Source organism: Pseudomonas sp. FG29 (assembly GCF_057809355.1).
Window position 1 is genome coordinate 1 of sequence record NZ_JBMDJU010000030.1, and the last position, 48469, is coordinate 48469.

Annotated in this window: 53 protein-coding genes; 29 read left to right on the top strand and 24 right to left on the bottom strand. The window is 64.2% G+C overall.

Translation table 11 applies throughout. The features are described 5' to 3' along the window. Nucleotides 1-200: hypothetical protein (locus ACODS1_RS21390; RefSeq protein ID WP_489087242.1), on the top strand; the 200-nt coding region annotated here is incomplete at its 5' end. 39 nt (nucleotides 201-239) lie between these two features. On the opposite strand, the gene ACODS1_RS21395 is transcribed toward ACODS1_RS21390, so the two are convergent. From ACODS1_RS21395 to lptM, 6 genes are all read right to left on the bottom strand, one after another. Next, nucleotides 240-941 carry an HAD family hydrolase gene (locus ACODS1_RS21395; protein WP_489087243.1) on the bottom strand — a complete coding sequence of 234 codons (702 nt, stop codon included), beginning with the start codon at nucleotides 939-941 and terminating at the stop codon, nucleotides 240-242. Further along, entirely contained in the window at nucleotides 938-1840 is a 903-nt protein-coding gene (gene xerC / locus ACODS1_RS21400) for a tyrosine recombinase XerC (protein ID WP_489087244.1), read from the bottom strand. Before xerC ends, ACODS1_RS21395 begins: the two co-directional genes overlap by 4 nt. A gap of 201 nt (nucleotides 1841-2041) precedes the next feature. Further along, on the bottom strand, nucleotides 2042-2740 hold the full coding sequence (locus ACODS1_RS21405) for a DUF484 family protein (RefSeq protein ID WP_489087245.1): 699 nt from the start codon (nucleotides 2738-2740) through the stop codon (nucleotides 2042-2044). Beyond that, complete coding sequence (gene dapF / locus ACODS1_RS21410) at nucleotides 2737-3567, bottom strand: diaminopimelate epimerase (RefSeq protein ID WP_489087246.1); 831 nt, start codon at nucleotides 3565-3567, stop codon at nucleotides 2737-2739. Before dapF ends, ACODS1_RS21405 begins: the two co-directional genes overlap by 4 nt. Before the next feature lie 10 nt (nucleotides 3568-3577). After that, nucleotides 3578-4825: a diaminopimelate decarboxylase gene (gene lysA / locus ACODS1_RS21415; protein WP_489087247.1), complete on the bottom strand. Its 1248-nt coding sequence runs from the start codon at nucleotides 4823-4825 to the stop codon at nucleotides 3578-3580. A gap of 12 nt (nucleotides 4826-4837) precedes the next feature. After that, nucleotides 4838-4963 carry an LPS translocon maturation chaperone LptM gene (gene lptM, locus ACODS1_RS21420; protein WP_268180623.1) on the bottom strand — a complete coding sequence of 42 codons (126 nt, stop codon included), beginning with the start codon at nucleotides 4961-4963 and terminating at the stop codon, nucleotides 4838-4840. Between the two features lie 135 nt (nucleotides 4964-5098). On the opposite strand from lptM, the gene ACODS1_RS21425 reads away from it, so the two are divergent. From ACODS1_RS21425 to ACODS1_RS21445, 5 genes are all read left to right on the top strand, one after another. Then, nucleotides 5099-6136: an AraC family transcriptional regulator gene (locus tag ACODS1_RS21425; RefSeq protein ID WP_489087248.1), complete on the top strand. Its 1038-nt coding sequence runs from the start codon at nucleotides 5099-5101 to the stop codon at nucleotides 6134-6136. A gap of 66 nt (nucleotides 6137-6202) precedes the next feature. Next, entirely contained in the window at nucleotides 6203-6535 is a 333-nt protein-coding gene (gene cyaY / locus ACODS1_RS21430; RefSeq protein ID WP_489087249.1) for an iron donor protein CyaY, read from the top strand. Beyond that, nucleotides 6525-6716: a DUF1289 domain-containing protein gene (locus tag ACODS1_RS21435; RefSeq protein WP_489087250.1), complete on the top strand. Its 192-nt coding sequence runs from the start codon at nucleotides 6525-6527 to the stop codon at nucleotides 6714-6716. The genes cyaY and ACODS1_RS21435 overlap by 11 nt, the downstream gene beginning before the upstream one ends. Before the next feature lie 171 nt (nucleotides 6717-6887). After that, nucleotides 6888-7295 carry a nucleoside diphosphate kinase regulator gene (rnk, locus tag ACODS1_RS21440; RefSeq protein ID WP_322981804.1) on the top strand — a complete coding sequence of 136 codons (408 nt, stop codon included), beginning with the start codon at nucleotides 6888-6890 and terminating at the stop codon, nucleotides 7293-7295. 58 nt (nucleotides 7296-7353) lie between these two features. Further along, a complete protein-coding gene (locus tag ACODS1_RS21445; protein WP_489087251.1) occupies nucleotides 7354-8154 on the top strand; it encodes a lipase family protein in 801 nt (266 codons plus the stop codon). Nucleotides 8155-8174: 20 nt separating this feature from the next. On the opposite strand, the gene ACODS1_RS21450 is transcribed toward ACODS1_RS21445, so the two are convergent. The 7 genes from ACODS1_RS21450 to argH form a co-directional block, all read right to left on the bottom strand. Beyond that, nucleotides 8175-11036, bottom strand: a complete 2862-nt coding sequence (locus ACODS1_RS21450; RefSeq protein WP_489087252.1) for a class I adenylate cyclase — start codon at nucleotides 11034-11036, stop codon at nucleotides 8175-8177. Nucleotides 11037-11155: 119 nt separating this feature from the next. Next, nucleotides 11156-11410 carry a TIGR02647 family protein gene (locus ACODS1_RS21455; protein WP_322981809.1) on the bottom strand — a complete coding sequence of 85 codons (255 nt, stop codon included), beginning with the start codon at nucleotides 11408-11410 and terminating at the stop codon, nucleotides 11156-11158. Then, entirely contained in the window at nucleotides 11407-12210 is an 804-nt protein-coding gene (locus ACODS1_RS21460; protein WP_489087253.1) for a substrate-binding periplasmic protein, read from the bottom strand. Before ACODS1_RS21460 ends, ACODS1_RS21455 begins: the two co-directional genes overlap by 4 nt. 86 nt (nucleotides 12211-12296) lie before the next feature. Next, nucleotides 12297-12575 (bottom strand): hypothetical protein, encoded by a 279-nt coding sequence (locus ACODS1_RS21465; protein ID WP_489087254.1) that lies wholly within the window; start codon nucleotides 12573-12575, stop codon nucleotides 12297-12299. Between the two features lie 3 nt (nucleotides 12576-12578). Next, nucleotides 12579-13070 (bottom strand): GNAT family N-acetyltransferase, encoded by a 492-nt coding sequence (locus tag ACODS1_RS21470; RefSeq protein ID WP_322981812.1) that lies wholly within the window; start codon nucleotides 13068-13070, stop codon nucleotides 12579-12581. A 19-nt stretch (nucleotides 13071-13089) separates the two neighbouring features. Continuing rightward, nucleotides 13090-13332 carry a hypothetical protein gene (locus tag ACODS1_RS21475; protein WP_489087255.1) on the bottom strand — a complete coding sequence of 81 codons (243 nt, stop codon included), beginning with the start codon at nucleotides 13330-13332 and terminating at the stop codon, nucleotides 13090-13092. Nucleotides 13333-13367: 35 nt separating this feature from the next. Further along, complete coding sequence (argH, locus tag ACODS1_RS21480) at nucleotides 13368-14762, bottom strand: argininosuccinate lyase (RefSeq protein ID WP_489087256.1); 1395 nt, start codon at nucleotides 14760-14762, stop codon at nucleotides 13368-13370. Between the two features lie 233 nt (nucleotides 14763-14995). Here argH and ACODS1_RS21485 point away from each other — a divergent pair, with 233 nt between their 5' ends. From ACODS1_RS21485 to rsd, 8 genes are all read left to right on the top strand, one after another. Further along, complete coding sequence (locus ACODS1_RS21485; RefSeq protein WP_489087257.1) at nucleotides 14996-16078, top strand: sensor histidine kinase; 1083 nt, start codon at nucleotides 14996-14998, stop codon at nucleotides 16076-16078. Next, a complete protein-coding gene (locus ACODS1_RS21490) occupies nucleotides 16075-16821 on the top strand; it encodes a LytR/AlgR family response regulator transcription factor (RefSeq protein WP_489087258.1) in 747 nt (248 codons plus the stop codon). The genes ACODS1_RS21485 and ACODS1_RS21490 overlap by 4 nt, the downstream gene beginning before the upstream one ends. A gap of 128 nt (nucleotides 16822-16949) precedes the next feature. Further along, nucleotides 16950-17888 carry a hydroxymethylbilane synthase gene (gene hemC, locus ACODS1_RS21495; protein ID WP_489087259.1) on the top strand — a complete coding sequence of 313 codons (939 nt, stop codon included), beginning with the start codon at nucleotides 16950-16952 and terminating at the stop codon, nucleotides 17886-17888. Beyond that, entirely contained in the window at nucleotides 17885-18655 is a 771-nt protein-coding gene (locus ACODS1_RS21500; RefSeq protein ID WP_489087260.1) for a uroporphyrinogen-III synthase, read from the top strand. The genes hemC and ACODS1_RS21500 overlap by 4 nt, the downstream gene beginning before the upstream one ends. A 12-nt stretch (nucleotides 18656-18667) precedes the next feature. Beyond that, nucleotides 18668-19792, top strand: a complete 1125-nt coding sequence (locus ACODS1_RS21505; RefSeq protein ID WP_489087261.1) for a uroporphyrinogen-III C-methyltransferase — start codon at nucleotides 18668-18670, stop codon at nucleotides 19790-19792. Continuing rightward, nucleotides 19789-21036 carry a heme biosynthesis HemY N-terminal domain-containing protein gene (locus ACODS1_RS21510; RefSeq protein ID WP_489087262.1) on the top strand — a complete coding sequence of 416 codons (1248 nt, stop codon included), beginning with the start codon at nucleotides 19789-19791 and terminating at the stop codon, nucleotides 21034-21036. The genes ACODS1_RS21505 and ACODS1_RS21510 overlap by 4 nt, the downstream gene beginning before the upstream one ends. 116 nt (nucleotides 21037-21152) lie before the next feature. Further along, nucleotides 21153-21644: a disulfide bond formation protein B gene (locus ACODS1_RS21515; RefSeq protein ID WP_322981820.1), complete on the top strand. Its 492-nt coding sequence runs from the start codon at nucleotides 21153-21155 to the stop codon at nucleotides 21642-21644. 287 nt (nucleotides 21645-21931) lie between these two features. After that, nucleotides 21932-22405 carry a sigma D regulator gene (rsd, locus tag ACODS1_RS21520; protein ID WP_322981821.1) on the top strand — a complete coding sequence of 158 codons (474 nt, stop codon included), beginning with the start codon at nucleotides 21932-21934 and terminating at the stop codon, nucleotides 22403-22405. A gap of 33 nt (nucleotides 22406-22438) precedes the next feature. Here rsd and ACODS1_RS21525 read toward each other — a convergent pair whose 3' ends face one another. Next, on the bottom strand, nucleotides 22439-23083 hold the full coding sequence (locus ACODS1_RS21525; protein ID WP_489087263.1) for an FKBP-type peptidyl-prolyl cis-trans isomerase: 645 nt from the start codon (nucleotides 23081-23083) through the stop codon (nucleotides 22439-22441). A 138-nt stretch (nucleotides 23084-23221) separates the two neighbouring features. On the opposite strand from ACODS1_RS21525, the gene ACODS1_RS21530 reads away from it, so the two are divergent. Further along, complete coding sequence (locus ACODS1_RS21530; RefSeq protein ID WP_489087264.1) at nucleotides 23222-24100, top strand: AlgP family protein; 879 nt, start codon at nucleotides 23222-23224, stop codon at nucleotides 24098-24100. On the opposite strand, the gene ACODS1_RS21535 is transcribed toward ACODS1_RS21530, so the two are convergent. Further along, nucleotides 24097-24540, bottom strand: a complete 444-nt coding sequence (locus ACODS1_RS21535; protein WP_489087265.1) for a TIGR02444 family protein — start codon at nucleotides 24538-24540, stop codon at nucleotides 24097-24099. The genes ACODS1_RS21530 and ACODS1_RS21535 overlap by 4 nt on opposite strands. Nucleotides 24541-24578: 38 nt before the next feature. On the opposite strand from ACODS1_RS21535, the gene abc-f reads away from it, so the two are divergent. The 6 genes from abc-f to ACODS1_RS21565 all read left to right on the top strand — a co-directional run bounded on the left by abc-f (nucleotide 24579) and on the right by ACODS1_RS21565 (nucleotide 30718). Beyond that, a complete protein-coding gene (gene abc-f, locus ACODS1_RS21540; protein WP_489087266.1) occupies nucleotides 24579-26492 on the top strand; it encodes a ribosomal protection-like ABC-F family protein in 1914 nt (637 codons plus the stop codon). Continuing rightward, nucleotides 26489-27040 carry a mechanosensitive ion channel family protein gene (locus ACODS1_RS21545; RefSeq protein ID WP_322981826.1) on the top strand — a complete coding sequence of 184 codons (552 nt, stop codon included), beginning with the start codon at nucleotides 26489-26491 and terminating at the stop codon, nucleotides 27038-27040. Before abc-f ends, ACODS1_RS21545 begins: the two co-directional genes overlap by 4 nt. A gap of 63 nt (nucleotides 27041-27103) precedes the next feature. Beyond that, on the top strand, nucleotides 27104-27736 hold the full coding sequence (locus ACODS1_RS21550) for a LysE family transporter (RefSeq protein WP_322981827.1): 633 nt from the start codon (nucleotides 27104-27106) through the stop codon (nucleotides 27734-27736). A 115-nt stretch (nucleotides 27737-27851) separates the two neighbouring features. Further along, entirely contained in the window at nucleotides 27852-29750 is a 1899-nt protein-coding gene (locus ACODS1_RS21555) for an FTR1 family protein (RefSeq protein WP_489087267.1), read from the top strand. 126 nt (nucleotides 29751-29876) lie between these two features. Beyond that, nucleotides 29877-30212 carry an enhanced serine sensitivity protein SseB C-terminal domain-containing protein gene (locus tag ACODS1_RS21560; RefSeq protein ID WP_489087268.1) on the top strand — a complete coding sequence of 112 codons (336 nt, stop codon included), beginning with the start codon at nucleotides 29877-29879 and terminating at the stop codon, nucleotides 30210-30212. A gap of 56 nt (nucleotides 30213-30268) precedes the next feature. After that, a complete protein-coding gene (locus tag ACODS1_RS21565; RefSeq protein ID WP_322981830.1) occupies nucleotides 30269-30718 on the top strand; it encodes a YaiI/YqxD family protein in 450 nt (149 codons plus the stop codon). Between the two features lie 106 nt (nucleotides 30719-30824). Here the strand turns inward: ACODS1_RS21565 and ACODS1_RS21570 are convergent, their stop codons facing one another. Further along, nucleotides 30825-31292, bottom strand: coding sequence for a thioesterase family protein (locus ACODS1_RS21570; RefSeq protein WP_322981831.1), 468 nt, complete (start codon nucleotides 31290-31292; stop codon nucleotides 30825-30827). A gap of 199 nt (nucleotides 31293-31491) precedes the next feature. Beyond that, nucleotides 31492-32151, bottom strand: a complete 660-nt coding sequence (elbB, locus tag ACODS1_RS21575) for an isoprenoid biosynthesis glyoxalase ElbB (RefSeq protein ID WP_322981832.1) — start codon at nucleotides 32149-32151, stop codon at nucleotides 31492-31494. Nucleotides 32152-32324: 173 nt separating this feature from the next. Here elbB and ACODS1_RS21580 point away from each other — a divergent pair, with 173 nt between their 5' ends. Then, nucleotides 32325-33599, top strand: a complete 1275-nt coding sequence (locus ACODS1_RS21580) for a sterol desaturase family protein (protein ID WP_322981833.1) — start codon at nucleotides 32325-32327, stop codon at nucleotides 33597-33599. 44 nt (nucleotides 33600-33643) lie between these two features. Here the strand turns inward: ACODS1_RS21580 and ACODS1_RS21585 are convergent, their stop codons facing one another. Then, nucleotides 33644-34198: a DedA family protein gene (locus tag ACODS1_RS21585; protein ID WP_322981834.1), complete on the bottom strand. Its 555-nt coding sequence runs from the start codon at nucleotides 34196-34198 to the stop codon at nucleotides 33644-33646. Between the two features lie 194 nt (nucleotides 34199-34392). Between ACODS1_RS21585 and hemB the strand changes: the two genes are divergently transcribed. Both hemB and ppk1 read left to right on the top strand, forming a co-directional pair. Further along, on the top strand, nucleotides 34393-35406 hold the full coding sequence (hemB, locus tag ACODS1_RS21590; protein WP_322981835.1) for a porphobilinogen synthase: 1014 nt from the start codon (nucleotides 34393-34395) through the stop codon (nucleotides 35404-35406). 19 nt (nucleotides 35407-35425) lie between these two features. Continuing rightward, nucleotides 35426-37612 (top strand): polyphosphate kinase 1, encoded by a 2187-nt coding sequence (ppk1, locus tag ACODS1_RS21595; RefSeq protein ID WP_489087269.1) that lies wholly within the window; start codon nucleotides 35426-35428, stop codon nucleotides 37610-37612. Nucleotides 37613-37914: 302 nt separating this feature from the next. Here the strand turns inward: ppk1 and ppx are convergent, their stop codons facing one another. The 6 genes from ppx to ACODS1_RS21625 form a co-directional block, all read right to left on the bottom strand. Further along, a complete protein-coding gene (gene ppx / locus ACODS1_RS21600) occupies nucleotides 37915-39417 on the bottom strand; it encodes an exopolyphosphatase (RefSeq protein ID WP_322981837.1) in 1503 nt (500 codons plus the stop codon). Nucleotides 39418-39514: 97 nt separating this feature from the next. Next, nucleotides 39515-40024, bottom strand: a complete 510-nt coding sequence (locus ACODS1_RS21605) for an ureidoglycolate lyase (RefSeq protein ID WP_275861726.1) — start codon at nucleotides 40022-40024, stop codon at nucleotides 39515-39517. Then, nucleotides 40021-40752 (bottom strand): amino acid ABC transporter ATP-binding protein, encoded by a 732-nt coding sequence (locus tag ACODS1_RS21610; protein ID WP_489087270.1) that lies wholly within the window; start codon nucleotides 40750-40752, stop codon nucleotides 40021-40023. Before ACODS1_RS21610 ends, ACODS1_RS21605 begins: the two co-directional genes overlap by 4 nt. After that, nucleotides 40739-41389, bottom strand: coding sequence for an amino acid ABC transporter permease (locus tag ACODS1_RS21615; protein ID WP_489087275.1), 651 nt, complete (start codon nucleotides 41387-41389; stop codon nucleotides 40739-40741). The genes ACODS1_RS21610 and ACODS1_RS21615 overlap by 14 nt, the downstream gene beginning before the upstream one ends. Then, a complete protein-coding gene (locus tag ACODS1_RS21620; RefSeq protein ID WP_489087271.1) occupies nucleotides 41386-42051 on the bottom strand; it encodes an amino acid ABC transporter permease in 666 nt (221 codons plus the stop codon). The genes ACODS1_RS21615 and ACODS1_RS21620 overlap by 4 nt, the downstream gene beginning before the upstream one ends. A 20-nt stretch (nucleotides 42052-42071) precedes the next feature. Next, a complete protein-coding gene (locus tag ACODS1_RS21625; protein ID WP_489087272.1) occupies nucleotides 42072-42857 on the bottom strand; it encodes a transporter substrate-binding domain-containing protein in 786 nt (261 codons plus the stop codon). Between the two features lie 287 nt (nucleotides 42858-43144). On the opposite strand from ACODS1_RS21625, the gene ACODS1_RS21630 reads away from it, so the two are divergent. The 5 genes from ACODS1_RS21630 (at nucleotide 43145) to ACODS1_RS21650 (ending at nucleotide 48427) form a co-directional block, all read left to right on the top strand. Next, nucleotides 43145-43849 (top strand): FadR/GntR family transcriptional regulator, encoded by a 705-nt coding sequence (locus ACODS1_RS21630; RefSeq protein ID WP_322981842.1) that lies wholly within the window; start codon nucleotides 43145-43147, stop codon nucleotides 43847-43849. A 170-nt stretch (nucleotides 43850-44019) separates the two neighbouring features. After that, entirely contained in the window at nucleotides 44020-44346 is a 327-nt protein-coding gene (trxA, locus tag ACODS1_RS21635) for a thioredoxin TrxA (RefSeq protein WP_004373332.1), read from the top strand. 255 nt (nucleotides 44347-44601) lie between these two features. Beyond that, entirely contained in the window at nucleotides 44602-45861 is a 1260-nt protein-coding gene (gene rho, locus ACODS1_RS21640) for a transcription termination factor Rho (protein ID WP_159972376.1), read from the top strand. 131 nt (nucleotides 45862-45992) lie between these two features. Continuing rightward, nucleotides 45993-47459 (top strand): 4-hydroxy-3-polyprenylbenzoate decarboxylase, encoded by a 1467-nt coding sequence (gene ubiD, locus ACODS1_RS21645; RefSeq protein ID WP_489087273.1) that lies wholly within the window; start codon nucleotides 45993-45995, stop codon nucleotides 47457-47459. Further along, nucleotides 47459-48427, top strand: coding sequence for a CDP-6-deoxy-delta-3,4-glucoseen reductase (locus ACODS1_RS21650; protein WP_489087274.1), 969 nt, complete (start codon nucleotides 47459-47461; stop codon nucleotides 48425-48427). Before ubiD ends, ACODS1_RS21650 begins: the two co-directional genes overlap by 1 nt. The last annotated feature ends 42 nt before the right edge of the window (nucleotides 48428-48469 follow it).

Consider the following 48469-nt stretch of genomic DNA (forward strand, 5'->3'; position numbering starts at 1 on the left):
GATGGAGTGAGCGAACCCTGGCGCAGCCAGGGCCGGATGAACGGGCGGAGGGTTTGGTTACTTTGCCCGCAAAGTCACTCGCCCGGGAGGGCGAAACCAAAGGCATCAACAAAAACGCGGCAATCCGGAACAAACATCCCAACAACCAGCAAGCCAACACAAACTTGCCAGTCCAGTTTCAACCAAGCACTTACCCCTAAAGCGCAGAAAAGCCCATCTATGGCTTCCCCGTATAAGGCTTAGCGCAGCCAGCTATCCAGCAGCCCCGGCAGCTCGGAAAGGCTGGTGATCTGCGCATCCGGCGTGCCCTGGCCTTCCCAGGTTAGCCCTCGCGGATTGAACCAGATGGCGCGCATGCCGGCCGCCTGGGCCCCAGCGATGTCGTCGCTGGGGTGATCGCCGATATGCACGGCGCGCTCGGCAACCACACCGCCCGCGCGGCTGAGCGCCTCGCGGAAGGGCTTCGGATCGGGTTTACCCACGCCCAGTTCCTCGGCGCACAAGGCAAACTGGAAATACTCGGCCAGGCCCAGGCGGCGTACGTCGGCATTGCCATTGGTGATCACCCCGAGCAGGAAGCGCTCGGCCAGTGCCTCCAGCGTCGGATGCACCTCGGCGAACAGCTCCACCTGATGGCGCGCGCTGAGAAACACCTGAAAGCCGGCCTCGGCCAGTGCCTGTGCCTCGCCGTGTGGATAACCGGCGTCTTCCAGGGCGTGGAACAGAATGCGTCGGCGCAGCTCGCTGAGCCGATGCTTGAGCATCGGCTCGACTTCGAGCAAGCGGCTGCGCACGGCCCAGAGGTGCTCGATCGGCACTCCACCGAGACGGGGGGCATGCAGCGCCAGCCAGTTGCGCAGAGCGGCTTCGGCGTCCTGTATCACCGGGGTGACGTCCCACAGGGTGTCGTCGAGGTCGAAGGTGATCAAGTCGATGCTCATTCGCTACCGCCTTTGCGCTTGGCGCGTGGATGGGCCTGGTCGTAGACGTTGGCCAGATGCTGGAAGTCCAGGTGGGTGTAGATCTGTGTGGTGGCAATATCGGCGTGGCCGAGCAGCTCCTGCACGGCGCGCAGATCCTGCGAGGATTCCAGCATATGGCTGGCGAAGCTGTGGCGCAGCATGTGTGGATGCAGGTGCTGGCCCAGCTCGCGCACGCCGGCCTGGCGTACGCGCAGTTGCACTGCTCGTGGCCCGAGGCGGCGGCCCTGCTGGCTGATGAATACCGCGCCATCGCTCGGGTTGGCCAGTTTGCGCAGCGGCAGCCAATGCTCCAGCGCCTGGCGCGCCAGGCTGCCGACCGGCAGTTCGCGCACCTTGTTGCCCTTGCCGCGCACACGCACCAGGCCGGCGGGCAGGTCAAGGCCGTTGAGGTCGAGACCGACCAGCTCGGACAGGCGCAAACCGGAGGAATAGAACAGTTCGAGCATGGCCTGGTCGCGGCGGGCAATGAAGTCGTCCTCCACGGCGCCGTCGAGCAACTGCGCGCTGCGGTCGGCATCCAGGGTGCGCGGCAGGCGGCGTTCGCGTTTCGGCGGGCTGAGGCCGGTGGCCGGGTCGTGGCGGCACAGGCCTTCACGCAGCAGGTATTGATAGAGGCCGCGGGTGGCCGAGAGCAGTCGTGCCAGGCTGCGGCTGGATAGGCCCTGCTGATGCAGGCGAGCGATCAGGCGGCGCAGGTTGCGGGTATCCAGTGCGGCCCAGTCGCTCAGGCCTTCTGCTTCGCAGAAGGCCTGCACCTTGGCCAGATCGCGGCGATAGCCATCGAGGGTATGCACCGACACCTGGCGCTCGCGGCGCAGGTGTTCGAGGTAGGCATCAAGGTGGGTTTCAAGTGTCACGTGTCGGGCTCCGAGCGGGCCGAAGGTGGATGAGCCTCATCATCCACCCTACACGACCTAGCAGGCTGTTGAAAAACTACCTGCGTTGCCATTGCTGCGTTAAAAACAGCCTCAAAATGCTCATTTACAACACGTAAACTGCGCTTTTTCGGCTGTTTTTGCCTTGCACTGGCTGCCTCGCCTACGTTTTTCAACGGCCTGCTAGCGTACCGAACGCAGCGGGGTAGAGAAGCCTGGCAGAACGCGCGCCAGCACTTCGGCGATATAGCCGAGGAACAGCGTGCCCAGCGAACTCTTGTAGTGCTGCGGGTCGGCGCTGCCGATGGCCAGGACGCCATGCAGGCCTTGATGACTGAGGCTGACCACCGCTGCTGAACCGACCTGGTTGGCCTCGTCCTTGCCGAACAGGAACTCCAGCTCGTGCGGGCGCAGCACGCCGCAGATGGTCTTGCCGCCGCTGAGCAGGCCGCCGATCTGCTGGTGCGCTTCGGCCGAGCTGACCGAGCGACCGACTGGCAAGCGGTTGTCGCTGAACAGGATCAGGCCGACGAAGGGCACCTGGAACTCATGACGCAGGCTGTCTTCGACGATGCCGACCACTTCCTCCAGGCTGCCGGCATCGAGCAAATCGAGTACCAGACGACGGGTCTTGTCGAACAGGCGGTCGTTGTCGCGCGCTACATCCATCAGTTGGCCGAGACGATGACGCATCTCGATGTTGCGTTCGCGCAGCAGCTTGACCTGGCGCTCGACCAGCGACACGGCATTGCCGGGCTGATGGGGAATGCGCAGCTCGGGGATGAGTTCTTCATGGTCGATGAAGAACTCCGGGTGCAGGCGCAGGTAGGCGGCGACCGTCTCCGAGTCGAGCGTCTTGGGCGTGTCCTGCTGGTCGGTCATAGACGAACCTGTCCTTCGTAAACGCGGGCGGCGGGTCCGGTCATCATAACGGGATGGCCTTCGCCTGCCCACTCGATGAACAGCCGGCCACCGGGCAGTTCCAGTTGCACGGGCGAATCCATCCAGCCCTGGCGAATCGCTGCGACCGCTGCGGCGCAGGCGCCGGTACCGCAGGCCTGGGTTTCCCCGGCGCCGCGTTCCCATACGCGCAGGCGCGCCTGCTTGCGGCTTTGTACCTGCAGGAAACCGACGTTGACCCGTTGCGGGAAGCGCGGGTGATGTTCCAGCTTCGGTCCGAGCGTATGCACCGGTGCCTCATCGACATTGTCGACGCGCAGCACGGCGTGGGGATTGCCCATCGACAGTGCGGCCAGCTCGACGCTCTGGCCGTCGACCTCGACGCGATAACTGAGTGCGGCCTGTTCGGCCTGGAACGGCACCTGTTCCGGCTGCAGACGCGGGGCGCCCATGTTGACGCAGACCTGGCCGTCGTTCTGCACGCGCAGTTCGATGATGCCGCTCTTGGTTTCTACGCGAATGACCTTCTTGGTGGTCAGGCGCTTGTCCAGCACGAAGCGGGCGAAGCAGCGCGCACCGTTGCCGCATTGCTCTACTTCCGAACCGTCGGAGTTGAAGATGCGGTAGCGGAAGTCGACATCCGGATGGCTCGGCGGCTCGACGATCAGCAACTGGTCGAAGCCGACACCGGTGTGGCGGTCGCCCCATTGCTTGGCATGCTTGGGCTGCACGTGGGCGTGCTGACTGATCAGGTCGAGCGCCATGAAGTCATTGCCCAGGCCGTGCATCTTGGTAAAGCGCAATAGCATGGCTTTACCCTCAATCTGGCAGCAGGCTTTCGCCGGCGTAGAGCTCTTGAACGGTTTCGCGACGACGCACTTCGAATGCCTGCTCGCCATCGACCAGCACCTCGGCGGCGCGGCCGCGGGTGTTGTAGTTGGAGCTCATGACGAAGCCATAGGCACCGGCCGAGCGCACGGCCAGCAGGTCGCCTTCGGCGAGCACCAGTTGGCGATCCTTGGCCAGGAAGTCGCCGGTCTCGCAGATCGGCCCGACCAGGTCGTAGTTGCGCGCTTCGCCGTCACGTGGCTGCACCGGCGACACGTCCATCCAGGCCTGATACAGCGCCGGGCGGATCAGGTCGTTCATCGCGGCATCGATGATGGCGAAGTCCTTGTGTTCGGTGTGCTTGAGGTATTCCACCTGGGTCAGCAGCACGCCGGCATTGGCGACGATGAAGCGGCCCGGCTCGAATACCAGCGACAGGTCACGACCGGCCAGGCGCTTGCGCACGGCGGCGATGTAGTCACCTGCCAGCGGCGGCTGCTCATCGCGGTACTGCACGCCGAGGCCGCCACCGAGATCCAGGTGCTTGATGGTGATGCCGCGTGCGGCCAGCTTATCGACCAGCAGCAGCAGGCGATCCAGGGCGTCGAGGAAGGGTTCGAGGGTGGTCAGCTGCGAGCCGATATGGCAGTCGACGCCGATCACGTCCAGGTTCGGCAGCTCGGCGGCGCGGGCGTAGACCGCCTCGGCCTGCTCGATGTCGATGCCGAACTTGTTTTCCTTGAGACCGGTGGAGATGTACGGGTGAGTGCCGGCGTCCACGTCCGGGTTGACCCGCAGCGAGACCGGCGCCTTGACGCCCAGTTCGGCGGCGACCTTCTGCAGGCGCTCCAGCTCGACGCTGGATTCGACGTTGAAGCAGTGCACGCCGACTTCCAGGGCGCGGCGCATGTCGTCGCGGCTCTTGCCGACGCCGGAGAAAACGATGCGGCTCGGTTCGCCACCGGCGGCCAGCACGCGCTCCAGCTCACCGCTGGAAACGATGTCGAAGCCGGCGCCGAGGCGCGCCAGGACGTTCAGCACACCGATGTTGGAGTTGGCCTTGACCGCGAAGCAGACCAGGTGCGGCATGCCAGCCAGGGCATCGGCATAGGCACGGTACTGCCCTTCGATGTGCGCGCGGGAATAAACGTAGGTGGGCGTGCCGAAGCGCTGGGCCAGCGCAGACAAGGCAACGCCTTCCGCGAACAGCTCACCGTCGCGGTAGTTGAAGGCTTCCATGGTGGGCTCCTGTCAGAGTTCGAAACGGTCTCGGCTGTTGCCGGCTTTTTCGTCGCCCGGCATGTACAGCGGGCCTTTCTGGCCGCAGCCGGCCACCAGGCAGACAACGGCGAGGAGCGCGAGGGTCAGTCGCTTCATGGGACAGTCCTTGAAAAAAGCGTGAATTGCGCCGGAGTATACCGACCACCCGCGACCTTGCCTATGCGCCGAGCGCCCGTCCGGCGGGGGCTGGCCGAATCGGCCGGGTACAGGGGTTGCGATCGAGGAGACTGGATGGAACATCCCGCGACACTGGCCGGCTCGGTCTCTGTGGCTTACCTGCAGGGGCTGGTCGAACACCTGGAGCGTCATGGCGTCGCCGCGCCGGCGCTGCTCGCCCGTGCGCGGCTGACGCCCGCGCTGTTGCAGCAGCGGGAGCGGCGCGTCGCTGCCAGCGCTTACCTGCAACTGCTCGGCGAGGGCTGCCGGCTCAGTGGTGACGATTGCCTCGGCCTGCACCTGGGTGAGGCCGTGCGCCCCGGTTACTACGGTGTGCTCGGTCATCTGGTGATGAGTTGCGCCACCTTGGGTGACGCACTGCATCGCCAGGCACGCTACGCCTCGCTGGTCGGCAGCCTGGGGCGCGTAGGTTTGGACGACGAGCCGTCACGCGCCGGCTGCGAAGCTTTGGTGGCGCATAGCTGGGCGCCGTTTCTGGTGCAGCAGCAACGGCAGGTCAGCGAGGAGACCCTGGCCGGTTGGGTCAGTTTCGGTCGCTGGATCACCGGCCTGGACATTCCGCCGACCGAAGTGCGCTTTCGTCACGCTGCGCCGGCGGATGTTTCCGAGCACCAGCGCATCTTCCGCTGCCCGGTGCTGTTCGAACAGGCTGACAACGCGCTGGTGTTCCCCAAACGGCTGCTGAGCCTGCCCCTGAGCCAGGCCGATGCGCAGGTGCGGGCGATGTTCGAAGGCTATGCCGAGCGCCTGCTCGCCGAACTCGATCAGGGCCGCAGCGTGCTCGACCGTGCGCGCCTGATACTGGCCCAGCAACTGCCGGAGCAGGGTGCCGATCTGCAGGCCATCGCCAGCGCTCTGGCGCTCAGTCCGCGCACTCTGCAAAGACGCCTGGGTGAAGCCGGCCTGTCGTTCAGCCAGTTGGTCGACGAAACCCGCCAGCAACTGGTGCTGCACGCCTTGCATGAGCCGTCCCTGGATCTGGGCGAGATCGCCTTTCGCGTCGGCTTCAGCGAGCCGGGTTCATTGCTCAGGGCCTTTCGTCGCTGGACGGGAACGACTCCGGGCGAGTACCGTCGCCACCTTGGCGCCTAGGCGGTGGATCATGGCCTGGCGTTTTCGCCTATTTTTGCAGTCGTTGCACCGAGTGAGGACACCCCGATGAGCCTGAGCGAAGCCCGCTTCCACGATCTGATCGATGCCACCCAGCAAGCGGTCGAGGACATCTTCGACGACAGCGGCCTGGACGTTGACCTGGAAAACAGCGGGGGCGTGCTGACCGTGCGCTTCGAGAACGGCACGCAGTTGATCTTCAGTCGCCAGGTACCGATCCGCCAGCTTTGGGTGGCAGCCCGTTCGGGCGGTTTCCACTTCGACTACGACGAGGCCGAGCAGCATTGGATCTGCGACACCAGCGAAGAGCTGCTGAGCGAGATGCTCACCCGTTTCGTGGTCGAGCAGGCTGGCGCCGAGCTTGAGTTCGATGAGCTCTGAACCGCAGTCGCCGGCCTCACCCTGCCGGCGGCAGTGCTGCCTGGACGATCACGACATCTGCATCGGTTGCGGGCGCAGCCTGCAGGACATTCTCGACTGGGGCGCTGCCGATGCGCAGCGGCGCCGGCAGATCTGTCAGGCCGCCGAAGCGCGCCTGCGCTCGCGTAGATCGCCGAGCTGACCTGGCAGTCTTGTTTATTCGGCCAGCTGTGTTACGGTCGGCAAAACGTTGTGAAACCCCGTCTCCAAGACGGGGTTTTGCTTTTTTGAGCCATGGAATCCGTTCGCTACAGTAGAGCCGACGCGTAGTCGGCCATGGACGGTTTCTCACGCAAGGAGTCTGCCCGGCATCATGAACAGCGCACCCGCCATCACCATCACCCGTCTCGATCTGCAGCGCCTGGAGCGTCTGCTGGACTCGCTGGAGGACTTCGGCCCAGGCGCCGAAGCGCTGGAGAAAGAGCTGGCCCGGGCGCAGGTCGTGGGCCATGACGAAGTGCCGTCCGGCGTGGTGACCATGAATTCGCGCGTGCACTGCCGTGAGGAAAGCAGCGGCAAGGACTATCACCTGACCCTGGTTTATCCACAGGATGCCGGCGGCGAAGGCAAGGTCAGCATTCTTGCCCCTGTCGGCAGCGCGTTGCTGGGCCTTTCCGTCGGCCAGCATATCGATTGGCCGGTGCCGAGCGGCAAGCAGCTCAAACTGACCCTGCTGGCCGTGGAGTATCAGCCGGAGGCGGCGGGCGAGTACGACCGCTGACGAGCGGCTGCATCTGAACTAGAGTGAGGTCTCGCGCCATTGGCAAGGAGGCCTCGCCGTGCCCAGTCTTCCCCTCTACTTTCCGCCCAGTTGTTCGCGTGCCGATGCGTTGCAATGCGCCGATCTGGTCATGCTCGCCTATGACCAGTACGCCCAGTGGCAGACGCAAAAGCGCCCACGCCTGCCCGCGAACTTCCATTGGCAGTTGCCGAACCGGCCCGGCTGGCAGTTTTCCGCGCCGATCTGGAGCGTCCTCAGCGAGTGGCACCTGTTCAACGAGTCGGAGCCTTTCGGCTTCGCCGCGCGCGACCCGCAGGGCGATTGCTATCTGGTGTTTCGCGGCACCGAGTCGGTGCAGGACTGGCTCGATGATCTCGACCTGGATCAGGCCGACTACCCCTGGCAGGCCGATGCCGGCCCGGTGCACGACGGCTTCCTCAAGCTCTATACCTCGCTGCGTGACCAGGCCTTGCTGGCGCTGGACGACCTGCAGCCGCAGGCGCGGCTATGGGCCTGTGGGCACAGCCTGGGCAGCGCCTTGAGCAGCCTGGCGGTGCCGGATCTGCGCCGGCGCTGGCCGGTGTTGCCGCTGCAGCACTACAACTTCGCCAGCCCGCGCCTGGCTTCGCCCGCCTTTGCCCGCTACTACAACGACCTGGCCGTGCCCACCTTGCGTCTGGTCAACGACAGTGACCTGGTGCCCGAGGTGCCGCCAGCGGACAGTGATCGCTGGTTGTATCAGCATCTGGGCGTACCGGTGACCTTTACCGCCAGCTATGCCGGCGTCGCCGACAATCACAGCATGGGCGATTGCTACCTCTACGCCCTGTTGCACCCCGAAGCGCCGATGCGCGGCTAGCAGGTCGTTTTCACGGCCTGCTAGGCCTGCTGCAGCGCGGCGTTGAGTGCATCTTCCAGTTCGCTCTTGTAGCGCAGGTAGTGCACCGTTTGCGCCTGCTGCCCGGCCAGCACGGCGGACAGGTCGAGGTCGGTGATGTAGCACGGATAGCGTTCGCCGCCCGAGCGCTGGGCCAGGATGTGCTGCGCCACCGAGCGATAGAGGTCGCGACCGTACTCCAGCTCGGAAAATTCGCGGTGGTTGCAGTACAGGGTGACGTGGCGCTGGCGGCCGTCGCCTGGCTCGACAATGGCTTGCACGTCGTAGAACGGGTGGCTGATGGGCGCCTGCGGTGGCACCCGCCGCTCTACGCTCTGGGCGCGCAGCGGCGCATCGGGTTGCAGTTGGTAATAGAGCACCTCCAGCGGCATGTCGCTGCTGCTGAAATCGTCCAGCGGCAACTGGGCGTTGCGCCGGTACAGCAGTGATTGCAGGAAACGCTGCAGCGGGGTGAGCAGGCTCTGCTCGTCACGATAGGGCAGGCGCCTACGCCAAAGTGCGTTGTGCTCGTCGAGGACGGTCAACTCGGCCTCGCCGCTCTGCTCGTTCACGCGGTAGAACACCTGGATGGTCTGAGGCCGGCCCAGTGGCAGGATCAGCGCCAGATCCGTGCCTTCCAGCGCGTAGCGGTCGAGGTTCAGCGGGCTGTACAGCGCCTGTTCGGAGCCGAGATGGTCGAGCAGTGCCGGCAGATCGCCGAGGGCGGTGTGGCGCACCTGGCCGGGGGCCAGTTGCAACACGTGATAATGCTGGCGCACCTGCACCAGATAACGCGAGGCAGTCCCGCCGGCATAGCTGTCGAGCAGGTCGCGCAGCAGTTCCTCGACTCGGCTGGCGATGGCCGGAGCGCGGTTGCGGCAATAGCAGCGCACCTGGATCTCCGGGCGCGGGCCGTCTGGCGGCAGGCTGTTGAGCAGGTCGCTGAGGCAGTCGAGCAGGGCGTCTTCACCGTCGTAGCGGGCCACTTGCAGCTCGTTCCAGCTGTTGAGGCTGATCTGGTCGAGGGTCAACACCAGGTTTTCCCGTACGCCCGAGTAACCCAGGGCATCGATGCGCCCGGTGGTCATGTGCACATTCATCTGGCTGTGCTGCTTGAGCGGGTCGACACCGACATTGACCAGCAACAGCACCCGGTTCGGCACGCTGGCGCGCAGCAGCTCGGCTTCCTCCACCATTGGCAGCGGCAGCGGGAAACCCTGCTGCAGGCTGCTGATCAGATTGGCCAGTTCGAAGTCGCTGAGGTCGCTGGTGCCAGGATGCAGCGACAGGCGCGTACTGGCGTCGATCACGCCGTTGCGGTGGCACCAGGCGAGCAGTTCGCTCAGTTCGCGGGCGCGCTTGATCGGGGCGAAGTCCGGCCATTCCTGTGCGCTCAAGCTGCCGCTGTAGAGCGCCCACTGGTAATCGGCCGGGGTTTCCGGGTTGGGCTGCTGAACCAGGGTCAGGGTGTCTTCGGCCAGATCCGGGGCGATGCCCGGGTTGATGAACTCGACCTTGCCGGCCTTGCGTTCGAAGGCGGCGTACAAGCGTCGGCCAAGCACGTTGAGGTCGCGTGTGTTCAGCGAACTGCCAGCCTGGGCGTTGCGGGCGAACTGCGAGAGGAAGCGGTAGCTGTAGGTCAGCTCGTTGACCAGCACGCGGCGTTCGGCAGCCACCTGGCGCACCTTCCACTGGCTGCGGCTGTCGAGCACGGCGAGCTGGCGAGGATCCCAACCCCATTCGCCCGTCAGACGTTCGAGCAGCAGGCGTTGCCAGCTCTTGCTGCGACCACGGGCGGGCGGGCGGCTGATGCGCTTGTTCACCTTCAGGTACAGGCAGCGCCGTACCAGCTCCAGGCGCTCGCGGTCGTTGCGCCCGAGCAGGTATTCCTCCAGGCGGCGGTAAACCACGATGTAAGGGTCGAGTTCGTCCAGATCCAGGCGTCCCTGGAATACGGCCTGCTTGAAGCGCAGGGCCAGGCATTCGACCTTGGGGTGTTCGCTGGCGTAGACCTCGGTCAGCAGCAGCTTGAGCGCCGATTTGTAGGGAGATTCGATGCCTTTGTACAACTGCCACATGCCGGCGCCGACAAACTCTTGCGCGGGAATCTGTGCCAGGTGGCCGAGGTCGAGGACGTCGTCTTCACGCACGAAGCGTTTGCTCAGCAGGGTGCGGCAGTAATCTTCGTAGCGCGTTTCCTCGTAGACCGGCACCAGCCACCAGATCGGCGTGCGCCCGCCGAGCCAGATGGCCGTGCGGTAGAACTCGTCGAGCAGCAGGTAGTGCTGGGTGGTGCCGCAGTCATCGGAGGTCAGCTGCGCTTCGCGTGCGCCCTGGGTGAAGCGTTGCGGATCGACCAGAAAGACATGCACCTCGGCGCCCTGGGTGGCGGCCCAGCTTTCCAGCTGATCGCACTTTCTGCGCAGTTCCTGTAACTGCTGGGCATCCAGGTTCGAGGCATGGCACAGCCACAGATCCATGTCGCTCTGCTCGGCCTGTGCCACGGTGCCCAGGCTGCCCATCAGGAACAGGCCGTGCAGTGGGGCCGCGCCCTGGCCGCGACGCGGCTTGTAGGCGAAGGAGCGCGCCAGGCGCTGGACTTCGGCCAGGCTGGCGTCATCCGGCTCGAAGCCGCTGAGGCCGGCCGGAGTGCTGGCGGAGACGTAGCCGGGAAGCAATGGGTGGTTGACGTGCAACAGCAGCGGCAACAGCTTGAGCACCAGTTGCTGGCGCGTCGACAGGGCCTCAGTCGCCCGCTGCAGGCGGCCCTGGTTGATCTGCAGGAAGCGTGCGCGCAGTTGAGCGAGAACCTTGCGGTCGATGCCGTCGTCGATGTCCGGACGGATTTCGTGAATGCGCGTCATGCTCGAACTCTGCTGGGAATGAGGCAAGCCTATCAGCGGCGTGCTCGTCAGTGCAGTGCCTGTGACGCTATATCGCCCGCCGAACCTGCCTCTTGAGGGCGGCCGGCGGGCGCCAGGACTTAAGCCGCGGTGGTGCGCCGGCTGGCCAGAATGGTGAGCAGGGCTTGGGCGTGTTCGGCTGCATCAATGCCGAGGCTGGTCAGATAGCCGCCATCAGCCTGGCTGACCAGTCCTTTCTCGTAGAGGCGGGTGATGGCGCCCTGTGCCTTGAAGGACGCGTTGTTGTGCACCTTGAGCCCTTCCTGATGATTGTCCAGGTTGTACAGGGCGAGAATTTCCAGTTCATCGATCATTTCGGCGGTAAAGGACTTCATGGTGACTCCGTCTTGTTGTTGTGACGTTCCTGCAGTGTATAGCCCAGCGCAGAGGTCTGCCCGGTGCGCAACTGCCAATGTTCGAGAATATGCTGGTAAGTGCCGTCGCGCCTGATCTGGCGCATGCCGGTATCGAATTGGTGCATGAGCGCCTCTGCCTGCGGATGCTGGCGGGAGAAGGTCAGGTACAGCTGCGGGCGATGCACGGTCGCCAGCGGTGAAAACTGGCCAGCCAGTTCGGGATGTTCGCGCAGCAGAGCCTCGGTGGTGCCGCGAAAGGCGATCACATAATCCAAGCGCTCGCGCTGCAGCATCAGAAAACCGTTGATGTCGCGGCGCACCGGTACGCGCAGGATGTCCGCGTAATTGTCGAAATACTCGCCGTAGGTGTAGCCGATGGTCACGGCCACGCGCCTGCCGGCGATGTCATCCAGATCATTCACCAGGGCGCTGCCGGCGCGCCCCCAGAGCAGGATCTCGTCGCTGAACAGCATCTGCTCGGGCAGCAGGAACTGGGCGCGAATGGAATCATCGGGCGTGGTGTTGAAGCAGGCCGCCAGGCTGCCGATACGCGCCAGTTCCATGCAGCGCGAATAGGGATAGGGCGCCAGCTCGACGCTCGCCCCGCTGGCGTTGAAGGCCGCACGCACGATATCCACCGACATGCCCTGTACACGGCCTTCGCGCAGGGCCGTGTAGGGGAACCAATCGTCTTCCGCGCCGATCCGCACCGGATCGGCCTTGGCACTGCCGACCAGCGCCAGGGAGAGCGCCAGCGCCTGCAGGTGTCGGTGGAGCATCGACTGGGAGTCCTTGTCGTTCGGGTACGACGTTGACCCTAGCAATCTATCGGCCAGTACGGCCAGTGGCGTGGATCAATTACCCGTCAGTCTTCTGCTGGCAGTTCGGGCAGGGCGCGCAGGGCCTGCTCGTACCAGACGCCGTCGAACGGGCGGTCGTCGCGCAGCATGGCATCGACCTCATGGGCCAGCACCAGGGCCATGAGGTCGAGAATTTCCTCGCGCTCGTAGCCCACCAGGGTCAGCTTGTTGTAGACCGCCGTGGCCGCAGCCGGCTCGCCGCTTTCCAGCTGATTCTCGATGGCCTGCACCAGGGTCGCTTCGGCGAAGGCTTCGTCGTCAGGGGTATTGTCTTGATCGCTCATGGTTCACTCCTCGCGTGGGCCGGCAGCGAAGTCGAGCAATGCCTGGCCAGTCAGTCGATAGGTCGTCCACTCGCTTTGCGGGCGGGCGCCGAAGGATTCGTAGAAGTCGATCGCCGGGGTGTTCCAGTCCAGCACCGACCATTCGAAGCGGCCACAGCCACGGGCCACGGCCAATTGTGCCAGGTGACGCAGCAACGCCTTGCCGGCGCCGATGCCACGAGCCTGCGGGCTGACGTAGAGGTCTTCCAGGTACAGGCCGTGTTTGCCCAGCCAGGTGGAGTAGTTGAAGAAGTACACCGCATAGCCGATGGGCTGGCCGTCGTTCTCGCAGATCAGGCCGTGGGCGGTGCTGCCCTCGGCGAACAGGCTGTCGCGGATGCCGGCGGCATCGGTTTTCACTTCATGCTCGGCCTTCTCGTAGATGGCCAGTTCGGTGATGAAACGCAGGATCAGCTCGGCGTCGTCAGGGGTGGCGGGACGGATGGTTAGGGACATTGGCGTATCTCGTAAAGGGTTAGCCGTAGGTCAGGGTCAGCCACGTCAGTGGCAACCCCACCAGGCAGAAGAAGCCGAACGCTGCGACCCAGGCCGTGCGCGAACCCATTGGGTCGTCCACGCGTAGCGGCAGGTTTGGGTAGCGGCCCAGCGTCATTAGCCGCAGGGCCAGCCAGCCGGTGCCGTACAGAATGTAGCCAACCACGACCTCGAGTACGAACTCGGCGAGTAACGCCAGGCCGTGCAGCAATAATTCGAACATGGGAATTCCTTTTCCCTGATGATTCCCGCCAGCGTTCAGCGAGTCGCCAGCAATTCGCGGCCACGCAGTACCGCAGCACGCACCTGATTCGGAGCCGTGCCACCGATATGGTCGCGGGCATTCACCGAGCCTTCCAGGGTCAGCACGGCGAACACGTCCTGCTCGATCTGGTCGCTGAACTGGCGCAGTTCGTCCAGGCTCATTTCGGCCAGATCCTTGCCGCTCTCTACGCCGTACTTCACCGCGTGGCCGACGATCTCGTGGCAGTCACGGAACGGCAGGCCCTTGCGTACCAGGTAGTCGGCCAGGTCGGTGGCGGTGGAGAAGCCGCGCAGCGCCGCCTCGCGCATGATTTCGCGCTTGGGCTTGATCGCCGGCACCATGTCGGCGAAGGCGCGCAGGCTGTCGCGCAGGGTATCGGCGGCGTCGAACAGCGGTTCCTTGTCTTCCTGGTTGTCCTTGTTGTAGGCCAGCGGCTGGCCTTTCATCAGGGTCAGCAGGCCGGTCAGGGCGCCGAATACGCGGCCGCTCTTGCCGCGCACCAGCTCGGGCACGTCCGGGTTCTTCTTCTGCGGCATGATCGAGGAGCCGGTGCAGAAACGATCCGGCAGGTCGATGAACTGGAACTGCGCGGATGTCCACAGCACCAGCTCTTCGGAGAAGCGCGACAGGTGCATCATCGCCAGGGAGGCGGCGGCGCAGAATTCGATGGCGAAGTCGCGATCCGACACGCCGTCCAGCGAGTTGCCGCCCACGGCGTCGAAACCCAGCAGCTCGGCGGTGATTTCGCGAGCGATCGGGTAGGTGGTGCCGGCCAGTGCCGCCGAGCCCAACGGCATGCGGTTGGTGCGCTTGCGGCAGTCGACCAGGCGCTCGTAGTCGCGCGACAGCATCTCGAACCAGGCCAGCAGGTGATGGCCGAAGGTCACTGGCTGCGCGGTCTGCAGATGGGTGAAGCCGGGCATGATGGTGTCTGCTTCGGCTTCGGCCAGGCCCAGCAGGCCCTGCTGCAGACGGGTGATCTCGGCCAGGATCAGGTCGATCTCGTCACGCAGCCACAGGCGGATGTCGGTGGCCACCTGGTCGTTGCGCGAGCGGCCGGTGTGCAGCTTCTTGCCGGTCACGCCGATGCGGTCGGTCAGGCGTGCCTCGATGTTCATGTGCACGTCTTCCAGGTCGACGCGCCAGTCGAACTGGCCAGCTTCGATCTCGCCCTGAATCTGCTTCAGGCCGTCGATGATGGCGTCACGCTCGGCATCGGTGAGCACGCCGACCTTGGCCAGCATGGTGGCGTGGGCCATGGAGCCCATGATGTCGTGGCGGTACAGGCGCTTGTCGAATTCGACCGAGGCGGTGAAGCGGGCTACGAAGGCGTCGACGGGCTCGCTGAAGCGGCCGCCCCAGGATTGGTTGGTTTTTTCGCTGCTCATGATTTGGGCTCTGGATCGGGCAAGCCGCATCGGCGGCCAGCATGGCGGACAAAGTGTGCCGATAATAACAGGGTCTGGCTCGCTGCCGATCAGAGAAGGCGTCATGAGGTTTGCAGATGCCGATAACGAGGGCGTCGATGAATTTGTCGTCTGGTCGGCATTTTGGTGCTTTATTTTGCTTGGCTGGCGCCGTCTGGCTTGCTGCCGCCTGAAGCGACACGGAAACTGCTGTGATGCCTAGCCGAACTGCTGTGAACCCTGCGAAGACGACTTCGGTCGATGACTTCTTCGTGCCCGAACTGTGCCAGCCTGAAGCGCTGCTGAGCATGGTGCTGCTGGCCGAGCTGCTGGTGCTGGTACTGGTGCTCGCCGAGCCCATGTTGCCGACGTTCGATTGGGTGCGCCTGGCGCTGACGTCCCTGTTCGTGCAGTGGATCGTGCTCCTTTCCGCCGCGCTGTTGTGCCGGCTGCGGCCGCTGTTGGCGCGGCTGCGCCCGGCATTGGCCGGTGTGCTGTGTTGCCTGTTGGTGGTGGTGCTGACCCTGTGTTGCACGGCGGTGGCGGATTACTACGACCTTGGCGGGCCGTTGCCACGCAATGGCGAGACGCGGCTTTATCTGCGTCATGCGCTGATAAGCCTGATCATGTCTGCGCTGCTGCTACGCTATTTCTATCTGCAGAGCCAATGGCGTCGGCAGGAGCAGGCTGAACTGCGCGCACGCATCGAATCGTTGCAGGCGCGTATCCGTCCGCACTTCCTGTTCAACAGCCTGAACAGCATTGCCAGCCTGGTCGCGATCGATCCCGCCAAGGCGGAGCAGGCAGTGCTGGATCTGTCCGACCTGTTCCGGGCGAGCCTGGCCAGGCCCGGCTCGCTGGTCTCGTGGGGAGAGGAGATGGAGTTGGCAAAACGATATCTGTCCATCGAGCACTATCGGCTCGGTGAGCGACTACAGTTGCAGTGGGAGGTCGAAGGTGTGCCGGAGGATCTGCCGATTCCCCAGCTGACCCTGCAACCCTTGTTGGAAAACGCGTTGATCTACGGCATCCAGCCACGCATCGAAGGTGGCCTGGTGCGGATCGACGCGGATTACCAGGACGGTGTGTTCAGTTTGTGTGTAAGCAATCCGTATGAAGAGCGTGGCGAGCAGACGCCATCACGGGGTACGCACCAGGCACTGGGTAATATCGATGCGCGGTTGACGGCACTTTTCGGCCCGCGTGCGAGTCTCAGCGTGGAGCGCCGTGACGGCCGTCACTACAGCTGTCTACGCTATCCTTGTGCGAGACTCACGCAGGAAGCCAGAGCAATATGAATGTCCTGATCGTCGATGACGAACCCCTCGCCCGCGAGCGCCTCAGCCGCATGGTCGGCGAACTCGAGGGTTACCGAGTCCTGGAGCCTGCCGCCAGCAATGGCGAGGAGGCGCTGACCCTGATCGACAGCCTGAAACCGGATGTCGTCCTGCTGGATATCCGCATGCCCGGGCTGGACGGGCTGCAGGTCGCGGCCAAGCTCTGCGAGCGTGAAGCGCCGCCGGCGGTGATCTTCTGCACCGCGCATGACGAATTCGCCCTGGAGGCCTTCCAGGTCAGCGCCGTCGGCTATCTGGTCAAGCCGGTGCGCCCGGAAAACCTCAGCGAAGCACTGAAGAAGGCCGAGCGTCCCAATCGTGTGCAACTGGCGGCACTGACGCGCCCTGCGGCGGAAACCGGCAATGGCCCGCGTACTCACATCAGTGCGCGCACCCGCAAGGGGATCGAGCTGATCCCGCTGGATCAGGTGATCTACTTCATCGCCGACCACAAATACGTGACCCTGCGCCACGAAGGCGGCGAAGTGCTGCTGGACGAGCCGCTCAAGGCCCTCGAGGATGAGTTCGGCGACCGCTTCGTGCGTATCCACCGCAACGCACTGGTCGCACGCGAGCGCATCGAGCGCCTGCAGCGCACGCCGCTGGGGCATTTCCAGCTTTTCCTCAAGGGGCTCGGCGGCGACGCTCTGGTGGTGAGCCGGCGTCATGTCGCCGGTGTGCGCAAGCTGATGCAGAACCTCTGACGCGGCCTGCCAGGCCGAACGATTGCTGCCTGGCATGTCGCGCCCTGACATCCTGCGACCATCGCGCCGGGGCGCTCGATGTCCCGAGCTTGCTATGATGGCGGCAGTTCGTTCTCTGGAATTGCCCCATGTCCCGCGAAATCCGCATCGCCACCCGCAAGAGTGCCCTGGCCCTTTGGCAGGCCGAATACGTCAAAGCCCGTCTGGAACAGGCGCATCCTGGCCTCAAGGTCAGCCTGGTGCCCATGGTCAGCCGTGGCGACAAGCTGCTCGACGCGCCGCTGGCGAAGATTGGCGGTAAGGGCTTGTTCGTCAAGGAACTGGAGACCGCGCTGCTGGAGAACGAAGCCGACATCGCCGTGCATTCGATGAAGGACGTGCCCATGGATTTTCCCGAGGGCCTGGGGCTTTACTGCATCTGCGAGCGTGAAGATCCGCGCGATGCCTTCGTCTCCAACACCTTCGACAGCCTTGACGCGCTGCCGGCTGGCAGCGTGGTCGGCACCTCCAGTCTGCGCCGTCAGGCCCAGTTGCTGGCGCGCCGGCCCGATCTGAAAATCCAGTTCCTGCGTGGCAACGTCAACACCCGTCTGGCCAAGCTCGATGCCGGCGAGTATGACGCCATCATCCTCGCCGCCGCCGGGCTGATTCGCCTGGGCTTCGAGGCGCGCATTCGCAGTTCGATCAGCGCCGAGGACAGCCTGCCGGCCGGGGGGCAGGGCGCCGTGGGTATCGAGTGCCGCAGCGCCGACACTGACGTGCATGCCTTGCTGGCGCCGCTGCACCACCGCGAAACCGCCCTGCGCGTCACCGCCGAACGTGCCCTGAACAAACGCCTGAATGGCGGCTGCCAGGTACCCATTGCCTGCTACGCCCTGCTCGAAGATGACCAGCTGTGGCTGCGTGGCCTGGTCGGCCAACCGGACGGTGGCTTGCTGCTGCGCGCCGAGGAGCGTGCTGCCAGTGGCGATGCCGAGGCGCTGGGCGTGCGGGTCGCCGAGGCGCTGCTGGCGCAGGGCGCGGAGGACATCCTCAAGGCGGTCTATGGTGAGGCCGGTCACCCGTGAACAGCTGGCGCCTGCTGCTGACCCGTCCTGCGGAGGATTGTGCGGCGCTGGCGCAGACACTGGCTGCGCAGGGTATCGCCAGCCACTGCATGCCGCTGCTGGCTATCGAGGCACTGGCCGAGACGGACGCACAGCGCAGCACCTTCGCCGACCTGCAGCGCTATTGCGCGGTGATCGTGGTCAGCAAACCAGCGGCGCGGATCGGCTTGCAGTTGCTCGCCCAGTTGCGGACGTCGCTGCCCAGCATGCCCTGGTTCAGCGTCGGCGCCGCCACGGCTGCGCTGCTGGCCGAGCGTGGCCTGCAGGTGCACTACCCCGAGACCGGTGATGACAGCGAGGCGCTGCTGGCGTTGCCGGGCCTGCAGCAGGCCATCGCCGGGGCGTCGTTGCCGCGCGTGCTGATCCTGCGCGGTGAGGGTGGCCGAGAATTTCTGGCCGAGCGCTTGCGCGGCCAAGGCGTCACGGTCGACTATCTGCCACTTTACCGGCGCACGCTGCCTGCCTACCCGGCTGGGGAGTTGTCGCGCTGTGTGCGAGCGGAACGCTTGAACGGCCTGGTGGTCAGCAGTGGACAGGGGCTTGAACACCTGCAGCAACTGGCAGGCGATGACTGGCCGGCGCTGGCTCGGCTACCCTTGTTCGTACCCAGCCCGCGTGTGGCGGATCAGGCGCGCCTTGCAGGCGCCGAAATCGTTGTGGACTGTCGCGGTGCGAGTGCCGCGGCCTTGCTGGCAGCCCTGGAGCAGTTTCCGGCTGCCGCCCTCTAAAAGGACGGATACGTGAGCGAAGCAGCCACCCCGAAAGCACAAGAAGAAAACCCGACCCTCGAGGTACCAACGCCTCCCACTCCGCCCGCCAAGGCGCCACGTTCAGCGGCTGGTGCGTTTGCTGCGCTCGCCTTGCTGGTCGGTCTGGGCGGCGCTGCTGCCGGCGGCTGGAGTCTCTGGCAATTGCAGCAGTTGCAGGGGCAGCAGCAACAACAGACGCAGGCCATGCAGCGTATGAATGACGCCAGTGCCACGAAAGTGGACGAGCTGGCTCAGCGCCTGGATTCGCGTCTGGCCGCGCTGCCCAGTGCTGCCGAGCTGGATGAGCGTCGCCGTCTGTTGGCCAGCCTGCAAGGCGATCAGCAGCGTCTGAGCCAGCGTCTGGAGTCCGTACTCGACGGTTCGCGCCAGGACTGGCGCCTGGACGAAGCTGAACACCTGCTGCGTCTGGCCACCCTGCGCCTGAATGCGCTGCAGGACGTCACCAGTGCCGAGGCTCTGGTGCAGGCAGCCGATGACATTCTTCGTCAGCAGGACGACCCTGCCGCCTACGCCGCCCGCGAACAATTGAGCCGCAGTCTGGAAGCCCTGCGTACCACGCAGCGCCCGGATCGCGTGGGATTGTTCCTGCAACTCGGCGCCCTGCGTGAGCAGGCCGCCACCCTCAATCCACTGGCGCCGACGTTGGAGGGCCAGGGTGACGCGCTTTCCGAACTGGCTGCCGAAGGCGATGGCAGTGCCTGGTGGAGCGAGTGGCTGAAAACCCTGTCGCAGTATTTCCGTATCGAATTCGATGCCGACCGCAATGTGCGCCCGCTGCTGTCCGGGCAGAGCCTGGCGCAAGTCCGTCTGAGCCTGTCGCTGGCGCTGGAGCAGGCCCAGTGGGCCGCGCTGCATGGGCAGGCTGGTGTGTACAAACAGTCGTTGAAACAGGCCGAGGAGATTCTCGATGCCCACTTCAATCTGGATAACCCGGACAGTCGTGCCCTGCGTCAGCGTTTCTCTGAGCTGGCTGATGCGAGCGTCGAGGTCAAGGTGCCGGATCTGAGCGAATCGCTCGATGCGTTGCAGGCCTATCTGAAACGCAAGCATGACCAGCGTCGGCAGGGGGCCGCAGCGGCCGAGGAGGTGCAATGAAGCGCCTGCTCTGGCTCCTCGTATTGCTAGCCATCGGTGCCGGCATCTACCTGCTGAGTCTCGCCATCGAAGCCGATCATGGCTATGTCCTGTTCGCCTACAAGGGCTTCCGTTACCAGTCCGGGCTGTGGGCATTCCTCGCCCTGGTCATCGTGCTGGTGGCGCTCTATTACCTGACCAAGGCACTGTTGCGTCTGTTGCTCAGCTCTACCCGACTGGCCAACCCCTGGTCGCGCCTGCATCGCAATCGGCGCGTACGCCAGGCATCCGAGCAAGGGTTGCTGGATCTGGCCGAAGGACGCTGGGCCCGCGCGCTGCGCCAGTTGTCACGCGCCGCTGAGGCCGATAGCCAGCCGCTGATGTATTACCTCGGCGCTGCCCGCGCCGCGAACAAGCTGGGGCAGCATGAGCAGAGCGATGCCTTGCTCGAGCGTGCGCTGCAGCAGCAACCCCAGGCTGAATTGGCCATTGCTTTGACTCACGCGCAATTGCAGGTCGAACGTGGCCAGAGCGATGCCGCACTGGACACCCTGCAGGCCATGCGTGAGCGTCATCCCAGCCATCACCAGGTGCTGCGGCGTTTGCAGCAGCTTTACCAGCAGCGTCAGGACTGGTCTGCATTGCTGGGTCTGCTGCCCGAGCTGGGCAAGGAAAAGGCGCTGCCGGCTGCCGAGCTGGATGAGCTGGAGCGACAAGTCTGGCGGGGACGTCTGGCTGATCTCGGTGAGCAAGGACTGAGCGAGGGTGAAACGGCTCTGCAGCCACTGACTCAGGCCTGGAACCAGCTATCTTCCGCCCTGCGCCAAGAGCCCGAGCTGATTGCCGCCTACGTCGAGCAATTGCGTCGGCTGGGCGCGCAGGAGGAAGCCGAGCAGGTGCTGCGCGCGGCACTCAAACGCAGCTATGACAGTCGTCTGGCACGTTTCTATGGTGTTTTGCGCGGCAGCGACCCAGCACGCCAGTTGGAGAACGCCGAGGGTTGGCTGAAGCAGCATCCCGATGACCCGGCGCTGCAACTGACCCTGGGGCGGCTATGCCTGCAGAATCAGTTGTGGGGCAAGGCCCGCGATTACTTCGAGAGCAGCCTGCGCCTTGAACGCCACCCAGAAACCTGTGCCGAGCTGGCACGTCTGCTGGCTCAGCTGGGCGAGCTGGAACGCAGCAATCAGTTGCTGCTGGAGAGCCACAATCTGCTTCATCAGCGCTTGCCGAACCTGCCGCAACCCCAGGCCGCAAGCGTCTGAATGGACAAAGGGGCGTTTCGTTTGGATGAACAGCCCCTGATCGAACGCGAGGCGCCTTGAAAGGCGCCCTCGCTTTCCTCTACCGTACTGCCCTCGATTCCCCTCCCGGAGCCATCATGCAATTGGCCAGCCCGCGTCCCCTGTTCTTCCTGGCATTCCTCGGCTGCGTCCTGCTCATGGCAGTGGCTCTTTATCTGGAGCATGTGGTGGGGCTCGAACCCTGCCCGCTGTGCATCGTCCAGCGTATCTGCGTGATCGGCTTCGGTCTGGTCTGCCTGGTGGCGGCCATTCATGGCCCGGCGCGTGGCGGTCAGCGCGTCTATGCGGTGCTGGCACTGCTGTTCGCCCTCGGCGGAGCGGCAACCGCTGGCCGGCAGATCTGGCTGCAAAGCGTGCCGCCTGAGCAACTGGAGGCTTGCCTGCCTGGACTCGAATACATGATCGAGGCATTCCCGCTTCAGGAAATCGTCAGCAAGGTCTTCCGCGGTACGGCGGATTGCGCCGAGGTCAACTGGACCCTGTTTGGCATGAGCATTCCCGAGTGGAGTCTGCTGGGCTTCATCGGCATGCTGGGCTTCGCTTTCTATCAGTTGCTGCGTCGCCGTTGAGCCGCTTCGGCTGTGATTTGCCGATTAAACGCTCGTATGAACTTTTCTGTTCGGATACCTTGAAGGGTACTGTCCGTGGGCATAATCTGGCCCCCACGCGACGTCGGAAATACGCCGTATGCCTGTTGCTTCTTCGAGGTTTGGCTCTGTTCGACAGAAAAATGTCGCGAGCGGCTTGTCTGCCAGGCGCCAGATCCCGAGTGAGCGTATTGGCTGACGAAAAGCCACAAGAACGTCTCGGAATGGACAGATAACAGGCATTACCGAGAAGGGAAGTGAGGTTCATCATGCTTGAGAGTTGTCGCAACGCCCAAGAGCGCTGGGGAGGCGTGCACCAGTTGATCGATCGCTGGTTGCACGAGCGCCATGAACTGGTCACCGCCTACAAAGGGCTTGTCGATGTGCCGCAGGTGCCTAGCACCAGCAGCGAGGCCCTGCAGGGCTTCTGCCAATTGATGGTCGATTACGTATCGGCCGGGCATTTCGAGGTCTACGAACAGTTGACCAATGAAGCCAAGGCCTTCAACGATCAGCGCGGGCTGGAACTGGCCAAGCAGATCTATCCTCGCCTCGAAGCCATCACGGCGGTGGCGCTGGCCTTCAATGACCGCTGTGACAACGGCGATTGCCGCGATGACGTGTCGTTGTCGGAGCAACTGCATCACCTGGGGCAACTGCTGCATGAGCGCTTCGAGCTGGAAGACTGCCTGATCGAAGTGCTGCACAACGCCCATCAGGAGCAGGCTGCCGCGCTGGTTTGAGACGGGCGGGAGTGGCCTGCGCCACTCCCTTCGTCAGTTGCTCACATCCACCAGCTCCAGGTCGAAGATCAGGGGCGAGAAGGGTGGAATCAGGTCGCCCGCACCTTCCTCTCCGTATGCCTGCGCCGATGGCACGACCAGGCGCCAGTGCGCGCCTGTCGGCATCTGCAGCAGGGCGCTACGCCAGCCAGCGATCAGGCTGTCGAGCCTGAACCACTGCGGTGTCAGGCTCTCGTCGAACAAACTGCCGTCTGCCAGCTGCCCGCTATAGCGAACCTGCACGCGGCTGCGGGCGCTGGGTTTGGCGCCGTCGCCGGCGCGTAGTTCGGTAATCAATACGCCATTTTCAAGAGCCCGCACTCCCGGCTTGCGGCGTTCCTCGGCGAGAAAGCGTTCTTCATCCTGGCGAGCCTTGGCGTGATGCTGCGGGTTTTGCTCCATCCGCGCTTCGTGCTCTTCGAGCAACTGGTCGATGCGTGCTTCGTCCAGGCGCAGTGGCTGACCGGTATAGGCCTGGCGCAAGCCCTCGATCAGTACGGGCAGCGGCAGTTCCGGCACTTCGCTACGCAGGCGCTCCCCCAGGCGTGCACCGAGGCTGTAGGCGAGATCATCCTGCGCAGGCGCGGCCCACAACGGGGTGGCGGCAAAGCTCAGGGCGAGGGCAAGGGCGCGGCGCATGACGAAGTCTCCAGGCGAGTTGCCGGCGATTATGCCAGCGCTTGGCGTGGGTTGCCGTGCGGCGTCATCCACGGGCCTATGGCGGGGCATGACGCGCGCGACTAGTATGGTGCATCCACATCCGCCTGGAGGCGCGCCATGTCGGCCAAGAAGAAGTCCGTCAGTACCCCGTTGCATCTGTTGCATCAACTCGCCGGTAGCCTGCTCGAGCATCTCGAGAACGCCTGCTCGCAAGCGCTGGTCGATGCCGAAAAACTGCTCGCCAAGCTGGAAAAGCAGCGTGGCAAGGCTCAGGAAAAACTGCACAAGGCCCGCGGCAAGCTGCAGGATGCCGCCGTTGCCGGTAAGGCGAAGGCGCAAGCCAAGGCCAAGGACGCGGTTGCCGAGCTGGAAGAACTGCTCGATACCCTGAAAAATCGCCAGAGCGAGACCCGCACCTACATCGCCCAGCTCAAGCGTGATGCTCAGGAGAGCCTGAAGCTGGCCCAGGGTGTGGGCAAAGTAAAGGAAGCGACTTCCAAGGCGCTCGATGCACGTGAGACCAAAGCGGCCGCCCCGGTCGCCAAGCCTGCGGTGGAGAAAAAGCCCGCCGCTAGCAAGGCTCCGGTGAAAAAGGCGCCAGCCAAACCCGCTGCCGCTAAACCGGCGAGCAAGCCGGCTGCCAAAACCGCTGCCAGCAAGGCCGTTGCCGCCAAGCCGGTTGCGCCAAAAGCTGCGGCCAAGCCTGCAGTTGCCAAAGCACCTGCCAAGCCAGCAGCGGTCAAACCGGTAGCAGCCAAGGCGCCGGTCAAGCCAGCGGCCAGCAAGCCCGTCGCCAAGCCTGCTGCAGCCAAAGCTGTTGCTGCCAAACCGGCGCCGAAGGCTGCTCCAGTCAAGCCCGTCGCAGCGAAGAAACCGGCTGCTGCCAAGGCACCGGTGAAAAAGGCCGTTACCAAGCCTGCTGCCGCACCTGCGGCCCCGGCAGCGCCTGCCGCGGCCGAAGCTGCGTCTGCCCCTGTGACGCCCAGCGCGTCCTAAAGCCCTCGGATGGCGCCGCGCAGCACTTGCAGCGCGGCGCTTTCCTGGCCTGCCAAGGCCGACAGCCAGTCGTCTTCGGCCTCTCCATCCGGCCAGTTCTCGGCTAACGCCTGCAATCGTTCGAGCAGCACCCGCTCGGCCTGCAGCTCCAGTTTCTTCAGCTGTTCGCGCAAGGTTGCCCAGTCGGCATCCTGCTGGGCAGCGTTGCGCCAGTGCTGGCGCAACTGCCGCAGCGGCATCACCATCTCCTGTTGCCAGGGTTCGGCAAGATCGCGCAGTTCGCGCAGGCGGCTTTCCTTGCTGAGCACTCCCCGTCGTTGTAGCCAGGCGCCCGTCAGCAACAGGCAAACATCACCGCCTGCGTCCTGCAGCTGCAGGCAGGCCTGTTCCACACCGGGCCTGGCGTAGAGTTCGAGGGCGAAATTCCACAGATCCTGCACGCGGCCTCCGGGGCGATTTGGTAGACTCCGCGGCCATTATGATCCGACTCCAGAACCTCACTCTACAGCGCGGTCTGCAACGCCTTCTCGAAGGTGCGGAACTGACCCTGCACGCCGGTCACAAGGCCGGTCTGATCGGTGCCAACGGCGCCGGTAAATCCAGTTTGTTCGCCCTGTTGCGTGGCGAGCTGACGCCAGACGCAGGCGATTGCCTGCTGCCCGGCGACTGGCGTATCGCGCACATGCGCCAGGAGGTCGACAACCTCGAGCGTCTGGCGGTGGATTACGTGCTCGATGGCGACCACAACCTGCGCCGCGTGCAGGCCGAACTGGCCGCTGCCGAGCAGGCGCATGACGGCGCTGCCATCGCCCGTCTGCACAGCGAGCTGGACAGCGCCGACGGTTATACCGCCGACGCCCGCGCGCGCAAGCTGCTGGCTGGTCTGGGCTTCGAGAACGCACAGATGGATCGCCGCGTCGGCGACTTCTCCGGTGGCTGGCGGATGCGCCTGAACCTGGCCCAGGCGCTGATGTGTCCGTCCGACCTGCTGCTGCTCGACGAACCGACCAACCACCTGGATCTAGATGCGATTCTCTGGCTCGAGGGTTGGTTGCAGAGCTACCCCGGTACCTTGCTGCTGATTTCTCACGACCGTGATTTTCTCGATGCCGTGGTCGACCACGTCGCCCATGTCGAGCAGCGCAAGCTGAACCTGTACCGCGGTGGCTACACGGCCTTCGAGCGCACCCGCGCCGAGCGTCTGGCCCAGCAGCAACAGGCGTACGAGAAGCAGCAGGCGCAACGCGCGCACATGGAAAAGTACATCGCCCGCTTCAAGGCCCAGGCCACCAAGGCCCGTCAGGCGCAGAGCCGGATCAAGGCGCTGGAGCGCATGGAGGAACTGAGCGCAGCGCATGTCGACTCGCCCTTCGACTTCGTCTTCCGCGAGGCCGACAAGATCTCCACGCCGCTGCTCAGCCTCAGCGAAGGTCGCCTCGGCTATGGCGACAAGACCGTGCTGCAGCAGGTCAAACTGAGCCTGGTACCGGGCGCGCGTATCGGCCTGCTCGGCCCCAACGGCGCGGGTAAGTCGACGCTGATCAAGAACCTCTCCGCTGAGCTGCAGCCGCTGAGTGGCAGCCTGACCCGTGGCGAGAACCTAGTGATCGGCTATTTCGCCCAGCACCAGCTGGACGCTTTGGACGACAAGGCCAGCCCGTTGCTGCACCTGCAGCGTCTGGCGCCGAGCGAGCGTGAGCAGACCCTGCGCGACTTCCTCGGTGGTTTCGACTTCCGTGGCGCGCGTTGCGACGAGCCGGTGGTGAATTTCTCCGGTGGCGAGAAGGCGCGCCTGGCCCTGGCGTTGATCGCCTGGGGCAAGCCCAACCTGCTGCTGCTCGATGAACCGACCAACCACCTCGACCTGGAAATGCGCCTGGCGTTGACCATGGCCCTGCAGGAATTTGCCGGCGCCGTGGTGGTGGTCTCGCACGATCGCCATCTGCTCAAGAGCACTACCGACGAATTCCTCCTGGTTGCAGAGGGCCGCGTGGTGCCGTTCGATGGCGACCTCGACGACTACGCACGCTGGCTGGTCGATTACCGTCAGCGCCAGGCGCCGCCGAGTGCGCCGGCCGAGGGTGCGGCGGACAAGACCGACAAGCGCGCCCAGCGCCAGGCTGCTGCGGCGCTGCGCCAGCAACTGGCACCGCACAAGAAGCAGGCCGACAAGCTCGAACAGGAACTGGGCAAGGTGCAGGAAAAGCTCGCCGCCGTGGAAACCCAACTGGGCGACAGCGCCCTGTACGAGTCCGCACGCAAGGACGAGTTGCGCCAGCGTCTGGCCGAGCAGGCGCAGCTCAAGACACGCGAAGCGGAGCTGGAAGAAGCCTGGCTGCTGGCGCTGGAAACCCTGGAGGCGCTGCAGCAACAGTTGGAGGAGGCCGAATGATCGAGCAAGCCGATCTGCTGCAACTGCTCGCTACCTGGCGCGACCCGCTGGTGCGTGCGGGCCAGGTGCTGCTGATCATCCTCCTGGCCTGGATGGCGCAGCGCATCCTCACCCGCGCCATCAGTCGCCTTGGCGAGCGCTACAGCCTGTTGCCGCAAGAAGTGCTGCTGCCGCTGCGTGGTCTGGTGCGCTGGCTGATCATGGGCAGCGCCCTGCTGATGGTGCTGGAGCGCCTCGGCGTTTCCGCGACCGTGCTGTGGACGGCGCTTACCGGCTTCACCGCCGTCGCCGCCGTGGCCTTCTTCGCCATCTGGAGCGTGCTGTCGAACATGTTCTGCGCGCTGCTGATCTTCACCATGGGCCCGTTTCGCATGGGCGATACCGTGGAGGTCATCGAGAGTGCAGACAAGCCCGGTGTAAAGGGGCGGGTGATCGCCATCAACCTTTTCTACACCACCTTGCAGGACGCGAGCGAAGAGGGCGCCGGCGCGCTGTTGCAGGTGCCCAACAGCCTGTTCTTTCAGAAGTCGGTGCGACGCTGGCGCTGAACGCCGGGGCAGGAGTAGGCTGTAGCGCTCATCTACTGCTTTCGCTCTCCGAGGTACCGCATCATGGCCATGGAAACCTGGCTCGCCTTCTTCGTCGCCTGTTGGGTGATCAGCCTGTCGCCGGGTGCCGGTGCCGTGGCGTCGATGTCCGCCGGCATGCAATACGGTTTCTGGCGTGGCTACTGGAACGCGCTGGGGCTGCAACTTGGCCTGGCCCTGCAGATCGCCATCGTGGCCGCTGGTGTAGGCGCCATTCTGGCCACCTCGGCCCTGGCCTTCAGCGTGATCAAGTGGTTCGGCGTGGCGTACCTGGTATTCCTCGCCTACAAGCAGTGGGTCGCCCTGCCCAGCGACTTGGATGCCGGTGCGGCCGAGCGCCCCATTGGCCGGCCGCTGACCTTGGTGCTGCGTGGTTTTCTGGTCAACTTCAGTAACCCCAAGGCCATCGTCTTCATGCTCGCGGTGCTGCCGCAGTTCATCAATCCGCATGAACCGCTGGTGGCGCAGTATCTGGTGATGGGCGTGACGATGATCACGGTCGACCTGATCGTCATGGCCGGCTATACCGGCCTCGCCTCGCGTGTGCTGCGCCTGTTGCGTACGCCACGTCAGCAGCGGGTGATGAATCGCAGTTTCGCGACGCTCTTCGTCGCGGCGGCAGGCTTGCTGGCGACGGTCAAGCGCGCGGCTGTCTGAGTACGACGCAGGCTGCCATTCGGCGGCCTGTTACCAAATATTTCAGATTTTCCTTGTTTGCGCAGGGCAAGGCGGCAACAATTAATGCCATCCATTCGCGTTTCGGAATGCATTGATGAGTCGTTATCGTTCCCTGCTGTCCTACCTGTTGCTCTCCGTTCTGGCATTGAGCAGCCTTTGCGCCCAGGCAGAGTCACTCGATGGGGCTGCGCAGGCCCTGCACATGCTTGGCTATATCGGCGCCGACTATCCGGCCACGGTAGCGGATGGCCAGGTGGTCGATGCCGGTGAGTACCGCGAGCAGCTGGAGTTTCTCGGCGTGCTGAAAGGCCTGGTGGCCGCCTTGCCGGCCAAGGCCGAGCGCAGCGGTCTGGAGCAGGGCATCGCTGCGTTGCAGCAAGCCGTTGAACAGCGCCAGCCCGGTGAGCAGGTCGCCCATCAGGCACGCCAGCTCAGCGCACAATTGGCCGAGCTGTATCAGGTGGCGCAGACGCCGGCCATCACTCCTGATCCAGAGCGTGGTGCGCCGCTTTATGCGCAGCATTGCTCGGTGTGTCACGGCGACGCCGGCGCGGGTGATGGCCCGGCGGGTATCGGCCTGGAGCCTCCGCCTTCGAATCTGCGCGACGCTGCGCGTCTCGACCGGCTGAGCCTCTACGATCTCTACAACACGCTTGGCCTGGGCATCGAAGGCACTGACATGCCGTCCTTCGCCGATCAGCTCGACGACCGCCAGCGTTGGGATCTGGCCACTTACATCGCCGGCTTTACTGCCACGACTCATGCGCAGGGCGAGAAACATTTCGATATGGCCGAGTTGGCCGGCCGCACGCCTGCGGAAGTCGCCGCGGCTGGCGGCGACATCGCGGCCTTCCGGGCTCAGCGCGCACGGCCGACGGTGGAACAGCGTGGCCCACAGCAACTGATCGGGCATACTCGCAGCACGCTTGAACGCAGCCTGCAGGCTTACCGTGACGGGCATGTCGAGCAGGCCTACGACCTCTCGGTAGGTGCTTACCTGGAAGGCTTCGAACTGGTCGAAGGGGCGCTGGACAACCTCGACGCGGTACAGCGCAAGACCACCGAAAAAGCCCTGATGGCCTACCGCCAGGCGATTCAGGATGGCGCCAGCGTCGCTCAGGCCGCTCAGGCGTTGGAGCTGGCCAAGGTCGAGCTGGCCAAGTCGGCCGAGCTGCTCGAAGGCGGCGCGATGAACGCCTCGCTGAGCTTCTTCTCCAGCTTGCTGATCCTGCTGCGTGAAGGCCTGGAAGCCATTCTGGTGCTGGCAGCGATCCTCGCCTTCCTCAACAACACCGGCCAGCAGCAGGCAGTGCGCAGCGTGCACATCGGCTGGGGCCTGGCGCTGCTCGCCGGGGTCGGCACCTGGGCCGTAGCGGCTTATCTGATCGATGTCAGCGGTGCCCAGCGTGAATTGCTCGAAGGCGCTACAGCGCTGTTCGCCAGCGTGGTGCTGCTGTGGGTGGGCGTGTGGATGCACGACCGCCGTCACGCTGCCGCCTGGCAGGATTACATCAAGAGCAGCCTGGTCGGTGGCGGTGGTCGCTTCGGCTTCGCCGTGTTGGCGTTCTTCTCGGTGTACCGCGAGCTGTTCGAGGTCATCCTGTTCTACGAAACCCTCTGGCTGCAGGCCGGCCCGGCCGGGCATGGTGCAGTACTGGCGGGCGCCGGTACCGCGCTGGTAGTGCTGCTTGGCCTGGCCTGGGTGATTCTGCGTGGCTCGCGCAAGCTGCCGCTGGCCACCTTCTTCGGTGCCAACGCGATCCTGTTGTGCGTGCTCTCGGTGGTCTTCGCCGGGCATGGCGTGGCGGCCCTGCAGGAAGCCGGCGTACTGGGCACGCGCCCCGTACCCTTCTTCGATTTCGATTGGCTGGGTATCCATGCCGACGCCTGGAGCCTCTCGGCGCAGGGCCTGGCAATGGCGGGCATCGCGCTGCTGTATGGGCGCAGCCGCCTCAGCGAGCGTCGGCGTCTGGCGCAGCAGACAGCGGCGTAACCTGTCGCTGCATGCGTGAACGAGGGCGGCTTTGGCCGCCTTCGTTGCTTCATTGCGTGAACCGTCGCCACGACAACTGGTCTGACAGCGCCTAGGCTGGTTTCAATTCCTCTGCCGAGTGCGCGCATGTCCTCCACGATTCATTCGACTCATTACGCCGACAGCCCTGAGCTGACGGTCGCTCCCCTGCGTCATCCCGTTCTGGAGCAGGCGCTTGCCGATGCCTGTGCCCAGCTCCAGGTCTGTGAGGCCTACCTCGCAGCCTTGCGCGATCCCGCCATCGGCCCGCAGCCGCGTCTGCTGCTGGCGATTTCCGGGGCTGATCAGCGTGGCCAGCGGCGTCTGGCCGCGCTGGTGGCCGAACTGCTGCCGGATGAAGTCGAGCTGGATCTGATCGAACTGACCGACGACCACTTGTCGCGCACCGTGCGTTCGCGCTGCGAGCCCTTCCACCGTCGCTGAGGCTGCTCCCCGCAACTTGCTGGCATACTGCGCCTATTGATAGCGGAAGGTGCTGCATGCGCGTGTGGATCGATGCCGACGCCTGCCCTCGGGCGGCGCGCGACCAGGTAGTGAAATTCGCCCTCAAGCGGGGCTTCGAGGTGGTTCTGGTAGCGGGGCAGGCCGTCGCCCGGCCGAATTTCGCTTGCGTGAAGCTGGTGGTGGTGCCCAGCGGGCCGGATGCGGCGGACGATCATCTGGTCGAACATGCCGTGCCGGGCGAGCTGGTGATCTGCAGCGATGTGCCGTTGGCCGATCGCCTGGTGAAGAAAGGCGTGGCGGCGCTCGACCCGCATGGTCGAGAGTTCGACGAGCGCAATATGGGAGAGCGCCTGGCGGTGCGTAATCTGTTCACCGATCTACGCGAACAGGGTCAGGTTGGCGGTGGTCAGGCGCCCTATTCGGAAAAGGATCGGCAGGCCTTCGCCAATGCGCTGGATCGGATTCTCACGCGTTTGAGTCGTTAGGCTCCGGTGGACTCGGGCGTCACGACGAGTCGTAGGAGCGAGCTCTACTCGCGAATCTGTCGGTGATGAGCGTTTCGCGAGCATAGCTCGCTCCTACACATCCATCTCAGCCGCACAGGTAGGTGCCGGTACCAACCGCCACCAGTACGCCTTCGTCGTTATGCAGTTCCATGCGGATCACCGCCACCTTGTTGCCGGCGCGCAGGGGCATGGCGGTGGCAATGAAGCGCTGGCCGCGGCCGGGGCGCAGGTAGTCGATGCGCAGGTCGATGGTGCCGAGCTTGGACAGTTTGCTCATGCGCTCGGCCGCCGGCAGATGCTGATGGTTGGCGAAGGCGCCGATCAGCGCCATGGCGCCGCCACAGACGTCTAGCAGCGAGGAGATGACCCCGCCATGCAGGATGCCGTGGACGAAGTTGCCGATCAGCTCGGGCTTCATTGGCAGGTGCATGACCACCTGTTCTTCGCTCAGCGTGTCGATCTCGATACCGAGCAACTGGTTGAAGGGGATGCGTTGGAAGAAGGTGGCCACCGCCTGCTGCAGGTCGGCGTCCAGGGTGAAGGCTTGAGGCATCGTTGTCGCTCCGCGAATCGCTCCCCGGCACGCTGCCGCAGGCGGGCCGGTTTGGCCAGCGGCGCGGCGGGAGTGTCGTGAGCATTGGCCGGATCGGCCTGGGCGCAGCCGGTAGGGTGGGGCGAGCGAGGCCGGTAAGGGCGAGCAGGGTGGGCTGAAGCGGATCGCCGCCCGGCCCACCCTACAGCCCGGCGTCGCGTCAGTGGTGGGCCAGTTCCAGCACGCGGTCGACCATCTTGTTGATGCCTGAGGCGGCTTCGGCGATGGATTGGGCGAGCATGTACGCCGGGGTGGTGACCAGCTTGCGCGCTTCGTCCTCGACGATTTCATCCACGGCGCACTCGTGGTGCTCGGCGCCCATCTGGGTCATGGCGGCGGCAGTGTCGTGGTCGCTGCCGATGGTGCAGACCACGCCGGCACCGAAGATTTTCGCCGCCAGCGCCGGGGCGATGCACATCAGACCAATCGGCTTGCCGGCGTCGACGAAGGCCTTGCAGGCGGCCAGTACGTCGGGTTGCACGGTGCAGCCGGCACCATTGGTGGCGAAGTCCGAGAGGTTCTTCGCCACGCCGAAGCCACCGGGCAGAATCAGCGCATCGAAGCCGGCGACGTGCAGTTCCCTGACGTCCTTGATCTGGCCGCGGGCGATGCGCGCCGATTCCACCAGGACGTTGCGCGTCTCGTTCATTTCCTCGCCGCGATAGTGGTCGACCACATGCAGTTGCGCCACGTTGGGAGCGAAGCATTGCACCTCGGCGCCGCGCTGGTCGAGGCGCAGCAGGGTGATCACGCTTTCGTGGATCTCGGCGCCATCGTAGACGCCGCAACCGGACAGAATCACTGCCACTTTCTTGTTCATGCTCGACTCCTGGTGAGTAAGGGCGCGCTCCGCAAACGGGCGCGAGGATTGACTATCGTGGGTGTCGCCAAATGCCGCTCGGACTGTCACCTGCCGCCGCGAAACCGCACTGCCGTGGGCATAGGATGAATAACAGCCCAATCCCGACACAAGTACAACAACGTGGCGCAGTCATGAATTACGTTCTCTATGCGGTGCCCTTCTTCTTCCTGCTGATCGGAGTGGAGCTTCTCGCCGACCGTTTGCGTGGTCGGCACAGCTATCGCCTGGCCGATGCGCTGAACAGCCTTAGTGCCGGCGTGCTGTCGCAGGCGACCGGGCTGCTGACCAAGGTCGTTGGCCTGTTGACCTACGCGTTCGCCTGGGAACACCTGGCGCTGTTCGAGCTCCCAGACAGCAGTCTCTGGGTATGGGGCTTCGCCTTCGTCCTATATGACTTCTGCTACTACTGGAACCACCGCCTGGGCCATGAGCGCAACGTGCTCTGGGCGGCCCATGCGGTGCATCACCAGAGCGAGGACTACAACCTCTCCACCGCGTTGCGGCAAACCAGCACGGGTTTCATCTTCGGCTGGATCTTCTACCTGCCGATGGCGCTGGTTGGTGTGCCGCCGCTGGTGTTTTTCAGCGTTGCCGCTCTGAATCTGCTCTATCAGTTCTGGGTACATACCCGGCATATCCCCAAGCTGGGCTGGTTCGAGTGGCTGTTCATCACGCCGTCCAACCACCGCGTGCACCATGCGCAGAATCCTATCTACATGGATCGTAATTACGGCGGTGTGTTCATTGTCTGGGATCGTTTGTTCGGCACCTTTCAGGAGGAGCTGGACGAGCATCCGGTGGTCTTCGGTGTAACCGTGCCGTTGGCCAGTTGGAATCCGCTGTGGGCCAACCTACAGGTCTATGCCGGGCTGTGGCATGACGCCTGGCGGGCGAGCGCCTGGTGGGACAGGCTGCGCATCTGGTTCATGCCCACCGGTTGGCGGCCGGCCGATGTGGCCGCGCGCTATCCGCTGGCCAAGCGCGAGCTGGATGACTTCTGCAAGTTCGAGGTGCCCTTGGCCCGTGGCGCGCAGGTCTATGCGCTGTTGCAGTTCGTTTGCTACCTGCTGGCCGGAACCTGGTTGCTCGCGCAGGGCGAGTCGCTGTCGCTAAGCGCGATGCTGTTGGGGTGTGGCTGGATCGCCATGGGGCTCTACAGCATCGGCGTCTGGCTGGAGAACCGTGGCTGGGCGCTGCGCCTGGAGTGGCTGCGGCTGGCGCTGAATCTGCCGGCGCTCTGGTTGGCCGGGCAGTTTGACCTCTTGGCTGTGGATGCGCGCGCCTGGCTATGGCTGGCCGGTTACAGTCTGGTCAGCCTGTTCGGGTCATGGCTTGCGCAGCGCGTAGGGCGGCCCGGAACGCCGGCCGCTTGTAGCGTAGCGAACAGTCCGCACGTGGGTGTATGAACTGATTTTTGTGTGAGACCTGAACCTGCAACGGCGTACTGTGCTCAGCCACGCCGACCCTTGCGCCAGCGGTATAGCCAGGCCAGAGCGAGCAGCACCACCACGGCGGCCAGCAGCAGGATCTGGTAATGGCGCAGATCCTCGAGCAGGCCGCCCATGGCGTTGCCCAGGCTATAGGCCAGCAGGCTGATACCACCGGCCCATACGCCGGCGCCGATGGCATCGAGCAGCAGGTAGCGGCGCCAGGAGTAGCCGGACAGGCCGATGGTCAGCGGCATCACCGTGCGCAGGCCGTAGAGGAAGCGAAAGCACAGTACCCACAGATCCGGGTAACGCTGGATCAGCGCGCTGGCGCGTTCGCCCAGCGGTTGCCAGCGTGGCTTGCGGGCGAGCAGGGCGCGGCCATGGCGGCGGCCCAGGTAGTACCACAGCTGATCGCTGGCGAAGGTGCCGAGGAAGGCGCACAGCGCCACCCATTCGATCTTCAGTACGTCGCGCACGGCCATGTAGGCCGCCAGCAGTAGCGAGACTTCGCCCTCGAGAAAGGTGCCCAGGATCAGGGCCGGGTAGCCGAACTGGCGAATCAGGTCATGCAGCATGCCGCGTGCTCGTGGTGGAGGGTGATGCAGACTACTCCGACCACGAAAGGCCCGGAAGGTGGCACGTCGTGCCACAATATGTGCCTTGCCGTGCGACGTGCCGTCGCACGAAGTCATGCGACCGTCATCATTTGGTCATAATGACCGCTTATAACCGTCACACTGGCCCGTCCGTGCGGGCTCTGGAGTCTGCCGTGAGCGTTACCCCCGCCAACCGCCTGTTCCCTGCCACCCGTCTGCGTCGCAACCGTCGTGATGACTTCTCCCGCCGTCTGGTGCGCGAGAACCGCCTGAGCGTCGACGACCTGATCCTGCCGGTGTTCGTCCTCGACGGCGAGAATCGCCGCGAGAGCGTGCCGTCGATGCCGGGTGTCGAGCGCCTGTCCATCGACCTGCTGCTGCAAGAGGCCGAGCATTGGGTGGCGCTGGGTATTCCGGCGCTGGCGCTGTTCCCGGTCACGCCGCTGGAGAAGAAATCCCTCGACGGCGCCGAGGCGTGGAATCCGGACGGCATCGCCCAGCGCGCGATCCGCGCCCTGCGGGCTAAATTCCCCGAGCTGGGGGTGATCAGCGACGTGGCGCTCGACCCGTTCACCACTCACGGCCAGGACGGCATCCTCGACGCAGACGGCTACGTGCAGAACGACATTACCGTCGATGCACTGGTCAAGCAGGCGCTGTCGCATGCCGAGGCTGGCGCCCAGGTGGTGGCACCGTCGGACATGATGGACGGGCGCATCCAGGCGATCCGCGAGGCGCTGGAGCTGGCCGATCACGTCAACGTGCGCATCATGGCCTACTCGGCCAAGTACGCCAGCGCCTACTATGGCCCGTTCCGCGATGCGGTCGGCTCGGCCGCTAACCTTGGCAAGGGCAGCAAGAACACCTACCAGATGGATCCGGCCAACGGTGACGAGGCGCTGCACGAAGTGGCTGCCGACCTCGCCGAGGGGGCCGACATGGTCATGGTCAAGCCGGGCATGCCCTACCTGGACATCGTCTGGCGTGTGAAGGATGCCTACAAGGTGCCGACCTTCGCCTACCAGGTCAGTGGCGAGTACGCCATGCACATGGCGGCGATTCAGAACGGCTGGCTCAGTGAGGCGGTCGTACTGGAGTCACTCACCGCCTTCAAACGCGCCGGCGCCGATGGCATCCTCACCTATTTCGCCGTGCGTGCGGCAGAACTGTTAAAACAGGGGCACTGACGCCCCCAGGAACCCAGCGATGAACACCGAAGGACTCAACAGCGAAGCGCTCGAAAGCAGCAACCCGGCCCCCGTGGAGGTGATCGCCGAACCGCCGGTGGTGGAAACCCCGCCGCCTGCGCCGGTTCCCGGTCTGGATGACAGCAGCCTGTACATCCATCGCGAGCTGTCGCAGCTGCAGTTCAACATCCGCGTGCTGGAGCAGGCGCTGGACGAGTCCTATCCATTGCTGGAGCGCCTGAAGTTCCTGCTGATTTTCTCCAGCAACCTCGACGAGTTCTTCGAGATTCGCGTCGCCGGCCTGAAGAAACAGATCAACTTCGCCCGTGAGCAGGCCGGTGCCGACGGCCTGCAGCCACACCAGGCGCTGGCGCGGATTTCCGAGCTGGTGCACGAGCAGGTTGATCGGCAGTACGCCATCCTCAACGACACCCTGTTTCCGGCGCTGGCCAAGCAGGGCATCACCTTCATCCGTCGGCGCTACTGGACGACCAAGCTCAAGGCCTGGGTGCGCCGCTACTTCCGCGACGAGATCGCGCCGATCATCACCCCCATCGGCCTCGATCCGACGCACCCCTTCCCGTTGCTGGTGAACAAGAGCCTGAACTTCATCGTCGAGCTGGAAGGCGTCGATGCCTTCGGTCGCGATTCCGGTCTGGCCATCATCCCGGCGCCGCGTCTGCTGCCGCGCATCATCCGTGTGCCTGAGGACGTTGGTGGCCCCGGCGACAACTACGTGTTCCTCTCGTCGATGATCCACGCCCACGCCGACGACCTGTTCCAGGGCATGAAGGTCAAGGGCTGCTACCAGTTCCGTCTGACCCGTAACGCCGATCTGTCGGTGGATACCGAGGACGTCGACGACCTGGCGCGTGCCTTGCGCGGTGAGCTGTTCAGCCGCCGTTATGGCGATGCGGTGCGTCTGGAGGTGGTCGATACCTGCCCGAAACACCTGCGTGACCACCTGCTCAAGCAGTTCGGCCTGACCGAAGGCGAGCTGTATCAGGTCAACGGCCCGGTGAACCTGACCCGTCTGTTCAGCATCACCGGTCTGGATAACCACCCGGATCTGCAGTACGCCCCGTTCACGCCGGTAATCCCCAAGCTGCTGCAGAACGCCGAGAACATCTTCAACGTGGTCAGCAAACAGGACATCCTGCTGCTGCACCCCTTCGAGTCCTTCACGCCCGTAGTCGACCTGCTGCGCCAGGCGGCGAAAGACCCGCATGTGCTGGCGATCAAGCAGACCCTGTATCGCTCCGGGGCCAATTCGGAGATCGTCGATGCACTGGTGGAAGCAGCGCGTAACGGCAAGGAAGTCACTGCGGTGATCGAACTGCGCGCGCGTTTCGACGAAGAGTCCAACCTGCAATTGGCCAGCCGCCTGCAGGCAGCCGGTGCGGTGGTGATCTACGGTGTGGTCGGCTTCAAGACCCACTCCAAGATGATGCTGATTCTGCGTCGCGAGAACGGCGAGATCCGTCGCTACGCGCACCTCGGCACTGGTAACTACCACGCCGGCAACGCCCGTCTGTACACCGACTACAGCCTGCTCACCGCCGATGTGGCTCTTGGCGAAGACGTCGGCAAGCTGTTCAGCCAGTTGATCGGCATGGGCAAGACCCTGCGCATGAAGAAGCTGCTGCATGCGCCCTTCACCCTGAAGAAGACGCTGCTCGACCTGATTGCCAAGGAGACCGCTGCGGCGGCCGAAGGCAAGCCGGCGCAGATCATCGCCAAGTTCAATGCCTTGACCGATCCGAAGATCATCCGCGCGCTGTACAAGGCCAGCCAGACCGGGGTGAAAATCGACCTGGTGGTGCGCGGCATGTGCTGCCTGCGCCCGGGTGTGCCGGGGGTGTCGCACAACATCCAGGTACGCTCGATCATCGGCCGCTTCCTCGAACACACGCGGGTGTACTACTTCCTCAATGGCGGCGACGAGCTGATTTATCTGTCCAGCGCCGACTGGATGGAGCGCAACCTCGACAAGCGCGTGGAGACCTGCTTCCCGGTGGAAGGCAAGAAGCTCATCACCCGCGTCAAGAAAGAGCTGGAGAGCTACCTGACCGACAACACCCAGGCCTGGGTGCTGCAGTCCGATGGTCGCTACCTGCGCCAGCAGCCCACCGGCAACCAGAACCCGCGCAATGCCCAGGCCGCGCTGCTGGAGAAGCTCACCGCACCGGTGATCGTGACGCGATAAAAAGGCCGCTTGCGGCGATCTGATGACCCTCTCCCATGTATGGGAGAGGGCTTGGGTGGCCGCGTGCCGTGGCTCTTTGACGACGCGCGCTTTTTCGAAGCACTGCTTCCTGCGCCGGTGAGCGCCTGATCGCTGGCGATCAGGTCGGGAGAGAGTGCTTTGCGGTCTTGGCGGGTTTCACCCGCCCTACAGGCCTGCACTAATACCTTATGGCTGCGGCCGCCTTGCGTGTCATCGCTGCTGATCACAGCTGACGGCGGGTTCCATCCGCCCTATGCTTACGCCAGGGTGCAGTGCCTTGATCAGCGCACGCTCAGGCTCAGGTCGATGCGCTTGAGCCACTCGGCTTCGGCTTCGAAATCCGCCTGGGTCAGCGGGTTGGCCGTCAGCCAGCCTTCCGGGAAGACGATCTCCAGGCTGTTCTCGCCAGCCTTGAACTGCACCTGCGGCATGTCCTGCGTTCCCCGGATGTGGTGGAACAGGATGGCGAAGCGCAGCAGCACGCACAGGCGCATCAGTTTGACGCCTTCCTCGCCGAATTCGGCGAACTTGTCCTTGGGAATGTTGCGGCGGTGGCCGCGCACCAGCAGGGCGAGCATCTGCTGATCCTGGCGGGAGAAGCCGGCCAGATCCGAGTGCTCGATCAGGTAGGCACCGTGCTTGTGGTACTGATAGTGGGCGATATCCAGGCCCACTTCATGCACCTTGGCGCCCCAGCACAACAGCTCGCGATGCCAATCATCGGTCAGGCCCCAGTCGCTGGCGACCTTGTCCAGTGCCGACAACGCCTTGGCCTCGACCCGTGCAGCCTGGTCGACATCGACGTGGTAGCGCTCCATGAAGGCTGCCAGGGTACGCTCACGCACGTCCTCGTGCTGGTGACGGCCGAGCAGGTCGTACAGCACACCCTCGCGCAGGGCGCCCTCTGAATGGCTCATGCGCTGGATGTCGCAGGCATCGAAGATCGCTTCGAGAATCGCCAGGCCAGCGGGGAAGATGCCGCGACGATCGGGCTTGATGCCGTCGAGGTCGATCTTCTCCACCTCGCCCAGTTTGAACAGCTTGCGCTTGAGCCAGGCCAGGCCCTCGACCGTGACCTCACCATTGCCCAGACCGGCGGCCTTGGTCGCCAGGCCGATAGCCTTGATGGTGCCCGAGGCGCCAACGGCATCTTCCCAGCCGAGGCGGCGCAAGGCCTGCTCGATGCCCATCAGTTCCAGGCGGGCGGCGGTATAGGCCTGAGCGTAGCGTGCCGGGGTGATCTTGCCGTCCTTGAAGTAACGCTGGGTGAAGCTCACGCAGCCCATCTGCAGGCTTTCGCGCAGCAGCGGCTCGAAACGCTGGCCGATGATGAACTCGGTGCTGCCGCCGCCAATGTCGGCGACCAGGCGCTTGCCGGGGGTGTCGGCGATGCTGTGGGACACGCCAAGGTAGATCAGACGCGCTTCTTCGCGACCGGAAATCACCTCGACCTGGTGACCGAGAATTTCCTCGGCGCGGCGGATGAACACGGCGCGGTTGCGCGCTTCGCGCAGGGCGTTGGTACCGACGATACGCACCGCGCCTTCCGGCAGGCTGTTGGTGAACTGGGCGAAACGACGTAGGCAATCCAGGCCGCGCTGCATCGCCTCCTCGCTGAGCTGGCGCTCGTCATCCAGACCGGCCGCCAGTTGCACCTTGTCGCCGAGGCGTTCGAGGATGCGAATCTCATGATTGTCGGCCTTGGCCAGCACCATGTGAAAACTGTTCGAGCCCAGGTCGATGGCAGCGATCAGAGGAAAATTCTCGGCAGGGGCGTGGGGCATGATTGCGGCATCTCGTTCGATTTCCGCGCATCCTGCCACGACTGAGCGCATGAGCCAACGCATTCGGATGTCGCACGAAACTGGTCTAGACCTGTGGTTATCGCAGGTTCAGCACGCTCAGTGGCTGTTTCAGAAGCTGTTCGTCGCAGTTATGCCCCTCGCCGCCACGGTCCACCACCAGGAAGCGTCCAGGGTGCTGCAGGCATAGCAACGGGTGGTGCCAGGTGCCCCGCGCGTAGTTCACGCCCTGATCCGGCGCGCTGATGAAGGCGCGGATCTTCGACTCGTCCAGCTCACCGGGCGGGGCGACGACGATCAGCATGCGCCCGCCATCCACCGGGTAGAACGCCTGGCTGCCCAGCGGATGGCGTTCGAGCATGGTAAGGGTGATGGGCGCGTGCCAGGCCTTACCTTCGAACAGATTAACCAGGGTACGTGGTGCTTCACCGGCCAACTCCACCTGCACCAGATCATGGTAGCGGGTGGTGGTGCCGGCATTGATCGGGAAGGCCTGGGCGCCGGCCGTTTCGATCACATCACCGAAAGGCGCGAAGGCTTCGCGGGTCAGGGGCTCGATACGCAGCGGCAGTGGAGTCATGGCGTTCACAGGTTCACCGAACCGATGAAGTTGCGCAGCTCCTCGGTCTGCGGCGCGGCGAACAGCGCTTTCGGATCACCGATCTCGTGTACCTTGCCCTGGTGCATGAACACCAGCTTGTCGCCCACTTCGCGGGCGAAGCGCATCTCGTGGGTGACCATGATCAGGGTCATGCCTTCGCTGGCCAGTTGCTTGACCACCGCCAGCACTTCATTCACCAGCTCCGGGTCGAGCGCCGAGGTGATCTCGTCGCACAGCAGCACCTTGGGCGACATGGCCAGAGCGCGGGCAATGGCCACGCGCTGCTGCTGGCCGCCGGAGAGGCGCTCGGGATAGGCGTCGAATTTTTCGCTCAGGCCGACGCGTTCGAGCATCTGCCGGGCGATCTGCTCGGCCTCGGCGCGCGAGGTCTTCTTCACCACCTGCGGCGCCAGCATGACGTTCTCGCCAACGGTCAGGTGCGGGAACAGGTTGAACTGCTGGAATACCATGCCGACCTTCTGTCGCAGGCTGCGCAGGTCGGCGCGGGCGGCGTCGATGTACTCCCCGTCGACTTCGATCACGCCGTCGTTGATCGATTCCAGGCCGTTGAGGGTGCGCAGGAAGGTGCTCTTGCCCGAGCCGCTGCGGCCGATGATGGCGACCACTTCGCCTTCTTCGACCTTGAGGTCGATGCCCTTGAGTACGTGGTTGTCGCCGTAATACTTGTGCAGAGCGGTGACGTTAAGCAGTGACATTCAGCCTCCTTTCCAGGCGGTATGCAGCGAGCGAGAGCGGGTAGCAGAGCAGGAAGTAACCGAGGGCGACGAAGCCGTAGACCATGAACGGTTCGAAGGTGGCGTTGGCCAGCATGCTGCCGGTCTTGGTCAGCTCGGTGAAGCCGATGATTGAGGTCACAGCCGTGCCCTTGACCACCTGCACGGAGAAGCCGACGGTGGGTGCCACGGCGATGCGCAGCGCCTGCGGCAGCACCACGTGGCGCAGGGTTTCCAGGCGACTCATGGCCAGGCTTTCGGAAGCCTCCCACTGGCCACGGCTGATCGACTCGACGCAGCCGCGCCAGATTTCGGCGAGAAAGGCGCTGGTGAACAGCGTCAGCGCGGTGGCCGCAGCCAGCCAGGGCGAAACGTCGACGCCGAGCAGGGCGATGCCGAAGAACACCAGAAACAGCTGCATCAACAGCGGCGTGCCCTGGAACAGTTCGATATAGCCCCGAGCGAGAATGCGCGGTGCCGATAACGGTGACAGCCGCGCCAGCAACACCAGCAGGCCGGCGATGCCGCCGCAGATGAAGGCCACCAGCGACAGCAGCAGCGTCCACTGCAGGCCGGTGAGCAGGTTGCGCAGGATGTCCCAGAGGGTGAAGTCCATCAGCGGGCTCCCATGATGAAGCGGCGGCCGACCCAGGCCAGCAACTGGCGAATCCCGATGGCCATGATCAGGTACAGCGCGGTGGTCAGCAGGTAGGTCTCGAAGGCGCGGAAGTTGCGCGACTGGATGAAGTTGGCGGCGAACGACAACTCCTCGGTGGAGATCTGCGAGCACACCGCCGAACCGAGCATGACGATGATGATCTGGCTCGACAGGGCCGGCCACACCTTGCCCAGCGCCGGGCGCAGCACCACATGACGGAAGGTCTCGAAGCGGCTCATGGCCAGTGCGCTGGCCGCCTCGAGCTGGCCGTGCGGGATGGCCTGGATGCCGGCACGGATAATCTCCGTGGAGTAGGCGCCGAGGTTGATCACCATGGCCAGCACCGCGGCTTCCCACTCGCTCAGACGCACGCCGAGCGATGGCAGGCCGAAGAAGATGAAGAACAGCTGGACGATGAACGGCGTATTGCGGATCAGCTCCACATAGACGCCGAAGATGCGGTCGAACGGGCGGATGCGCCAGGCGCGCAGTATCGCCCCGACGATGCCGAGACCGACACCCAGCAGGGTGCCGATCGCCGTCAGGCCGAGGGTGAAGGCCGCGCCCTGCAGCAGCAGATCGCTGTGCTGCAGAACGGCGGCGAAGTCGAACTGGTACGCCATGGCTCAGTTCCCCGTGCGGCTCAGAGGCCGGCCGGCAGCGGTTGCTTCAGCCACTTCTGGCTGATCGCGTCGAGGCTGCCGTCGGCCTTGGCGCCAGCGATGATGGTGTTGACCTTGTCCAGCAGGGCGGCCTGATCCTTGTTCACACCCACGTACACCGGCGAGTCCTTGAGTTTGAGTTTCATGCTCGGCACGCGCTTGGGGTTCTTTTCGGAGATGGCCACCATCACCACGTTGCCGCTGGCGATCAGCTCGACCTGGCCGGAGAGGTAGGCGGCGATGGTCGAGTTGTTGTCCTCGAAGCGCTTGATGGTGGCACCTTGCGGGGCGACCTTGCTCAGCTCGATGTCTTCGATGGAGCCACGGGTGACGCTGATGGTCTTGCCGTCGAGGTCATCGAGGCTGGCGATGGCGGCGTCTTCCGGGCCGAATACGCCGAGGTAGAACGGTGCGTAGGGCGCGGAGAAATCGATCACCGCTTCACGCTCGGGGTTCTTGCCCAGGCTGGAGATCACCAGATCCACCTTGCCAGTGGTGAGGAAGGGGATGCGGTTGGTGCTGTTGACTGGAGTCAGCTCCAGCTTCACCGCCAGCTTGTCGGCCAGCAGTTGCGCGGTATCGATGTCCAGGCCACGCGGTTTCATGTCCGGGCCGACCGAGCCGAACGGCGGGAAATCCTGCGGCACGGCGACTTTCAGTACGCCAGCCTTGCTGATGTCTTCGAGTGCATCGGCGTGAACGGTGCTGGCGCCAAAGGCCAGGGCGGCGAACAGGGTACCCAGCAGGGTGCGGTGAAATTTGCGCATGTCGAACTCCCGATGAATGAACGAAAACTGAAGCGTTTTGCCTGGTTCGTGCAGTGCATCGGTTGTGCCAAGTTCAATGAAATAAGGGCTTTCATCGCTTCAGGCGAGCTGAAACAAGGTCTTACTGGTCTGAACAGTTGGCGTAGCTGATCGGGTGGTCAGCATTTTTTCTGGGCCATCTCGGTGCATCCCGGTTATGGGCTGTTCCACAACAGGGCGTCGCTTGCCTGAGGCAGTGTTATGGCCGTACAAAGGCGGCTTCACTGGACTGACCGGCCCGAACAGCGATGAATGCTTCCGCTCCCCGCGCGGTACCCGAATATGCTCTACAGGCGATCCGTCGCCTGATCGAGGAGGAGGGCTATCGCCCTGGCGATGCGCTGCCTTCGCAGCGTGATCTGGCCGAGCGCCTGGGGGTCAGTCGTGCCTCACTGCGTGAGGCGCTGTCCTCGCTCAGTGCGCTGGGGCTCGTCAGCGTGCAGGCCGGCAAGGGCGTGTTCGTTCAGCAGGCGCCCAAGGCCGAAGCCGCAGGTGGTTTCGTCTGGCCTTTCGCCGCGCAGGTGTCGGCTGCCGATACCTTCCAGCTGCGCTTCGCTCTGGAAGGCTTCGCCTGTGGTTTGGCGGCCGGGCGGATGACGGCCGAGGAGCTGGATTTTCTCGAGGACAACGTCGAGCAGATGCGCCGGGAACTGCGTGCGGAAAATTTCGAACAGGCGACGCGACTGGACTTCGAGTTCCACCAGCGCATCCTCGCTGCCAGCGGTAACCAGGCGATGTTCGCCCTGGTCACCTCCAGCGCCGACATCTTTCTGGAGAGCCAGAAGCTACCGTTCATTCGCCCTGAGCGAGCGATGGAAACCTGGCAGGAGCATCGCAAGATCCTCAAGGCCCTCGCTCGGCACGCCGCCAGCCCGGCGCAGAAGGCCATGCAGCAGCACATTCGTGCGGCGGCGTTGCGCACCGGTATCGCCTTCATCACCCTGGGTGATTGAAACTATTGAGTGGCTCAATCGCCGGTGCCTTTCGGTGTCAGGCAAGCCGGGCTATGATGTCGCCACTTTCGGTTGCCAGCCATCCTTGGTTGCAACCCTTCGGGCCGTCGCAAGCGACGTCAAAAATTTCTCCCGGCAATTTTTTGCTTCCGAATATACGGAGATTTCCAATGAGTGAATTCATCACTAACGTCAGCGATGCCAGCTTCGACCAGGACGTCATCCAGGCCGAAGGTCCGGTTCTGGTCGACTACTGGGCTGAATGGTGCGGCCCGTGCAAGATGATCGCACCGGTGCTCGACGAGATCGCCAAGGACTACCAGGGCAAACTGAAGATCTGCAAGCTGAACATCGACGAGAACCAGGAAACCCCGCCGAAGTACGGCGTGCGTGGTATCCCGACCCTGATGCTGTTCAAGAACGGCAACGTCGAAGCGACCAAGGTCGGCGCACTGTCCAAATCGCAGCTGGCAGCGTTCCTCGACAGCAACATCTAAGAAGTAGGGCGGGCTTTAGCCCACCCTAGCGCTCTGGAAGAAACCCCGATGTTTGCGGGGTTTTTTCGTTTTTCGGGCTAGACGCTGTTTTTTCACGGTGTTACATTCGGCCTCGCTGCCTCCTCCAGGCAGCCCTCTGCATGCCGTCGCCGATTCATTCCAATACGAATTCGTTCGCGATCCTGTCGCCTTCCTTGCGGCGCGGCCTCTCAAGCTAACAGCTTCTTTCTCTTCTTAAATGATCACGTCATTCCTATGAATCTGACCGAACTCAAGCAAAAACCGATTGCCGAACTGCTGGACATGGCCGAACAGATGGGCCTGGAAAACATGGCCCGTTCGCGTAAGCAGGACATCATCTTCGCCCTGCTGAAAAAGCACGCCAAAGGCGGCGAAGAGATTGGCGGCGACGGTGTGCTGGAGATTCTCCAGGACGGTTTCGGCTTCCTCCGTTCCGCCGACTCCTCCTACCTGGCCGGCCCTGACGACATCTACGTCTCGCCCAGCCAGATCCGCCGTTTCAACCTGCGTACCGGTGACACCATCGTCGGCAAGATTCGTCCGCCGAAGGAAGGCGAGCGTTACTTCGCCCTGCTCAAGGTCGACAGCATCAACTTCGACCGCCCGGAAAACGCCAAGAACAAGATCCTGTTCGAGAACCTCACGCCGCTGTTCCCGAATCAGCGCCTGACCATGGAAGCCGGTAACGGCTCCACCGAGGACATCACCGGCCGTGTGATCGACCTCTGCTCGCCAATTGGCAAGGGCCAGCGCGGCCTGATCGTCGCCCCGCCGAAAGCGGGCAAGACCATCATGCTGCAGAACATTGCCTCGAACATCACCCGCAACAACCCCGAGTGCCACCTGATCGTTCTGCTGATCGACGAGCGCCCGGAAGAAGTGACCGAGATGCAGCGCACCGTGCGCGGCGAAGTGGTCGCCTCCACCTTCGACGAGCCGCCGACCCGCCACGTGCAGGTCGCCGAGATGGTCATCGAGAAGGCCAAACGCCTGGTCGAGCACAAGAAGGATGTGGTCATCCTGCTCGACTCCATCACCCGTCTGGCGCGTGCCTACAACACCGTGATCCCGAGCTCCGGCAAGGTGCTGACTGGTGGTGTCGACGCCCATGCCCTGGAGAAGCCCAAGCGCTTCTTCGGTGCCGCGCGTAACATCGAGGAAGGCGGTTCGCTGACCATCATCGCCACTGCGCTGGTGGAAACCGGCTCGAAGATGGACGAGGTGATCTACGAGGAATTCAAGGGCACCGGCAACATGGAGCTGATCCTCGATCGCCGTGTTTCCGAGAAGCGTGTGTTCCCGGCCATCAACATCAACAAGTCGGGCACCCGTCGCGAAGAGCTGCTGACCGGTGAGGAAGAGCTGTCGCGCATGTGGATTCTGCGCAAGCTGCTGCACCCGATGGATGAAATCGCCGCGATCGAGTTCCTCATCGATAAGCTCAAGGTCACCAAGACTAACGACGAGTTCTTCCTGTCGATGAAGCGCAAGTAAGACGTTGCGCTGTTCCACAAGGCCGGGGAAACCCGGCCTTGTCGTATCCGGAGGCTTTCAAGCCTTCTGAAAGCCCCACTTCGGCGCTAAACTTTGCGGTCACTCAAGCCTGTCCGACACGAGGCTCCTGCATGCAGTATCGCGACCTGCGCGACTTCATCCGTGAACTGGAAAAGCGCGGCGAACTCAAGCGTATCCAGACCCCGGTTTCGCCCATCCTGGAAATGACCGAAATCTGCGACCGCACCCTGCGCAAGGGCGGCCCGGCGCTGCTGTTCGAGAAACCCACCGGCTTCGACGTGCCGGTGCTTGGCAATCTGTTCGGCACGCCCAAGCGCGTGGCGTTGGGCATGGGCGCCGAAGACGTTTCCGAGCTGCGCGAGATCGGCAAGTTGCTGGCCTTCCTCAAGGAGCCGGAGCCGCCCAAGGGGCTCAAGGATGCCTGGAGCAAGCTGCCGATCTTCAAAAAGGTCATCTCCATGGCGCCCAAGGTGGTCAAGGACGCGCCCTGCCATGAGGTGATCGAGGAGGGCGACGACGTCGACCTCGGCAAGCTGCCGATCCAGCATTGCTGGCCTGGCGATGTGGCGCCGCTGATCACCTGGGGTCTGACCATCACCAAGGGCCCGAATAAAGAGCGGCAGAACCTCGGTATCTACCGCCAGCAGGTGATCGGCCGCAACAAAGTGATCATGCGCTGGCTCAGCCACCGTGGCGGCGCGCTGGACTTCCGCGACTGGTGCAAGACTTACCCGGACAAGCCTTATCCGGTCTGCGTGGCGCTCGGTGCTGACCCGGCGACCATTCTCGGCGCCGTGACGCCGGTGCCCGATACCCTCTCCGAATACGCCTTCGCCGGCTTGCTGCGCGGTCATCGCACCGAGCTGATCAAGGCCCGTGGCAGTGACCTGCAAGTGCCGGCCAGTGCCGAGATCGTCCTCGAAGGGGTGATCCATCCGGGCGAGACCGCGCCGGAAGGCCCCTATGGCGACCACACTGGCTACTACAACGAAGTGGACACCTTCCCGGTATTCACCGTCGAGCGCATCACCCGCCGCCGCGACCCGATCTACCACAGCACCTACACCGGCCGCCCGCCAGATGAGCCGGCGATTCTCGGCGTGGCGCTGAACGAAGTGTTCGTGCCCATCCTGCAGAAGCAATTTCCCGAGATCACCGACTTCTACCTGCCGCCGGAAGGCTGTTCATACCGCATGGCGGTGGTGACCATGAAGAAGCAGTACCCGGGCCACGCCAAGCGCGTGATGCTTGGTGTGTGGTCGTTCCTGCGACAGTTCATGTACACCAAGTTCGTTATCGTCACCGACGACGATATCAACGCACGGGACTGGAACGACGTGATCTGGGCGATTACCACGCGCATGGATCCCAAGCGCGACACGGTGATGATCGACAACACGCCGATCGACTACCTCGACTTCGCCTCGCCGATCTCCGGCCTGGGCTCGAAGATGGGCCTGGACGCCACTCACAAGTGGCCAGGCGAAACCACGCGTGAGTGGGGCCGCGCCATCGAGAAGGATCCGGCCGTGGTGGCGCGCGTCGACGCGCTGTGGAGCGAGCTGGGAATCGATTGATGAACGTCACCCTGCAACCCTCCGGCATTACCCTGGCTCTGCAGCCTGGCGAATGCATCCTCGATGGCGCCCGCCGTCTGGGCTACGACTGCCCGCAGAGCTGCCGCAATGGCAATTGCCATATCTGCGCTGCCTTGCTGGTGGAAGGTCGCGTACGGCAGAACGGTGTCGAGCTGGATCATGGTGAGCTGTTCACCTGCCTCGCCGAGCCGCTGCAGGATTGCGTGCTGCATTGGGATGGCGTGCTTGCCCCCGGTGAATTGCCGGTGCGCGACCTGAGCTGTCAGGTGATCGAGTGCCAGGACGTGGGCGGCGATGTATGCCGTGTGCGCCTGCGTACCCCGGCCGGCAAGGCGCCGCGTTATCACGCTGGGCAGTATCTGCTGTTGCAGCGCCCGGATGGCGAGATGGCGGCTTTTTCCCTGGCCTCGGCGCCGCATGCCGGGCGCGAGCTGGAGCTGCATATCCTTGCCCGCGAGGACAGCAGCATTGCCTTGCTGCAGCACCTGCGTAGCACCGGCATGGCCCGCATACAGATGCCCTATGGCGACACCCACCTCGCCGAGCTGCCGGACGGCCCGCTGGTGTTGATCGCCGCAGGCACCGGCATGGGCCAGATGCACAGCCTGATCGAGCACTGCCGCGCCGCCGGTTTTGCCCACCCGGTGCACCTGTACTGGGGCGCGCGTCGGCCCGAGGACTTCTATGAGCTGCCGCACTGGGCCGAATGGCAGCAGCTGGACAATCTGCACCTGCATCAGGTGGTCAGTGATCAGTGCGCTTGGCAGGGCCGTTGCGGCCTGCTGCATGAAGCGGTGCGCGAAGACTTCCCCGACCTCAAGGCCTTGCACGTCTACGCCAGCGGCTCGCCGGCGATGGTCTATGCCACGCTCGATGCGCTGGTCGACGCCGGGATGGACGCGCACCAGATGCGCGCTGACGTGTTCGCCTACGCGCCGCGTTCATAGTGGTAGGGCGGGTGCAACCCGCCACTGATTGATTCGGCGGGT

Coding starts and splice junctions, on each gene's coding strand:
- ACODS1_RS21395 (WP_489087243.1), bottom strand. CDS start 941: ATGAGCATCGACTTGATCACCTTCGACCTCGACGACACCCTGTGGGAC.
- ACODS1_RS21405 (WP_489087245.1), bottom strand. CDS start 2,740: ATGACCGACCAGCAGGACACGCCCAAGACGCTCGACTCGGAGACGGTC.
- dapF (WP_489087246.1), bottom strand. CDS start 3,567: ATGCTATTGCGCTTTACCAAGATGCACGGCCTGGGCAATGACTTCATG.
- lysA (WP_489087247.1), bottom strand. CDS start 4,825: ATGGAAGCCTTCAACTACCGCGACGGTGAGCTGTTCGCGGAAGGCGTT.
- lptM (WP_268180623.1), bottom strand. CDS start 4,963: ATGAAGCGACTGACCCTCGCGCTCCTCGCCGTTGTCTGCCTGGTGGCC.
- ACODS1_RS21425 (WP_489087248.1), top strand. CDS start 5,099: ATGGAACATCCCGCGACACTGGCCGGCTCGGTCTCTGTGGCTTACCTG.
- cyaY (WP_489087249.1), top strand. CDS start 6,203: ATGAGCCTGAGCGAAGCCCGCTTCCACGATCTGATCGATGCCACCCAG.
- ACODS1_RS21435 (WP_489087250.1), top strand. CDS start 6,525: ATGAGCTCTGAACCGCAGTCGCCGGCCTCACCCTGCCGGCGGCAGTGC.
- rnk (WP_322981804.1), top strand. CDS start 6,888: ATGAACAGCGCACCCGCCATCACCATCACCCGTCTCGATCTGCAGCGC.
- ACODS1_RS21450 (WP_489087252.1), bottom strand. CDS start 11,036: ATGACGCGCATTCACGAAATCCGTCCGGACATCGACGACGGCATCGAC.
- ACODS1_RS21455 (WP_322981809.1), bottom strand. CDS start 11,410: ATGAAGTCCTTTACCGCCGAAATGATCGATGAACTGGAAATTCTCGCC.
- ACODS1_RS21460 (WP_489087253.1), bottom strand. CDS start 12,210: ATGCTCCACCGACACCTGCAGGCGCTGGCGCTCTCCCTGGCGCTGGTC.
- ACODS1_RS21465 (WP_489087254.1), bottom strand. CDS start 12,575: ATGAGCGATCAAGACAATACCCCTGACGACGAAGCCTTCGCCGAAGCG.
- ACODS1_RS21470 (WP_322981812.1), bottom strand. CDS start 13,070: ATGTCCCTAACCATCCGTCCCGCCACCCCTGACGACGCCGAGCTGATC.
- ACODS1_RS21475 (WP_489087255.1), bottom strand. CDS start 13,332: ATGTTCGAATTATTGCTGCACGGCCTGGCGTTACTCGCCGAGTTCGTA.
- argH (WP_489087256.1), bottom strand. CDS start 14,762: ATGAGCAGCGAAAAAACCAACCAATCCTGGGGCGGCCGCTTCAGCGAG.
- ACODS1_RS21485 (WP_489087257.1), top strand. CDS start 14,996: ATGCCTAGCCGAACTGCTGTGAACCCTGCGAAGACGACTTCGGTCGAT.
- ACODS1_RS21490 (WP_489087258.1), top strand. CDS start 16,075: ATGAATGTCCTGATCGTCGATGACGAACCCCTCGCCCGCGAGCGCCTC.
- hemC (WP_489087259.1), top strand. CDS start 16,950: ATGTCCCGCGAAATCCGCATCGCCACCCGCAAGAGTGCCCTGGCCCTT.
- ACODS1_RS21510 (WP_489087262.1), top strand. CDS start 19,789: ATGAAGCGCCTGCTCTGGCTCCTCGTATTGCTAGCCATCGGTGCCGGC.
- ACODS1_RS21515 (WP_322981820.1), top strand. CDS start 21,153: ATGCAATTGGCCAGCCCGCGTCCCCTGTTCTTCCTGGCATTCCTCGGC.
- rsd (WP_322981821.1), top strand. CDS start 21,932: ATGCTTGAGAGTTGTCGCAACGCCCAAGAGCGCTGGGGAGGCGTGCAC.
- ACODS1_RS21525 (WP_489087263.1), bottom strand. CDS start 23,083: ATGCGCCGCGCCCTTGCCCTCGCCCTGAGCTTTGCCGCCACCCCGTTG.
- ACODS1_RS21530 (WP_489087264.1), top strand. CDS start 23,222: ATGTCGGCCAAGAAGAAGTCCGTCAGTACCCCGTTGCATCTGTTGCAT.
- abc-f (WP_489087266.1), top strand. CDS start 24,579: ATGATCCGACTCCAGAACCTCACTCTACAGCGCGGTCTGCAACGCCTT.
- ACODS1_RS21545 (WP_322981826.1), top strand. CDS start 26,489: ATGATCGAGCAAGCCGATCTGCTGCAACTGCTCGCTACCTGGCGCGAC.
- ACODS1_RS21550 (WP_322981827.1), top strand. CDS start 27,104: ATGGCCATGGAAACCTGGCTCGCCTTCTTCGTCGCCTGTTGGGTGATC.
- ACODS1_RS21555 (WP_489087267.1), top strand. CDS start 27,852: ATGAGTCGTTATCGTTCCCTGCTGTCCTACCTGTTGCTCTCCGTTCTG.
- ACODS1_RS21560 (WP_489087268.1), top strand. CDS start 29,877: ATGTCCTCCACGATTCATTCGACTCATTACGCCGACAGCCCTGAGCTG.
- ACODS1_RS21565 (WP_322981830.1), top strand. CDS start 30,269: ATGCGCGTGTGGATCGATGCCGACGCCTGCCCTCGGGCGGCGCGCGAC.
- ACODS1_RS21570 (WP_322981831.1), bottom strand. CDS start 31,292: ATGCCTCAAGCCTTCACCCTGGACGCCGACCTGCAGCAGGCGGTGGCC.
- elbB (WP_322981832.1), bottom strand. CDS start 32,151: ATGAACAAGAAAGTGGCAGTGATTCTGTCCGGTTGCGGCGTCTACGAT.
- ACODS1_RS21580 (WP_322981833.1), top strand. CDS start 32,325: ATGAATTACGTTCTCTATGCGGTGCCCTTCTTCTTCCTGCTGATCGGA.
- ACODS1_RS21585 (WP_322981834.1), bottom strand. CDS start 34,198: ATGCTGCATGACCTGATTCGCCAGTTCGGCTACCCGGCCCTGATCCTG.
- ppk1 (WP_489087269.1), top strand. CDS start 35,426: ATGAACACCGAAGGACTCAACAGCGAAGCGCTCGAAAGCAGCAACCCG.
- ppx (WP_322981837.1), bottom strand. CDS start 39,417: ATGCCCCACGCCCCTGCCGAGAATTTTCCTCTGATCGCTGCCATCGAC.
- ACODS1_RS21610 (WP_489087270.1), bottom strand. CDS start 40,752: ATGTCACTGCTTAACGTCACCGCTCTGCACAAGTATTACGGCGACAAC.
- ACODS1_RS21620 (WP_489087271.1), bottom strand. CDS start 42,051: ATGGCGTACCAGTTCGACTTCGCCGCCGTTCTGCAGCACAGCGATCTG.
- ACODS1_RS21625 (WP_489087272.1), bottom strand. CDS start 42,857: ATGCGCAAATTTCACCGCACCCTGCTGGGTACCCTGTTCGCCGCCCTG.
- ACODS1_RS21630 (WP_322981842.1), top strand. CDS start 43,145: ATGAATGCTTCCGCTCCCCGCGCGGTACCCGAATATGCTCTACAGGCG.
- trxA (WP_004373332.1), top strand. CDS start 44,020: ATGAGTGAATTCATCACTAACGTCAGCGATGCCAGCTTCGACCAGGAC.
- rho (WP_159972376.1), top strand. CDS start 44,602: ATGAATCTGACCGAACTCAAGCAAAAACCGATTGCCGAACTGCTGGAC.
- ubiD (WP_489087273.1), top strand. CDS start 45,993: ATGCAGTATCGCGACCTGCGCGACTTCATCCGTGAACTGGAAAAGCGC.
- ACODS1_RS21650 (WP_489087274.1), top strand. CDS start 47,459: ATGAACGTCACCCTGCAACCCTCCGGCATTACCCTGGCTCTGCAGCCT.